Genomic DNA, 57671 nt, shown 5'->3' with positions numbered 1-57671 from the left:
AGCATCTTGACCTTTTGACATAATCGTATGTTTTTTAGTTTTTTTATTCTATTGTGAAGTAAATTTAAGCAATAAAATCAACATGTTTGTTTGGTATCTGCAGCAAAAAAAATCCCCAACTACTTTCGCAATTGAGGATTCAAATTAAATTTATTCTGATTAAGAAACCAAAACCCAAGCTCCGCTAGCGATTAAGCTTTCGGCTTTCTTGTATTTTAACTCCTGTGTTTGTCCGTTGGCAACATTTTGGATTGTTACCGTGTCATTACGGTTTATTTTTGGCTGATCGCGAACAATAGTTTCAGTTACTTGACGCTGCTGTGTTTCACCGGCTTCACGATTTCCTTTTTCACTGTTTGGAATTTCGTCTTTGCTTAGCTGGTAATCTTCTGCTTGACGCTCGATTCTTGCTTCTTCAATAACAGGAGCATTTTGTGAAGGCAGGTCACCTTTGAATAAGAATGAAATTACTTCCTTGTTTACATTGTCAAGCATAGAACGGAATAAGTTAAAGGCTTCCAATTTGTAAATAAGCAACGGATCTTTTTGTTCGTGAACGGCTAATTGGACAGATTGTTTCAATTCGTCCATTTTGCGCAAATGCTTTTTCCAGGCTTCATCGACAATTGATAAAGTAATGTTTTTCTCAAAGTCAGCTACCAATTGATTTCCTTGTGTTTCGTAAGCTTTCTTTAAATCTGTTACTACATTGAACATTTTAATTCCATCTGTAAAAGGAACTACAATACGCTCAAAATGGTTATTCTTGTCTTCAAATACATTTTTGATAATAGGGAATGCTTCTCTGGCGCTTCTTTCTGTTTTTTGGGTATAAAATTCGAGAGCTGCTTTGTATAGTTTTCCTGTAATCTCAATTTCAGTCAGTTTAGTGAAATCGTCTTGAGATACTGGTGATGTGAATGAGAAATTACGAATGATTTCGAATTCAAAATCTTTAAAACTATTTTTAGCTTTGCTTTCATCTACAATGACTTCACAGGTGTCATAAAGCATGTTGGCAATATCCAGTTTTAAACGCTCGCCAAACAATGCATGACGTCGGCGTTTGTAAACTACTTCACGCTGTGCATTCATTACGTCATCATATTCTAATAAACGTTTACGGACACCAAAATTGTTTTCTTCTACTTTTTTCTGAGCACGTTCGATAGATTTAGTCATCATAGAATGCTGAATAACTTCCCCTTCCTGCAATCCCATTCTGTCCATAACTTTGGCTACTCTTTCAGAACCAAATAAACGCATCAGGTTATCTTCAAGAGAAACATAAAACTGAGAACTTCCAGGATCACCTTGACGTCCAGCACGACCGCGCAACTGACGGTCAACACGACGTGAATCGTGACGCTCTGTACCTACAATTGCCAAACCTCCTGCTGCTTTTACTTCTGGAGTCAATTTAATATCTGTACCACGGCCTGCCATATTTGTTGCAATAGTTACTACACCAGCTTTACCAGCTTCTTCAACAATCTGAGCTTCCTGTTTGTGCATTTTTGCATTCAAAACGTTGTGTGTAACACCTCTCATTTTAAGCATACGGCTTAATAATTCGGATATTTCAACAGAAGTTGTACCAATAAGAACTGGTCTTCCTGCTTTTGATAATTCGGTTACATCTTCGATAACGGCGTTGAATTTTTCGCGGGTAGTTTTATAGATATAGTCCTCTTTGTCTATTCTTGCAATTCCACGGTTTGTTGGAATTTCAACAACATCCAGTTTGTAAATTTCCCAAAGCTCGCCAGCTTCCGTTACAGCAGTTCCTGTCATACCAGCCAATTTGCTGTACATTCTAAAATAGTTCTGTAATGTAACTGTTGCAAAGGTTTGTGTAGCTGCCTCAATTTTTACATTTTCTTTAGCTTCAATCGCCTGATGTAATCCATCTGAGTAACGACGGCCATCCATGATACGTCCTGTCTGCTCATCTACAATCATGATTTTGTTATCCATGATTACATATTCTACATCCTTTTCAAAAAGAGTATATGCTTTTAAAAGCTGTGTAAGAGTGTGAATACGTTCGCTTTTTACACCAAAATCTTGAAATAATCTTTCTTTTTCTTCGGCTTCAGCGTCTTTGTCTAATTTTTTCTTTTCAATGGCTGCAATTTCGGTTCCAATATCAGGAAGTACGAAAAAGTTAGAATCAGTATCTCCTGAAAGGAACTTTATACCATTATCCGTTAGGCTTACCTGATTATTTTTTTCTTCAATTACAAAATACAGTGCTTCATCCACTTTTGGCATTTCGCGGTTGTTGTCCTGCATGTATTGATTTTCGGTTTTTTGAAGCAGCTGCTTAATTCCTTCTTCACTCAAAAATTTAATTAAGGCTTTGTTTTTTGGCAAACTTCTATACGCTCTTAATAATAAGAAACCGCCATCTTTTGTGTTTCCTTCTTTGATTAATTTTTTTGCTTCGGCAAGAAAACCATTAGCTAATTGACGCTGCAAGGCTACCAGATTTTCAATTTTTGGCTTCAATTCATTGAATTCATGACGATCTCCCTGTGGAACTGGTCCTGAAATGATAAGCGGTGTACGGGCATCATCAATTAAAACCGAATCGACCTCATCGACAATGGCAAAATTGTGTTTTCTCTGAACTAAATCTTCAGGAGAATGCGCCATGTTATCTCTTAGGTAATCAAATCCGAATTCGTTATTGGTGCCATAAGTAATGTCCGCATTATATGCATTTCTTCTTCCTTCGGTACTTGGCTGGTGATTGTCAATACAATCTACAGTCAATCCGTGAAATTCGAATAGCGGTGCTTTCCATGTGCTGTCACGTTTTGCTAAGTAATCATTCACTGTTACCAGATGTACTCCGTTTCCAGTCAAGGCGTTCAAATATAGTGGCAGAGTGGCTACTAATGTTTTTCCTTCACCTGTCTGCATCTCAGCAACTTTACCTTCGTGCAGTACCATTCCGCCAATTAATTGCACGTCATAGTGAATCATATCCCAGGTAATGTCTTTTCCGGCTGCATTCCATTTGTTAGCCCAGATTGCATTGTCACCATCAAGAGTGATGTAGCTTTTTGAAGCTGAAAGTTCTCTGTCTTTTGGAGTTGCAGTTACTGTAATTTCGGTATTTTCCTTGAAACGTCTTGCCGTTTCCTTAACTACAGAAAAAGCTTCTGGAAGAATTTCCATTAAAGTTTTTTCAGATATATCATAAGCTTCTTTTTCAAGAGCGTCAATAGCGGTATAAATATCTTCGCGTTTGTCAATATCCTCGATGCTTTCTACTTCCTGTTTGAGAGAGGCAATTTTAGCATCTTTTTCAGCACGGGCCTGTTTTATTTTTTCTTTAAAAAAAGCAGTTCTTGCTCTTAATTCGTCATGTGACAAAGCTTGTAAAGTGCTTTCAAAAGTCTTTATTTTATTTAAATACGGCTGTAAAGCTTTTACGTCTTTCTCGGATTTATCCCCAACAAAGATTTTAATAATACTGTTTATGAAACTCATGATCTGTTTTTATTTCTATTTAATATATCTGCGTAAATTTAAACAAAAAAAAAGCCTCTTTTGAGACTTTTTCTTGGTTTACTTTTTAATATTCATCCTCGTTCCAAAGATAATCTTCGTCTGTTGGATAATCTGGCCAAATTTCTTCCATTGATTCATATATCTCGCCTTCATCTTCAATTGATTGAAGGTTTTCTACCACTTCTAATGGAGCACCGGCTCTAATAGCGTAGTCAATAAGTTCGTCTTTGTTCGCAGGCCACGGTGCATCGCTTAAATATGATGCTAATTCTAATGTCCAATACATATCTATCGATTTAGTTTTGTGCAAAAATAAATTTTTTACTGAAAAAGACAAGTAAAAAACGATTTATTTTTTGTAAAGTTAAGAACGTATTAACGATTGCTGATTTTTGATTTATGACTAACGATTTTTGATTTTAAATTTAATATCAAAAATCGTTAATTTTCAGTCTGAAACCCTATTTCCTAGGTATCCATTTTACTTCATCAGCGTTTAAATCAAATGACAACTTTCGTGCCAATACAAAAAGGTAGTCAGAAAGTCGGTTTAAGTATTTGATTGCGATTTCGGCAACTGGTTCATTATGACTTAGATGTACAGCTAAACGCTCGGCGCGACGGCAAACACATCGTGCAATATGACAATATGACACAGTCTCGTGCCCACCAGGTAAAACAAAATGAGTCATTGGCGGAAGTACTTCTTCCATAGTGTCTATTTCCTTTTCCAAAAACTCAATATCGGCATCAGTTATTCCTAGGTTTTTTAGCCGGAGTTCACCGTTTTTCATGACTTCCTTTTCAGGAGGAGTTGCAAGAATGGCTCCAATAGTGAATAATCTATCTTGTATTTCGACCAGGATTTCTTTGTAATGATTGTTTATTTCTTGATCGCGTATTAGTCCTATGTATGAGTTCAATTCGTCAACGGTACCGTAACTTTCTATGCGGGCGTGGTCTTTTGGTACACGGGTTCCGCCAAAAAGAGCTGTGGTTCCTCCATCTCCAGTTTTTGTATATACTTTCATTTTTTTGTTTAATCGTTAAAAGTTTAATTGTTTAATCGATTAGCCCCATAAACGGTTAAACTTTGGCGGTGTCACTCTCAATAACTCCATCTCTCAATCGAATTATTCTGTGAGCATAAGCTGCAATTTCTTCTTCGTGTGTTACTAGTATAACCGTATTTCCTTGAGCATGAATATCTCCAAAAAGTTTCATGATTTCCAATGACGTTTTACTGTCCAGGTTTCCAGTCGGCTCATCGGCAAGTATTATTGAGGGCTTGTTTACCAATGCTCTGGCAATTGCCACACGCTGGCGCTGTCCTCCGGATAGCTGGTTGGGCTGGTGATCCATGCGGTCTGACAGATTTACTTGGTTTAAGACTTCAGCAGCTCGTATGGTACGTTCGGATTTAGAATATCCCGCATATATCATTGGCAGTGCAACATTATCCAGTGCTGTTGTTCTTGGCAAAAGATTGAATGTCTGGAAAACAAAACCAATTTCCTTATTTCTGATTTCGGCCAATTCATCATCTTTCATGTGGCTTACGTCTTTTCCATTTAAAACATAAGTACCAGATGTTGGTGTGTCCAAACAGCCTAATAAATTCATTAATGTCGATTTACCTGATCCCGAAGGCCCCATCAATGCTACATATTCCCCTTTATTAATTTCAAGATTTATTCCTTTTAGCACATAAACGATTTCGTTACCAAGTACAAAATCTCTTTTGATATTTGTAATTTTTATAAGCGGATTTTTCATCAGATTTTAAATTGCTTGCCAGTCGCTCTTCGGACTCGTGAAGATTATTATTTTGCTTTTAAAAGTACAAAAGACTTTTAATACTTCATAAGTAGCGATTGACCATTTTTTGTTACACTGATGGGAAAGCATATTTATGATTGTAATATGCAATATAATGGCATAAAAATTGTTTATGTTTTATTAAATAAAAAGCGTTTTAAATTGTAAATATGAAAGTATAAAATTGTTAAAATTTAACAAAAGTGTATTTTGTCGATTTTAAATTAATTTTAACGATTTTTTTTTATGAATTTTGATTTTTAAGAAGTAAGTTTACATCATCAAAGTTTTAAGTTTATTTGGTTAGTTAGTAAGAATAAAACTTTTTTGATACTCGTTTCTAGTTCATTTCTTTAAACAAAAAGCGAAGTTTAAAATCTTATTAATAAGATTGAGGTTAAGGTTAGGTTATTTAGCAAAAAGACAGTCATGGGGGTGACTGTCTTTTTTTTTATAAAACTAAAAGTTTATTTTATTAAATACAATTAGTCCGAGATTTTGTAAATCTGAGTAATGTTTTTTAATATATCCGTAAAGTTGATGTCCAGATCAATTAGTTTGCCACTATGAATATCAAAAATCCAGCCATAAACTTTTAAGTTTCGTTCCCTGAAAGCTCTTTGTACTTCTGCTGTTTTAATAACATTAATACATTGCTCCTGTACATTCAACTCTACTAGTTTTTTGTATTTTTCTTCTTCATTAGTAATAACATCAAGGGTTTTTCGATGAATCCGGTAGACATCGCGAATGTTTCTCAGCCAAGGATTCAGTATTCCCAAGTCGGATTGCTGCATGGCTGCAAAAACGCCTCCACAGCCATAATGCCCGCAAACTACAATATGATTTACTTTTAAATGGACAACTGCATAATTAATAACCGACATGGAATTCAAGTCGGTATTGGGAACCATGTTGGCAATATTGCGGTGTACAAAAACCTCACCTGGTTCTAATCCCATAAGTTCTTCGGCAGATACGCGGCTGTCCGAACAACCGATGTAGAGAAATTCGGGCGATTGTCCTTTCCCTAGTTTTTTAAAATAATCTTCGTCGATTTGGAGCTGTTTAACTATCCAATTTCGGTTGTTTTCAAAAATTTGTTTAATATCCATGAAGTGAGTTTTTTTGATTCTTAAAGTATAAATCTAGGTTCGTATTATGAAATGCTGTTTGGGCTGTTCGTACCTGAAAAATACCAGTCCCCATTGAAAAGTATCTATGCTTACAGTAACCTTTGGATTATTAATTATAATCTTCCAAGCCTGCTCCATATCTTCTGACCAGTGAATATCATCAAAAATCCAGACAGTTTCGTTGGTAATTGTCGGCAATAATAATTCGAAGTAATCTAAGGTTGCTTTTTTGGAATGATTACCGTCAAAGTAGATAAGTCGAAAGTCGAAAGTCGAAAGTTTAAAATTTGCTAAATAATCATTGAATTCGGTTACCACAGAATTTATATTGTTTAAACCAAATTGTTTAAATTGATTTTTTGCAATTGCCATTGTATTTGGACATCCTTCCAATGTTGTAATAGACGCTTGTGGATTTCCCAAAGATAGGGCAGAAGTTGCCAGTCCTAGCGAAGTTCCAATCTCCAATATAGTTTCGGGCTGCAAATAATCAGCTATTCGAAATAATAGCTGTGCTCGCTTAGGAGAAATCCCAGCAGTTTTTGCTATTTGGGCAATTTGTCTGGTATTGGATTTAAAAACCCGTGAACCTGCGCCAAAATCAGTTATTTCGATGGCATTTTTGTTCTGCAAAAGCTCATTACGGTACTCTTTTAGAATAGTATATTCTGGTTTGAATTTTTTGTCATAAAAACATTTAGTCAATAAAGTAAAAACAAATGGTGAATGTACCGCATGTTCGTTTTTGGAATGCCAAAGGAATTTTATATAGGATTTGATTTGAAAAAGCATAACCACAAAGATAATCAGAGAATTTTAAACAAACACGAATTTCACGAATTGACACGAATTAAAAATAAATAAACACAGATTTCACAAATTAGCAAAAATTAAAATTTTAGAAAATGATCTGTCTAAATTTGTGAAATCGGTGTATCTTTAGTATAAAAGCTTCTCTGCAATGCTTTTTAATTCGTGAAATTAGTGTTTTAAAACTATCTTTGCTCCTTTGGAAATTATCCAGGAACAGCAATGAATTTTTATCATGACGAAGGAAGCAATCGAACCTAAAACTGCAATAACATTGGAGGAAATAAACCAATGCATTGCTATTTTGACTGAATTAAATACTGATACCGATCAGATTTTTGAAATACCCAAAGAACAGCGGACTGCTTTAATCAAAGCAGCGAGCCAATTTGCCCGTCCAGATCGCGATGAGTTAATCCGGAGAAAAAAAGACGGAAAAGCTGTTGCCAAACGCAAGCAGGAAAAGAGAGATAGAACGGCCCGCAAAGAAACAGGTATACGATCGGCTCGTGAAGCCAGTGTATTTGTGGCTCCAAAATTATTAGGCATGAATGATCTTGCCAATAAAGAGCAATTAGAACTGGAAACGCCCAGAAAATGTTATGTATGTAAAACGGAGTTTACCAAAATGCATCATTTTTACGATACTATGTGTACTGATTGCGGCGATTTTAATTATGCCAAACGTTTTCAGACTGCCGATGTAAAAGGTCAGATTGCCGTGATTACAGGCTCTCGCCTAAAAATTGGGTATCATATCACACTGATGCTTTTGAGGGGTGGCGCAACTGTAATTGCAACGACCCGCTTTCCGGTAGATTCGGCTTTGCGTTTTTCTAAGGAAGAAGATTTTATGGAATGGGGACATCGATTGAAAATTCACGGATTGGATTTGAGGCATATTCCGAGTGTGGAGATTTTCTGTAATTTTATAGAGCAAAAGTACGGGCGGCTAGATATTCTGATTAATAATGCGGCACAGACAGTGAGAAGACCTGCAGGTTTTTATACGCATTTGATGGAGAATGAAGAGCTTCCAATCGCTTCTCTGCCCAAACAAGCACAGGGATTATTATTGGATCATGCCAATTGTCTCGATGAATTAAAAGTGCTTACTGCGGGATCTTCTTCCAATCAGAATATGCCGGTAACCTGGCACGGGCCAGAACCAGGAATTGGCTTGAGGGCTTCTGCCAAATTATCTCAAATACCATATTCTTTCGATAACACACTGGTAGCACAGGAGGTTTTTCCTGAGGGCGAACTTGATGCCGATTTGCAGCAGGTAGATTTGCGAAAAGTGAATAGCTGGCGATTAAAATTAGGACAAATAGAAACCACCGAAATGATCGAAGTGCAGCTGGTAAATTCGGTGGCGCCATTTGTGTTGTGTAACCGTCTTTCGGAAGTAATGAAGAAAGACAATACGGGAAAAAAACATATCATTAACGTTTCGGCTATGGAAGGGAAATTTTACCGCGATTTCAAGGAAGACCGTCACCCGCATACCAATATGGCCAAGGCAGCACTGAATATGTTAACGCATACAGCAGCCGGAACGCTTGCCAAAGATGGAATTTTCATGAACGCTGTAGATACTGGCTGGGTAACCGACGAAGATCCAGCTGAATTAGCAAAAAGGAAACAGGAAGAGCAGGATTTTCAGCCGCCGCTTGATATTGTAGATGGAGCTGCACGGGTTATGGATCCTTTGTTTGATGGAATTAACACTGGAAAACACTGGTGCGGAAAGTTTTTGAAAGATTATAATCCAATTGCCTGGTAGGACTTGCTTAATCTGGAGAAAGATATTAAAAGTAAAACCCAAATTTGACTGAAGCCTCTGGATTGAGCAAAGGCAGATTATATTCTTTAGAATCTAGAATAAATTCATCGTTACCGCCAACTTTAAGACTTAAACCTGCCCAGGGCGAAACATAGATATTTTTGTAGATGGTGAAATTATAACCCAAACTTCCGTTTAGCAGAAAGTTGTCGAAGTTTTTTGTGGCGTTGCTGCTGTCACTTTGAATATCACTTTTCCAATAAACAGGTCCTCCGCCAATCCACCAGCCTTTCCAGCTGTCTTTTAAAAAACGATCCAAAATAATGGCATACGCTTTTATGTGATGATTGGTAAAACCGTCTTTGGTCACAAAATCGGGTTTGTTGACATCTGCAAAAAGGGCTCTTCCGCGCCATTTGTCCTTACCGATCCATCCCGCACCAAAATAACCACCGGTAGCGTAGGGCAAAACATCGAGTTCGATTCCGAAATTCCATTTATGAGTCGTGTCTGTTCCGTTTGTGGATTGTGCCTGTAATTGCATCGAAAAGACAATGAAAACAAGGAGTAATGCTTTTTTCATGATGAGGTTTATAAGATAATTTTGTTGCGTAAGTGTTACTGTTTCAAAAGTACATTTTTGTCTTTTAATGAGTAATGACTTTTATCATAAAGAGAAAAACCACAACGGAGTTAGGTTCTGTTGTGGTTTTTGTTATTTGAAATATTCTAAACTGTAACTCATTTAGAAAAAATCTGTTGCATCATATCTTTTGCACTGTCGGCTTTTGTTAGACCAATGCCTTTGTCTGTTTTCGCCATTGATTTCAAAGTTGTTTCGTTTGGCGTTTTTGATTTTGACCTAGTTCTAGTTTTTGTTGGAGTCTCGGTGACTTTTACACCCAATTGCAAAGCAAGTTCCTTTAATAAAGAAATTTTTTTGGCAGATGTGCTATCCAATATCAAAGTCATGATTTCTTGTTTTAGAATTACAAAGATACAAAAAACACAACAGAATTAAATTCAGTTGTTTTTTTGTTATTTGAACGATATTGGATTTTATAAATCCCTTGCTTTTATACTTGCTTTAATTTCTGCAATTCTTTTCTTTGTTAATTCTTCCAAGCAAGTGGAATATATCAAAGGTTGAATACTTCCGCCTTCGTATTGAGATGCATCAAATTTGCAGTGAGAGTCGCGGAATTTTACCCAATCTTTTTCTGCTTGAATCAACAGCAGTTTCTCATTTTGATCTAGCATAGCCATAAGCTGTTTGTACACTGTATTCAGTTGCGCATCTGCTTTTTTATAATTGGCATTTGCTGTTGCATTCATTTCTCCCTGTGTTTGGGCAAAAGAATTGTTGCAAAAGAATAAAAGGAATGGAATGATGAAATAATGTTTTTTTGTCATTTGAGATTAAATTTAAACAATGCTAAAATAGCAATAAAAGATTACAAATAATTATTAAAAACGAAACCACAACAGAATTAAATTCCATTGTGGTTTTTTATGTAAGTATTGATTAACTGAATACTAAATTCTGCAAACTCCAAAACTAAAAAATCTATTCTTCCATCTTCGCACTCAGCTCAAACCAGCGTTCCTCTTTATCCTCAATTTTCTTGATGATATTTTCAAGTTCTTTGGCTTTCTTTTCGATATCAGCATCAGCGACTTTTCCTTCGGAAAATAACTGCTCGATTTTGGTTTTGTCGATTTCAAGATCCTTGATTTCTTTCTCGATTTTTTGATATTCCTTTTGCTCGTTAAAAGTCAGGTTTCCAGTTGGATTATTTTGCTTCCATTCTTTCTTTTCAGCTGTCATTCCGACTTTGGAGGAATCTCCTTTTTGACCTACATCGACACTGTCTTCGTAAGCCCTGAAATCGGAGTAATTACCAGGGAAAGTTTCAATTTCGCCTTGGCCTCTGAAAACGAATAACTGATCCACAATTTTGTCCATGAAATAACGGTCGTGCGATACTACGACTAAACAGCCAGGATAATCCAAAAGGAAGCTTTCCAAAACGTTCAAGGTCACAATATCCAAATCATTGGTAGGCTCATCCAGAATTAGGAAGTTCGGATTCTGAATCAAAACGGTACACAAATACAGACGTTTCAATTCACCACCGCTCAGTTTTTCGACATAATCATATTGTTTTTTGGCATCAAAAAGAAAACGTTCCAACAATTGCGAAGCCGAAATGATTTTTCCTTTCGTTAGCGGAATGAATTCTCCAAATTCCTTTATGATATCAATAACACGTTGACTTGGTTTTGGGTTGATACCGCTTTGTGTGTAATACCCAATTTTGATGGTGTCTCCCACAACCACTTTTCCGCCGTCAAGAGGTATGGTTCCTGTCAAAAGATTCAGGAAAGTTGATTTTCCGGTTCCGTTTTTGCCAATAATTCCAATGCGCTCCCCACGCTGAAAATCATAACTGAAATTATCCAGAATAACGTGATCTTTGAATTTTTTGGAAATCTTGTGAAGCTCAATAATCTTGCTTCCCATTCGCTCCATGTTAATTTCGAGTTCCACCGCATTTTCTTTTCGTCGGCTTTGGGCTTTTTCCTTGATTACATAAAAATCATCCTGACGCGATTTCGATTTGGTGGTTCTCGCTTTTGGCTGGCGACGCATCCATGCCAATTCTTTTACAAATAAATTTTGAGCCTTGTCGATACTTGCATTTTCGGAGGCAATTCGTTCTTCTTTTTTCTCCAAATAATAGGAGTAATTTCCTTTGTATTGGTATATTTTTCCGTTGTCAAGTTCGATAATTTCGTTGCAAACGCGTTCCAAAAAGAAACGGTCGTGCGTCACCATAAACAACGTAATGTTTTCTTTGGCAAAATAACTTTCCAGCCATTCGATCATTTCCAAATCCAAGTGATTTGTTGGTTCGTCCAGAATCAATAAATCAGGACGGTTAATTAAAATGATAGCAAGAGACAGCCTTTTTTTCTGCCCTCCGGAAAGGCTTTTTACTTTTAGTTTAAAGTCTTCCAGTTTCAACTTGAACAGAATCTGTTTGTATTGTGTTTCGAAATCCCAAGCATTGTGCCGATCCATGGCATCAAAAGCTTTTTGGTAAGCTTCCTCGTCTTCGGGGTTTTCCAATGCTTTTTCGTAAGCCTCAATCACTTTCAGACTTTCATTGTCAGATGCAAAAATGCTTTCTTCAATCGTCAATTCATCTTGCAATTTATTGTCTTGTGACAAAAACGCCATTCGGATACTTTTTCTAAGTACAACTTGTCCGGTATCTGGCTCGTCCAAACCGTTGATGATACTCATTATAGTGGTTTTTCCCGAACCATTTTTGGCAATAAAGGCGATTTTTTGGTCTTTGTTGATCCCGAATGAAATGTCCTTGAAAAGCGTACGCTCCCCAAAAGATTTAGATATGTTTTCTACAGAAAGGTAATTCACGAGTGTAATTTTTTGGCAAAAGTAAGCTATTATGAGTCTAAATGCGAATTGTTTATTTGCAACTATTAAGGAATACATCGGATTCTAAAGAAAAGAAAGACGAATTCCACTAATTTCCACTAATTTGCTGGAAGTATTATTTGACGAATTCGTTATTAGAGGGATATGTTGTGTGATTTTTTAATAATGATTAAGTTCAAAAAGAATTAGTGCAAATTCGAGGAATTCGTGTTGAATTTTTATTCTTTCAAAAAAGAACTCAAATCAATAGTATGAAATTGTTGAGGTGTATTTACAAAAGGTTTTTTTACCGTAGCTTCATTGGTAATATAAAATAATTTGCCATCTTCGGTCGTAATTCCTTCGATTTGATGAAATGGAAGCTTGATTTTTATTTTACGCATATTTCCAGACCAAAAATCATTGTTTTGATATCCATATAAAAGCAAGACAAAAGGTTGCATAATTGAAGAATAACCACACAAAACAACACCTTTTTTCGAAGGCAATATCGTTGCACCGGTTATTAATCCCTGTGCATCGATAGTTTTCTTGAACTCGGCAATATATCTTCCTGATTTTTTTGGCAAGGCGTACACACTCGTTTTCTCTCCTGACCATTGTTTGGTGAAAATATAAATGGCATCGTCCAAAACTACAAACGCTTCACAATCAAAATTGGTGGTATTTGCTTTTTTAAGTGAGAAATCCGTCTGTTCCGGATACGAAAAAGCGATAGTGTCAATTACTGGCTTGGCAGTGAAAAAAGTCTGCTTTTGGATTTTAAATATTCTCAAATCCTTTCTGTTGCCTTGATTGTTGTTTCCAAAATCACCAACATAAATATATAGGCTGTCTTGCGAAACTTCTTCCCAATCATTGGTTTTTAATAAAGGCAAGGTGTTTTTCTTCTTAATCTTTCCATTCGAATCCAAACCATAAAAAGTTGAATCAAAGTGATCATTTTGAGTCCAAAGCAAATTATCAAAGTAAATTAAGCTGGAAGTCATTGGTATTGAATCACTGAGTTTTGTCGAAAATGCAGGCATCACTTTTGCGGAAGCGTACCGGCAACTGCCATTGTTTTCGGTCGCTTTCGGGTCGTAATTTTTCGAAAGATCATCCGTACATCCTTTAATTTGGGCATACGATCCAGTCACAACCAAAAGCAAAAGCAGAATAGTTTTTTGCATCACAAATTCAAATGAAATTCAAAACCAAGATATTAAAACAATTCTATTATAAAAAGGTTTGGAGCGAATGATTTGGAGTCCGGGGTGCAAACCTTTAAAAGCGATTGTCCAGATGTCTTTGTTGGTTTGTCTTACGGAGTTTTTAATTTTTCATATATTTGGATTCTTAAAAAGTGATTGTTTTTTTACAATTCCAAATACTATATGGGTTTTAATAAACACAAATTATTGTTGTTTTTTGTGCTTCTTTCTTCGTTTTCCATGTTTTCACAGAAAATTGATTTGCGAAGTAACGATGTGGATATAAGACAAATTTTGCTGAGCATTTTTGCGGATAATGATTCCATAAAGAAAGAGGAAGATCATGGTAAAATTGCATTTTCCCTTGTTCCTGCACCTGACATGAAGAGTGCCGAAGGCGGTCTTGTGGTGTCCTTTGTGACGACTTTCTTTATGGATGAAAACCATGATACGACCAAGATGTCCGAAGTTTATTTTACTCCAACAACAAGCTTTACCGGCCAGTATTCCTTCCCGATACAATCCTATATATATACAAAGGACAATAAGTATAATTTTATTGGTGATTACAGGTTTATGATTTACCCTCAGTTTACGTATGGTTTGGGAGGAAATAGTTCCAAACATCCACAATCGGAAGTAGATTACCAGCAAATTCGATTTTATCAATTTATCAGTAGAAAAATAAAAGGAGATTTTCGATTGGGATTGGGTTTTCAGTTAGATAAATATGGAAACATTTCCGAGGATTCCGAAATAGATGTCCCAACTGATTTCACGAAATACCAAGAAGGAAATTATTCGGATGAGCTTTCTTCGGGAATTGCTTTTCAGGCCTTGTATGATTCTCGAAAAAACACATTGAATCCAGATCAAGGTTATTATTTTGAAGCCGATTATCGTATTAATTCCAGTGTTTTTGGAAGTGATAGCAAGTGGCAATCCATTTATATTGATGCTCGTAAATATCTTTCTTTTAGTGATATACGGCATAAGGTGTTGGCTTCAAGGGTTTTTTATTGGGCGGTTTTTGATGGAAAGCCTCATTATCTGGATTTGCCAAGTATCGGCTGGGATCGTTATGGTAAAACAGGCAGGGGATTTACCCGCAACCGCTATCGTAGTAATTCGTTATTATATTTGGAAAGCGAATATCGTACCGATATTACCAAAAATGGTTTTCTTGGAGCGGTTTTTTATGGAAATATTTCTTCAGTATCGAATTTGGATACATACAGCTTTACCAATTGGACTCCTGCCATTGGAACCGGATTGCGAATAAAATTTAATAGAAAGAATAGTAGTAATCTGGCATTGGATTATGGTATGAGCAAAGATGACTGGACTTTTAGGGTTGGGCTTTCAGAAAATTTTTAATCTTCAGAAAAGAATATTTACAAGCGACTTTCTCATAATGAATTTTGTGACTTTTCGACTTAAAAATATATCTTTGAAAAATGCAATTATCGGTTATCATTCTCAACTATAATGTCCGCTATTTTTTGGAACTATGTGTGTTAAGCGTTGAAAGTGCTTTAAAGAACATAGATTCTGAAATCATTGTGGTAGATAATAATTCACAGGATGAGAGCTGTGAGATGATAAAGAAGCATTTTCCCAATGTAAAACTTATTCATAACAATCAAAATCTAGGTTTCCCAAAAGGTAATAATATAGGAGTGGCCCAAGCCAAAGGCGAATATATTTGTATTCTAAATCCTGATACTGTCGTCGCCGAAGATACTTTTGAGAAATTGCTGGCATTTGCCAAAAGCAAAAATGATTTGGGTATTGTAGGAGTAAAACTCATCGATGGAACTGGTAATTTTCTTCCAGAAAGTAAACGCGGAATTCCAACACCGTGGGTCGCCTTTACTAAAATCACAGGCTTGTATAAGCTTTTTCCAAAATCATCCCTTTTTAATAAATATTATGCCCAGCATATATCCGAAAACCAAACTGGTAAAGTAGAAATATTGGTTGGTGCCTTTATGTTCCTGAAAAAAGAACTGTATGAGGCTATAGGTGGTTTTGATGAAAATTGTTTCATGTATTCGGATGATATTGATTTGTCGTATATGGTTTTGCAAAAAGGAAAAAACAATTATTATTTTCATGAAACAGCAGTAATACATTATAAAGGCGAAAGTACGAGCAAGGATGCTGTTTATATGAAAAGATTTCAGGAAGCGATGGAGTTTTTCTATAAAAAACACTTTCGGGTTTCCCTGCTTTTTTCGGTATTTATGAAAATTGGTATTGTGTTTTTTTCCCTGATAAAAAGAATTCAAGGAAGGCCTAAAATTAAAATTCCCCCTGATAATTATTTGCTTATATCAGCCTCTGAAACATTGGCAAAAATAATAGCCTCTGTGGTTCAAAAAAAGGTTGATTTTCTCGATTGGAAAGCAGAAAAAGAGGTAAATTTGCAGTCAAATTCAATAAGAAACGAGTTACAGATTATTTTAGATAATGAATTTATTTCCTTTAAGGAATGTATAGATGTTCTCGAAAGACATAGAAATAAAGGGATAGTTTTTAGAATAATACCAAAAGGAACAAATTTTAGTATTGGAAGTGATTCTCCTAATGACAGGGGAGGAATTATAAAAATCAAATAAAAATTATATTTTATGTAATTTATGTTTTAAAAATTTTATAATTTCGCAAAAATAAAATCAAAATCATCTTTTAGATTGGTAATATGGCAAGATTTGAATTAAAGCTTCCAAAAATGGGGGAAAGTGTTGCGGAAGCAACCATTACAAACTGGTTAAAAGAAGTTGGTGACAAGATAGAAGCTGATGAAGCTGTTTTGGAAATTGCCACCGATAAAGTTGACTCAGAAGTACCATCTGAGGTTTCTGGTGTTCTTGTCGAAAAATTATTTGGCAAAGACGATTTGGTTCAAGTAGGACAAACCATTGCCATTATTGAAACTGAAGGAGGCAATGCAGAAATTCCGGTTCAAGATGTTCCTGATGCTATTCTTGAAGAAATTCAGAAAACAGTGGAGACTGCCAAAGAATCAGTTGCTGCACCAGTTAGTTTTTTTGAAAGCGATAAATTCTTTTCGCCACTAGTAAAAAATATTGCAAAAGAAGAAGGAATTTCTTTGGCAGAGCTAGAAAGTATTGCTGGTTCCGGAAAAGATGGACGCGTAACCAAAGACGATATTTTAAATTATATAAAAAATAGAGGAGCGCAGCCTGCAGCTGCTGTTAGTGCACCAGCTAAAACGGTTGAAGCTATAAAAGCCGAATCTCCAAAAAGTTCTCCATTACCAACGGTTTCGCCTGTTTCAGTAAATGGCGGTGATGAGATTATAGAAATGGACAGAATGCGCAAGCTGATTTCCGGTTATATGGTAGCTTCTGTGCAGACTTCAGCACATGTGCAATCATTTATAGAGGTTGATGTGACCAATATTGTAAAATGGAGAGATAAGGTAAAAAATGCTTTCGAAAAAAGAGAAGGCGAAAAATTGACTTTTACTCCTATTTTTATGGAAGCTGTCGCAAGGGCTTTGAAAGATTATCCAGGAATGAATATTTCGGTACAAGGTGACTTTATCATAAAAAAGAAAGATATCAATCTTGGAATGGCAGCAGCTTTGCCTAATGGAAACTTAATTGTTCCAGTAATCAAAAATGCAGACCAGTTAAACTTGGTTGGAATGGCCAAAGCGGTAAATGATTTAGGAAACCGGGCCAAAGCTGGAAAATTAAAACCAGACGACACGCAGGGAGGAACTTATACTGTAACAAATGTTGGAACTTTTGGAAGTGTTTTTGGTACGCCAATTATCAATCAGCCACAGGTAGGAATACTAGCTCTTGGTGCTATTCGTAAAGTGCCGGCGGTAATTGAAACTCCAGAAGGAGATTTTATTGGAATCCGTCAAAAAATGTTTTTGTCCCATAGTTATGATCATCGTGTTGTTGATGGTGCTTTAGGAGGCAGTTTTGTAAAACGTGTAGCCGAATACCTGGAAGCATTTGATGTAAATAGAGATTATTAAATCAATAAATATCAAAATAAGCCCGACATTATCTTTTTTTAGAATGTCGGGTTTTTTATATTTTTAATACTGACTTTAAAATAAAATTCAAGCTCAAATTTTTATATTTGCGCAATTAAATACAAAAAATGGAACTCAAACTCAATAAGCCAATTTGTTTTTTTGACCTGGAAACAACAGGTATCGATATAGGAAAAGACCGAATTGTAGAAATATCAGTTTTTAAAGTTTTTCCTAATGGAAATAAAGAAAGTAAAACTTGGCTAGTGAATCCAACTATTCCAATTCCGCCTTCATCGACTGCTATTCATGGCATCAGTGATGAGAAAGTTGCTGGTGAGCCAACTTTTAAGGAATTGGCGCCTCAAGTTTATAACATGATTAAGGACAGTGATTTGGCAGGATTTAATTCTGATCGTTTTGATATACCGCTACTGGCTGAAGAATTATTGCGCGCCGGTGTTGATTTTGATATGAAAAACAGGGTTTCTGTAGATGTGCAGACTATTTTTCATAAAATGGAAGAGCGTACCTTGAGTGCGGCTTTGAAATTTTACTGTGGAAAAGGTTTAGAAAACGCGCATTCTGCCGAAGCAGATACTATGGCAACTTATGAAATCCTAAAAGCACAATTAGATCGTTATCCTGAATTGGAGAATGATATGAAATCATTATCTGAGTTTACCACCAGGAAAAAAATAGCCGACTTTGCAGGGATGATCGCTTTTGATGCTGACAATGAAGAGGTTTTTACCTTCGGAAAACACAAAGGCGCTAAAGTAGATGCTGTCTTAGAAAAAGAACCTGGCTATTACAGCTGGATTCAAAATGCAGATTTCCCTTTGTATACCAAAAAAGTTTTGACAGCTATTAAATTGAGAAAACTAAATACAAAATAAGTTGCTGAGATGCTAAGATTCTAAGTCACCAAGAAACTTAGAGACTTTGTAACTTAGAGACTTTGTAACTTAAAAAAAATGAAAATCATTTGCGTCGGCAGGAATTATGCCAGTCATATTGAAGAATTAAAAAATGAAAAGCCATCAGAGCCTGTTGTTTTTTTGAAACCAGATTCGGCTATTTTATTAAAACAGCATCCTTTTGTAATTCCTGAATTTTCGGAAGATGTACATCATGAAATTGAGCTTATTGTCAAAATAAGTAAAGTTGGAAAATATATTGAGCCAAAATTTGCTCATAAATATTATGACGAAATTAGTGTGGGAATTGATTTTACAGCAAGAGATTTACAAGCTAAGCTGAAAGAAAAAGGATTGCCATGGGAAAAAGCCAAGGCATTTGATGGTTCTGCAGTAATTGGAGAATTTTTACCTAAAAGTCAATTTGTTTCGTTGGAAAATGTTACTTTTGAATTAAGGAACAATAATATTTCTGTTCAAAAAGGAAATTCTAACAGAATGTTATGGAATATTAATGAGCTGGTTTCTTATGTTTCTCAATTTTTTACATTAAAAATTGGGGATATTATTTTTACAGGAACACCCGAGGGTGTAGCAGCTGTAAAATCAAATGATGTTTTAGAAGGATTTTTAGAAGGACAAAAACTATTTAGAATACAAGTAAAATAATGGCTATAAAATACAATTTAGCAAAAGTGTACGCACTTTCAGATAATGATCCAGATTTTGTAAATGAAATTTTGAATTTATTTGTTACCGAAGTTCCTGATGATTTGAAACAAATTGGAGAAGGAATTAAGAATAAAGATTATAAACAGACTTACGCATTTGCACACAAGTTAAAACCAACATTAGACCTGCTTGGTTTGAACGTGGCATTTGAAGAAATTCTGCAGATAGAAGCCTGGACAAAAACCGAAGGCAAAAAGAAAGAAATAATAGAGACTTATAAGAGTGTTAAATCTCAGGTGAAAGATGCTATTAAGGAGCTAAGAAAAGATTTTGATCTTTAAATAGCCGTTATAAATTTTTAAATTTATTTTACAAAAACACATAAAATAATCTGACAGTTGTATGATTAATACAACAGTTGGATTTTTTTTATTCAATAAAGCATTAAAAATATGAAAGCAGCCATAGTTACAATTGGAGATGAGATTCTGATTGGTCAGATTGTAGATACAAATTCGTGTTTTATAGCCAAAGCGTTAGATAGAATTGGTGTCGAAGTTCATGAGATGCTGTCTATAAGTGATTCTCGTGAACATATTTTAAATACGTTTTCTAAACTTCAAAACAAAGTTGATATAGTAATAATTACAGGTGGTTTAGGACCAACTAAGGATGATATTACCAAGAAAACATTCTGTGATTATTTTGAAGATGAATTAATTGTTAATACTGCAGTTCTTGCGCATGTAACTGAATTGATTGAGGGTTTTTATAAACGGACCATTACTCAGATTAATAAAGATCAAGCTCTGGTTCCTTCAAAATGTACAGTGCTTCATAATCAAGTAGGGACAGCGCCAGGATTATGGATGAAAAAAGAAAATACAGTCTTTGTATCTCTTCCAGGTGTACCATTTGAGATGAAATATTTGGTAGAAAATGAAATTATTCCGAAAGTTGTCCGAGATTATGACCGCCCTTATATTCTTCATAAAACAATATTGACTTATGGCAGGGGAGAAAGTGCTGTAGCAGAACAGATTGAAAATTGGGAAAATAGCCTGCCCAATTTTATAAAGCTGGCTTATTTACCGGCTCCTGGAAGAGTGCGATTGCGTCTTACGGCCAGAGGAACTGATAAAGAATTCTTGGAAAAAACTATTGATGAAAATGTGATCTCTTTGACTGAAATAATTGGAGATATTATTGTTGGTTTTGAAGATGATGAGACACTTGAGGCAGTCGTAGGCAAAGTTTTAACACAGCTGAATAAAACTGTTTCTACTGCCGAGAGCTGTACTGGAGGGAGTATTGCGCAGCTGTTAAGTTCTGTTCCCGGAGCTTCGAATTATTTCAAGGGAAGTGTAGTGGCTTATTCTTCGGAAGTAAAGAAAAAAGTATTAAATGTTTCAAAAGAATTAATTGAAGAACATACAGTTGTGAGTGCCGAAGTTGCTAGAGCTATGGCTTTGAATGTGAAACTATTGCTTGAAACAGATTATGCTATCGCAACAACAGGCAATGCAGGTCCATCTAAAGGAGAGTCTGATGCAGATGTAGGGACGGTTTTTATTGCCTTGGCGACGCCAAATGATGTGCTTGTTGAAATGTTTAATTTTGGTCAACCACGTGAAAAAGTGATAGATAGGGCAATGGTCAAAGGGGTTGAAATGCTGCTGAAAGAAATTTCAAAAAAAGAGCAATAAATTTTTTGGTTTATAGGTTTATTTTTCTTTTCTTTGCACCCTGATTTTGAATAACGATAAAAGATAAGTATAATGTCAAGAGTTTGTGACCTTACAGGTAAAAGAGCGATGGTAGGAAATAACGTTTCTCACGCTATGAACAAAACTAAGAGAAAGTTTTCTGTAAACTTAGTTAAAAAGCGTTTTTATCTTCCAGAAGAAGATAGATGGATTACTCTTAGAGTAGCAGCATCTACGATAAAAACAATTAATAAAAATGGAATCGCTGCAGTTTTGAAAAAAGCGCAGTCAGAAGGATTTATTAAATAATCTTTTCCAAAATAAAAAAATAGCAAGATGGCAAAGAAAGGAAATAGAATCCAGGTAATTTTAGAATGTACTGAACACAAAACTACTGGTGTTGCTGGTACTTCAAGATATATAACTACTAAGAACAAAAAAAATACTCCAGACAGATTAGAGATTAAAAAATTTAATCCAATCTTGAAAAGAGTAACTGTTCATAAAGAAATTAAATAATTAGAGATTTTTACTTGAAGTAAAAGTTTTGTAAAACATTTGAATCATGGCAAAGAAAACCGTAGCATCGTTACAAACATCTTCTAAGAGATTATCAAAAGCCATCAAAATGGTGAAATCTCCAGTAACTGGCGCATATACATTCGTTGAATCTATTATGGCTCCTGAAGAAGTTGATGAATTCTTGAAAAAGAAATAATCATATTACATTTTATAGATAAGCTACTTTCATTCGGAAGTAGCTTTTTTATTTTCTATATTTACATCTCAAAATAATGTTTTTTTAAGGTGGCAATTTCGATTATTTTTATTGATTTTTCTTGCTTAAGTTGACAAATGTAAATTCAAATCATAAAACTCCATTTTATAATGAGCTTTTTTAAAAAAATATTCTCTTCGGAGAAAAAAGACTCTAGCCTGAGCCAAGAGGCGAAACAATCATTAGACAAAGGCCTAGAGAAAACCAAAACCAGTTTTTTTTCTAAATTAACTAAAGCAGTTGCAGGAAAATCAAAAGTAGATGATGATGTTCTGGATAATTTAGAAGAAATACTTGTTTCTTCGGATGTAGGGGTCAATACAACTCTTAAAATTATTACCCGAATCGAAAAGAGAGTTGAAGAAGATAAATACCTTGGAACTGATGAACTGAATCAGATCCTGAGAGACGAAATTGCGGGATTATTATCCGAAACCAATACTGGAGAAGGAACTGATTTTGTTATTCCAATTAATACAAAACCGTATGTTTTGATGGTAGTTGGAGTAAACGGAGTTGGCAAAACGACAACGATTGGGAAATTAGCATATCAATTTAAGAAAGCTGGTTTTAAAGTAGTTCTAGGCGCAGCAGATACTTTCCGTGCGGCTGCTATTGACCAATTACAGATTTGGGCAGATAGAGTAGGAGTGCCAATTGTAAGACAGGAAATGGGCAGCGATCCTGCTTCGGTGGCTTTTGATACATTGCAATCAGCTGTTGCTCAAAATGCAGATGTTGTTATTATTGATACGGCTGGACGTCTGCACAATAAAATCAACCTGATGAATGAGCTTTCAAAAGTAAAACGAGTAATGCAGAAAGTGGTTGCTGATGCACCTCACGATGTAATGCTTGTTTTGGACGGTTCTACAGGGCAAAATGCTTTTGAACAAGCCAAACAATTTACTGCTGCTACTGAAGTTACTTCGCTTGCCGTTACCAAATTAGATGGTACTGCAAAAGGCGGTGTTGTTATTGGTATTTCAGACCAGTTTCAGATTCCTGTAAAATATATTGGTGTTGGAGAGGGAATTGAAGACTTGCAGGTTTTCAATAAATATGAATTTGTAGATAGTTTTTTTAAATAATAGTTCATGAATTTTTCTTCAATAAAAAATGCCAGCCCGATATTTTTTTATTTTATAAGTATTGGTGCTTTTGTCATAGCAAATGCTATTAGGAATATTAATATTACTTTGTATTATGCTTTGTTGATTATTGGCTTGGTTTTTTTCTTTTTAGGATTAATGAGAAGAATAAAACAAAGGCAAAAATAAAAATAGATATATCATAAAAACAGCATAATTCAATTGTGCTGTTTTTTTTGTTATATCAAGCTGGTACCAAAAAAACATTTTGATCCTGATTCATTTGTTATTGATACAAGGCACTAATTTTTGTCCAAAGGGTTTCATCAAAATCAGATAGTGCTAAGTTTACATTGTCTGCAGCATCTCCCATGCGGATAACCACCATTTTTTTGCTGGGAACAATATAGATTTTCTGGTCGTTTTTCCCCAACGCCATAAACATATCGTTTGGGGCAGTTGGAATGATGCTTCCCTGGAAAACAGCTTGTGATTGTGGCAAATGATAGTTAGCTTTACCATTTAACCACCACAAATAGCCGTAACCTAAGTTGATGTTTTGAGAAGTATTTACAGCTTCGCTAAAATAGTTTTCATTCAAAATCTCGTTATTGTCCCATTTTCCTTTATTGTACATCAGCAAGCCAAATCTTGCCATACTCCTTGTTGTACTGCTGTAAACAATATTGTTGCCAGATGTAAACCATGTGCCATTCATTCCTATTTTGTCTCTTAATTTTGAGTTGAAATAGCTGGACCATGATTGTTTGGATACTGCAGCAATTATATCCTGTAATTTTATATATACATTATGATATGCCCAACGCGTTCCTGCATCGGCTTTGTAAGTGAGGCTTGCGGGATCTACACCATCACCATTTGCGATATCTTCAATGCCAGATGTCATAGTCAGTAAATGTCTGCTTGTGATTAAGTTTTCTTTTGCCAACGGCATACTGGTCCAGCCGGTTCCTATGTAATCTGAAACTTTGCTGTTGATATTAAGAATACCTTCCTGCTGGGCTATTCCTGTCATAGCTGAGGTTAATGTTTTGCCTGCACTTGCCCAATACCAAGTAGCATTGGCATCATGTCCATTAAAATAATTTTCCATAACAATACGGCCATTAACAAGGATTATAAAGCCTTTGGTGTGCTTGAGTTCTAAATAATCTAATAAAGGCTGAACGGCCGATTGTTTCCAGCCCAGGCTTTCTATGGATTTGGTTTCCCAATTGTTACCAGTAATTGGCGGGAAATAGAGTGTTTCGGTTGTTGCTGGAGATGGATCTGGTTCTGAATTGTCGGAAGAACAATTGAAACAGAAAAAAGAAATGGCTAATAAAAGTATTGATTTTGACATGGTTATGGAGGTTAGTTCTGGGTAAGACCAAAAATATGTAAAATAGTTTAAAAGGGATGTGTTTTTTTATTTTCTGTGGAATTATAAAGTTTAACTTTGTAGGTTTACTAAAGTTGCTGATTAATTGGATTCCCTAGCCCTGATAGAAGCGGTATCCTTTTTTGTCTCGTTTTTTTGAGATAAAAAAGATACAAGCGGATAGCAGGTAACAGCTCCTTAAAAAATGAATTATTTATGAAAAAAGTATTTGGTGTTTTGCTTATTGCTCTTTTGCTTGCTGGGTGTAAACAAAAAATTACTCCAGCTGATGTTGCAAAACTCAATGGGTATTGGGAAATTGAAAAAGTGGTTTTCGAAGATGGAAATGAGAAGAAATATGGTGTTAATGAATCCTTTGATTATTTTCAGCTTGATAAAAATAATGCTGGAATCAGAAAGAAAGTAATGCCTCAATTGGACGGCACTTTTTTGGTGAATGATACGTTTGAAAATGTAAAGATCCGGTTTGCAGATGACCAGATTTTTTTAGATTACAGTACTCCGTATATGAAGTGGAGCGAAGAAATAGTGGTTTTGACAGATAAAGAACTCGTGGTTTTGAATAAGGAGAAAAAGGAATATCATTATAAAAAAGCAGGACCGATAAATCTAGATGACTATGGCAAAAAGACTAAATAACGAATGTACGGTAGGTGATATTCTGAAGCAGATTATTGAGGTAAATAAACTGCAGTCCGGAATGGATGAGATTGATGTGAAAGACGCCTGGCGTAATTTGATGGGAAATGGCGTGAACAGTTATACCAATAATGTGGTTTTGAAGGGTTCTACTCTTTATGTTCAGTTAACATCGGCAGTTTTGCGTGAAGAATTGAGCCACGGTAAATCCAAGATTATAAAAATGATCAATGAGGAATTAAGGAGAGATGTGGTGAAAGATGTTGTTCTTAGATAGACCGTTTGGATTATTAGATTAGGATAATTATTTAGATTTCTCTGATTTTCATTTTATAAAACGCTGGAAAACAAACAAACCCCACTTAACGACTAAGTGGGGTTTGTTTTTTATATAAAAACTCTAGAATTCTAAGAAGTCTGAATTAAAACTGCTCTCTTCCTGCAAAATGAAAAGCACTTTCGATAGCGGCATTTTCGTCACTGTCTGAACCGTGAACAGCATTTTCTCCGATTGATGTAGCGTATGCCTTACGGATAGTTCCTTCGGCAGCTTCGGCAGGGTTTGTTGCACCGATTAACGTTCTGAAATCTTCAACAGCATTTTCTTTTTCCAAAATTGCAGCAACAATTGGACCTCTTGACATAAATTCTACCAATTCTCCGTAGAAAGGTCTTGCAGCGTGTACAGCGTAAAATGCCTTAGCATCAGCAACTGTTAATTGAGTTAATTTCAACGAAACGATTTTGAAACCGCCGTTTGTAATCATTGCCAATATGTTTCCGATGTGCCCGTTTTGAACCGCATCTGGTTTAATCATTGTAAAAGTTCTATTAGTCACCATTTTTTTCTGTGTTTAAAATTGTGTGCAAAAATATACTTTTTTTGCTGAAAGATTTCAGCAAATTATCAATTTAAAGATAAAAAGGTATTATTATTGGTTTTTCTCTATTGTTTTTAGACTTTGAAATACATTTTGTTTTTGTAAAAATACGCCAGAATTATTGACCAGAAACCTACATAAAGCAAGGCAAATACTAATGATGCAGTCATGGGATTGTGGAAATAAGGCTCTACACCTAAGAAATACAAATAATCCCAAAGATTAGTCTGTTGTGTGGGAACTTCTGGGTTTGGCATTGAAATCATCCCCATAGCTTGAGGAATAATTTGCGAAAGGAAGAAAACGATCATTGGGTTTACTCCCCAAATCAGAAATAATCTGGTGCCTTTTTTATAATCAGCAACATCAATTAAGTAGTATAAAATAGCCAAGACAAATGTGGCGAGCCCGGCAGTATATAATACGTATGAACTTGTCCAGAGTGCTTTATTTATTGGGAAAACGATATTCCAAACTTGCCCAAGGATAATCAAAATTGTTCCTATAAGAAGCAGTTTTTTTGCTTTTTCGTTTTTTAGTAAGGTACTGTTTAGTATTTGACCTATCAATAGTCCTATTATTCCAGTAGCAATGGCAGGAATTGTACTTAATATTCCTTCGGGATCCCAGGTTTTGGTTGCTTCCCACATGTGTCCTTTTAATAAAATGTTATCAGCCCAGGCGGCTAAATTGGTTCCTTTTTCGAGGTTTGTTATTTCGAATCCTGGAGCTGGAATTAATGTCATGATTGCCCAATACCCCAGCAATATCAAGATTGCAGCCACTAATTGAGTTCTTTGAGTTGTTTTTAAATACAAAAGCGAGGCAATAAAATATACTATGCCAATGCGTTGAAGAACGCCCGGTAAACGAACCGATTCATAGGCTTCGATACCGCTGTACGCGAGAATCATATATATTATAAAAATAGATACTGCCAAATAGGTTTTTAATCTAGCACTGAAATTCCCCATTAAGGCATAACCAGCTAGGGCAGTAATTAACAGGCGGCCAATAAGCAATGGAATTCCTTCCAGTCCGAAGAGCTGTATATTACCGAAAAAATTGAAGAAAATCCCCAAGCATACCATGCGTAATGAACGGGTGAAAATTTTATTGAAAGTAGTGCTATCGTAACTTTTGGCAGGCATTGCAAATGAAATTGCTGCTCCCATTATAAAAACAAAGAAAGGAAAAACCAAGTCGGTGGGAGTGCATCCATGCCATGGTGCATGTTCTAACGGCGGGTAAATTGCAGACCAGCTGCCAGGGTTATTGACAATGGTCATTAGTAAAATAGTTAATCCTCTGAAAACATCAAGTGAAATAAGACGGTCTTTGGTCATTGCTTTTTGGGGTTTTATGGTGAATAATCATTTAGTACAATGTAATAATGTTAAAATTTTGTTCTAAAGGATTGAGCTGGTTCATTAATTGGGGGATTAATCGCTCACCATTTTCTAGATAAAATTCCGAAAAATTGGCTTGGCGTTCCTGCAGGCTCTGGTTAGGAAATAAGTCATTTTGTAACTCAATTATACGCTGCAATTCGTCATGGAATTTTCTTTTTTGAGCAATAAGCAGTCTTTTTTCAAGGTTTTCAAGACCTTTAATTTGTTTGGTTTCCTGTGCTTTTACCGCTCCTAAAAATGATTTATCGGTATGATTTGCCAGTTCTAAGAGTTTTTCGAATTGTTTTTTTAAAGTTTCTTTTTGTTCTGTAAAATCAATTGGATAATCGGATAATTTCTGGGTAATCCGATTGGTTAAATCGGCTTGTTTCGAAAATAAGTCAGTCCAGGTCAGATTCAATTTATCGGCTTTCTTGCTTTGTTTTTCAGTTGCCAAAAGAACTGAGTTTCTTAGCAATAAAACAGGGAAAGTAACTTTTGCGGATGCGAAAAATGATTTTAATTCTAACCAATATGCAATTTCTCCACCACCGCCAATGTAGCACAAGTTGGGTAAGATAACTTCCTGATACAATGGCCTCATAATCACATTTGGGCTGAATTTTTCAGGATTGCTTTCCAGTAAAGCCAGAATTTCTGATTCTGTAAATTGTATTTTGGTATGATTAACTTTGTAAATTCCGTTTTCTAGAATAATTCTTTCGCGCAGATTATCTTCGATATAAAACAGATTGATTTCGCGCGGATTAACCTGAATGCTGTAATCTTTTATTGTCGCTATAGTTTCGGTTACAGTTTTAAAGGAAGTTTGATGAAGCAGCTCTTCTTTTATATATGGAATAAAATTGCGTTTCAAATCCTTGTTGTCGGCATCTAAAATTACTAAGCCGGAAGTTCCAAAAAGTGCATTGGCTAAATACCTCGTAGCATCTGCTAGGTTATCGTGTTTAAGATAAGAATCTTCAAAGAGTTTCCTGATAGAATTTGCATTGGTACTTCCGCCTATTTCTAAAGCAAAAATTTCTAAAAAATCGTCCAAGCCTTCGGTAGCTAATCGCCCAACAGGTCCTTTGCTTTCCTTGTTCCATCTGAATTTTTTTCCATGAAAATTAAAATAATTTATTTCTTCAAAATCATGGTCTTCGGTTGCCATCCAATAAATCGGCACAAAATCATATTCAGGATATTCTGTTTTTAATTCTTTCGTTAAATTAATGGTCGAAATGATTTTGTATAAAAAATACAGCGGACCGCTAAAAAGATTTAACTGATGCCCTGTTGTAATTGTAAAGGTATTGGAATTGTTTAAAAGTTCAATATGGTTTAAAGTTTCCTTGGAAATATTCAATTTGGCATATTGACTTTTTAAGACATTCACTAAAGTTTGTCTTTTGTCATTGTTATTAAAATTAGTTTTTTTCTCCTCAATTTGTTTTTCAAAATTTTCGAGAGCTGGAAAATGATTATATAGTGATTTTAATTCTGGTTTTTGATCTAAATAATCTTGTATCAATTTGGAGAAATATCCTGAGGTTTGATAGCTGATACAGTCGGTAGGCATAAGTTTTTATTTTATTGCTAAAATAATAAAAAATATTGCAGGAGATTGTTAAAACGGATACCTTTTGAGTTATTGTCTGGTTCTGAATTCATTAGCAGACTATCATGATAGTTCGGCTTTCTGCTTTTTAGCAGACCTTTAAGCATTATATAAACTAATTCAAAACAAATTTAAAATCAAAAAGAGGCTGTCTAGACAGCCTCTTTCTTCTTATAATTAAAAAGTATGATTATAAAGCGTATGTAGTGATTCTAAAATTACTTGTAGTACTTGTAAATGTCCATATAGTATTAGTATAGGTTACTTTAAAAGCTTCTTTTTTTGCATACAATCCGTTTACATTAGTGAGCTCTGCATCAATTTCTTTTAAAAATGCTGGTTCACTGATTATAGCGTTTCCATCATCCCAGTATTCGTTATTAAGGGTAATGGTTTTATTATCTGCATCTTCAGTAACTGTTACTGTATGATATAAAGATGGTTTTCCTCCTGTAAATCGATATTCAATATAGGTACCGTAAGGTGTGTTAAAATAAAATTGAATCCTGCTAATTTTTTGATTTGCAGGTAAGGTTGCATTTGCTTTATTTAGTAAATCTTTACAATATTCTGATGTTGTTGGTGCTGTATACAGATTTGCTGCTATATATCCATAAACAGTTTGTGGCTGGCCTTCTAACAGAATTTTATAATCATCTGTTAAAATTAGTGGCTTGGTAGAATATTTAATAGTTGCACTAACTCCTTGTGTTCCTGTTGAAGTAAAGCTTCCGTCTTCATCATTGTAAACAAAATCGGTTAATTTTTGTCCTCCAACTTCTACGGCGGGACTTACAATAATGCCTGTTGGGGAATAACCAACTCCCATATTATAAGATACAGAGTAACCGGTTTCTATAGAATTTGCTTTAGCAAAACGAGTAACTTCCGAAAAAGAAAAATCGAATTGGTGTATTGTTTTACCATCATTAGTTTCAAGCAGTCTAAAAAGTGGTCTGGAATCATCACCAACGACATTATCAATCATGTCAATGTTTTTTTCTAAATCTGCCCAGTCTGCTTCAGTTGCTTTTACAAAACGTAATTCTCCATTGACACCAGTTGTTTCATTAACTCTGTTTGTTTTAAAAATAATTTCCCCGTTTTCCTGCCCATAATATAAAAACTGAAAATCACCCAGATATCCTTTACTTTCCAATTCTTCAATAGGGTAATTATCGGATTCTGATAAAAGATGAATTCTGTTTTTTGTAGTAAATACCAAACTTACGGTGCTTCCTAGCTGAATATCATATTCACTTTTATACACGGCAGTATCTGCATCAAAATCAGAAGCCATCTGGACGGTTCCATCCTTTGCAAACTTGAATAAATGAGTGTAGCCTCCTAAAATAGTATTGTTGGTAAAATAAACGGCTTTCCATCCATACTCTGAAGAAAGAAGAAGATCATTTAATTCTTTTTTCTGTGCATTTAGCCGTTCTGTTGGTGTCTGTTCAAATTTTTGTTCAGCATCTGTGTTGGTACAGGATGCGAGCAATAGGGCTATAAACCCAATGATTAAATATTTATATATATATTGTGCTTTCATAATTATTGGTGTTTAATTAATTTATAACAGCATTTGTGTTTTTTTCAGCTTCATCACGCAAAGCATAAAAATCCATATCAAAAGCATCTTTAAAATATTTTACGACTAATGCTTCTTTTGCTATTAAAGCGAAATATGCTGATTCACTTTTAATATTTGCTAAAAAATCGGCGTAATCTGCTTTAGAGCTGATTAAAATTACAGATGCTGTTTCGGCAAAATCTTCATTAATATTAGATCGTGCATAACTAGTAATGAAACCTAATTCATTTGAAACATTATTTCCATAGTTGTACCAGTCGGCAGTATATCCAACTGGAGTAATTTTAGCCCAGGATTTTTCATCAAAAGCTTTGTTTTGATTTAAAATATGAATGTACTCATGCTGTATAGTATGTATAAACTCTGTTATATTTGCTCTATTAGTCTTATCAATGTAATCTGTTTCAAACAGTGTTACGCGCTGTCCTCCTTCGGCCAATCCTAAGGTTCTTGTACCCACACTGTTTAAATTAACACCTCCAACTAAAACAATTTCTCTAGGAGCAATTTTTTTTACAAAATCTGCCCCTCCGATTGTTTTATAGCTGTCAAGCCATATTTTTTGTACTATCTCAAGTGCTGGCTGGACTTTGCTTACTAACGGCGGAAACAGATAACGGGTATTATCTACCGTATTTTGATTCCACTTATATTGTACATTTATATTGTAAGGATTCAGATAATTTGCAGTTATCCAATTATCTAGTGCAGTTTTTACTGGCTGATTATAGTTGAGCTGGCTTTCGCCAACTTGATCATCATTCGAACAAGAAGAAAGTATAGCCAACGTCAAAAACAAAACTGCTATTATATTATATTTTATTATTTTCATGATATTCTGTTTTTTAAAAATTATCTAGGATTTACTTCGATGCCATTACCCGATGCGTGAAGAGGTATTTGAAGGGCTCTGCGATTGTCATCTTTGACTAAAATATTGGCTGGTTTGTTTTCAATTTCGTGTTTGACCTCAATGTTAAAACGTTTTATATCAAACCATCTGATACCTTCGTGTATAAAATCTCTGCGTCTTGTTTCGGCAATTGCTTTTATATAAGATGCTTGTAGTGGAGTCATGCTGTAAAAAGGAGTGTACTCACCTGCAATGACAGGGTATTTGTCAACAATTAAAGCTTCGGTTAGCTGATCAGTATCTGCATCATATTCTTCGGTTCTTGTGGATAAAAAGTACTCTAACTCCTCATTTGCTAAACTTATTTGTCCATTCATAACATGAGCTTCTATACGATTTAAGAAAAACTCATCATAACTTAGTAAAACTTCGGCAACATAAGGTTCCCCAATTCCAGCGGAGACATTCGTATATTTGAAATACTCATAGAATTTAGGCATGAATACAGTTAAACTGCCGTTGTATGAATAAAAATTGTACAGCCAGTATTTTTGAAAAGGATTAGTACCAGGCCCCAAAATTTCTGGGTATCTAAGACCTGTGAGATAAAATCTGCTTTCAGATGCTGATCTTCCAACAATTGAATTGGCAGATACTATTAATAAGTTGGACTGACCAGCAGGACTGGCATAGCTTACTCGCTGGGTATTTGCATTCATTACCGTATAAGAGGCAAAATCTCTAAGCTTTCCTTCAGGTTTTGAGCCTAAATCTTTCGATAACTCAAGAACTCTGTTCCAATCCCCTTTTACTAAATAAAAACGGCTTGCAAATGCTTTGGCTGCATCTTTATTAAAATGGAATTTAGGCTCTTTATATTCATTTGTTATATATGGAAGCCCTGTTTCAATATCTTTTTGAATAAAATCAAAAACTTCTTGAACTGTGTTTCGCTTGTATTGAGGAGACAATTCTGACTCTGGTTCAGTAAGATAGGGAATTCCTGGAGTTGAGCTTGCTGTTGCTGGGTTGTATCGTTGTGACCAGAAAGACACTAACATAAAATGAGCATAGGCTCTTGCTAATAATGCCTCACCTTTTTGAGGGTTTAGACTGCTTGGATTTCCTAAATTTTCAATCGCCTGCAGTGCTGTATTTGCATGAGCAATCGCTTTATAGCACGCATCCCAATAATAAGCTTGAGTGTCTATATTGTTAGTTTCTGTCTGAATTTCCCAATTATAGTTTTGAAGGTTTTTTTGAAGTATGCTTCCAAATTGAATTCCACTATCAAACACGTTATCAGACATTGTTTCGGCAATGTCAAAATAGCTCATCTGAGGATAAGCATTGACCAAAACTTCAGAGATTTTATCGGGAGTATTTATTTCGGTTCTATTATCGGGTTTTTCAGAAAGAAAATCATCACAACTGCTAATACCTGCAAGCATTAGAAGTAATAGTGTTATTTTTATGTTTTTCATGATTTTATAATATTAAAATGAAAGGTTGATAGCAAAAGTATATTGAGTGGTAACAGGCATCGCAACACCTCCAGTATTGCGGAATTCAGGATCTTGGCCGTTTAATTTTTTGTCAGAATAAATCAGCCAAGGATTAACTGATGAACCTCTTAAAGTAAAAGTGCTCAGTCCTAATTTTTTCTTCAAATCTTTTGGAAATTCCCAGCTTAAGGATATGTTTTTTAATCTTACAAAATCACCATCTGCAATTCGAACATCGGAATAATTATATGTATTATAAGCTCTTTCCAGTGTTCTTGATCCTTTGTAGTTGGTGTTCATTTGCTTATCAGCAATGACTGGAACATTTGTGTAATTTTCATCTCCAGGATTGATCCAGCGGTTAGTAAATTCTTTAGTGAAAACTGTTAAATCATCATAAGTACTATCATAAATAGGATTCAAACGTATTTTGTTTCCTCCTGATCCAACGAAAAAGACATATAAAGACCAGCTTTTATAGGTAAATGTATTTGCTAAACCAATGGATTTATTAGGTTCAATAGATCCCTCATATTTTAAGTATTTAGTAACATCTTGATTATCCTGAAAATCTGCTCCAGTGATATTGTCTGTTACTCCTTCAGGCATAACGAAAGTTGGTAAACCTTGATTATTTAGGCCGGTAAATTGATATGAATAAATTGAATTTCTTGGATGTCCAACAGTATTACCGCCGTTGCCATCAATTAAATCGAATGCGGTAGGTTTGTTTTGTAATCTTGTAATTTCTTGATTATAAATTGAAAAGTTTAATGTTGTTGACCATTTAAAATCTTTATTATTAATGTTTTTTGTAATAAGACCAACTTCAAGACCTTTGGTTTCCATATTTGCATAGTTACCTTGTTTTATTCTTTGCCCTCCAATTCCAGAGGTAATAACATAATCCACTAAATCAAAAGCTTTTCTGCTGTAAACATCAGTTGTAAGCTGTATTGTGTTATTAAACATTCCTAAATCTAATCCTAAATTAGTTTCAAATTGTTTCTCCCATGTTAATGCTCCGTTTTGTAATTCCTCAATTTGGATTCCAGTTTCTCTATCGTTAATATTAAAACGATCAGTAATATAGCTTTTATAAATTGCCAATGAGTTTGTTGCAGGTCCAGCCGTTGCAGTAAGTCCGTATGAACCTCTCAGGCTTAAATTGTTTACAGAAGTGACATTCTTCATAAAATTTTCTTCAGAAAGATTCCATTTTCCGCTAAAAGTGTATGTAGGAAGCCATCTTGAAGAGCCACTGTCTCCCTGTCTGTTTGATCCGTCATAACGGCCAGTCACAGAAGCCGTGTAGCGGCGGTCATAAGTGTATCCCACTTTGCCAAAGAAACCTACCGTTCTTTCTTTTTCTGCATTAAATCCATAATAAGAATCTCCTCCGTTAATTACTTTTTCAATAATTCTTGGGTCGGTAAAAGCAGTAAGACCTCTGTCATACTGGAGTCCGGCAGCAGTAAAATTATCACTGTTTCTGTCTACAATGCGCATCTCAGTCCCGAAGAAACCTTCTAATTCATGTTTTTCTTTGAAAATATCTCTGTAAGAAATACTGTTTCTAAGATTGTAAGAAGTCATGTCGTTTGTGAATTTTCTAAGGAAACCGCCATTTGGCAGCACCGAAACTTTAGGAGCTGTCAGGTCATTTGGATCTTGGTATAAAAAGATATTCTCATCTCTAACCAATGTGTTAACACCATCTTCACCTTCAGGAGTTCCTGCTTTGTAGGCACCAACAACATTTGAGTTTTCTAATATTTTATGCTCCCGGCTTGTGTTTGCATAACGTCCGGATCCAGTTAAACTATAGGTTAGCTTGGAATTAATTTTATAATCTAAATCGAGCTGGAAACGAATGTCTTTAACATCAATTTCCATATAATTGTTTTTTAATTCATTTAGGATATTCATTGAAGCCCAATTGTTTCTATAGTATTCTAAATTACCATTCTCGTCGTAAGGTCTTAATGTTCTGCTGGTATTTAAAACATAATTAAAAGGATTGATATCAAAATCTCTGGTAACTTTTCCAAAAACTTCGTCTTTTTCACTTTCATAACTTCCTGGAGCCTCTTGATTGCGGACAGAAGCCAGAGTAGATAAGGTTATATTTAATTTGTCATTTACAAAAAATGTACCTTTAATGTTTGATGATAATTGGTTTACCTTATCGGCAATAGTCCATCCTGGATCATTGTAATAGCCTAAAGATGCATAAAATGTATTGTTTTTGCCACCTCCAGCGAAACTCAATGAATGATTTTGTGTGATTGCCGGTCTAAAAAGAACCTCAAACCAATCGGTATTGGCTAATTCATATTTTCTCAGAAAATTGTTACGGCTTACTGGGTCATTGTTTACTATATAACCGCCAGTTTCCGGAACATATGTATTGATAGCTCTTCCTAAAATATTATATGCGCCTCCATATCTTCCATTTACAGTTGTTGGTAAATCCAAATATCCTTTAGCTTCCATTTCTTTAAAAATACTCATCGACTCCTGAGAATTTAAAATGTCATACTGTCCATAATTTGGGACAGTTCTAAGGGATTGCTCCAATGAGTATGTTATTTTTAAAGGAGAATCTCTCCTTCCTTGTCTGGTAGTTACTACAACAACACCGTTAAGAGATCTTGATCCGTAAATTGAAGTTGCAGATGCATCCTTAAGAATTTCGATACTTTGAATGTCGTTTGCGTTTAAACCTGCAATTGATGAACTTAATAAAGTCTCTGAGTTACCTGAAGCCAGATCAGCAAATGAAAGATTGATAATATCTTCCTGCACCACACCGTCTATAACCCACAGCGGTTTTGTATCTCCGAAAATGGATGAAGATCCGCGGACCGTAATTTTTGGTGCAGTACCAAAAGTTCCTGTAACGTTTTGTACTGTTACCCCGGCAGCTTTACCTTCAATCATTCGGCTTACATCAACTACTCCGTCTACCTTTAATTCTTTGTCACTAATTTTACTAGTAGCTCCGGTAAAAGTTCTTTTTGACGTTTTTTCATATCCGGTAGTGATGACAACTTCGTTAAGAGATTGTCCTAATTGAGATAAAGTTATAGTCATAAAGTCAGCTGTGGCATCAACTTCTTTCGTTTTCATACCAATATAGCTAATTATTATTTTGGTACTTCCAGAAGGTACTTCTATAGAGAAAGTTCCGTCAAAATCTGTTAATGTTGAAACTTTAGTGCCTTTTACAAGTACTGATGCTCCTGGCAGAGGACTTCCGCTATTGTCGATTACTTTACCTTTAACAATGATAGATGCGATCAAATTAAAATTTAAAGATTCTAAAAGATTAAAATCTGCAGGTTCTTTAGCAGGTATAGTCTGCAGAATAATCTGATTGCTTATTTCTGAGTAACTGATATTTAAAGGTAAAAGTATTTCGTTTAAGACACTGGAGAGCATCTCATCTTCAGCATTAATGTTCACTTTCTGGTTAAGCTGAGTTATCCTTGAATTATATGAAAATTTTACAGAAGCTAATTTTTCAAGTTTAGATAATGCTTTGGATAAACTCACGTTTGTAATCGAAGCGGTGACTTTTGTATCTAGTTTTTTCTGCCCTTTGACGCTGTTCGCCATTACAACAGTAGAAAAGACAAAAGCCAGTACAATCTGAAAGAGTGTTATTTTCATGATTCGATAGAGTAATCGTTGTTTGACAACAGGTTTTTTCATAATTTTGGTTTTGTTTTGATTAATACTTTTTAAATGGGTGTTCTGAAAAACTTACCAAAAATGCTTTTTACAGAAAGCTTTTTGATACTAACTCAGCGTCAAATGTGTTACAGCATATTTGGCGCTTTTTTTTAAAATATTTTTTCTACATAGGCTTGATTTTTAATTGCATCCTTCGGACGTTATGATAATTTTGTTTCCATTCATTTCGTAACTGGTATTATTTCCAATGCTTTTACAGATAATCTTTAATTTTTCTGGCAAAGGCTGGTCGATCAATGAAGTAGTCAAGTGACAGTTTTTTAATTTTTCTTTTGGAAAATCGATTTCTATCTCGTAGGCCTGCTCGATTGTCTTGAATATGTGGCTGACAGGCGTGTCTGTAAAATCAAAACTCAATTGTTCTATGGTTTTTGCAGACTGTTTCAGGACAATATCTTTGGTAACATCTGTTATTTTATCAAATTTGGCAGTTTCTCTTACGAAGCGTACAGCTTCATTCGGTAATAAAACCACCTCTTCAGATGAGGTTTTGGCAGTCAGAATATTCGAGTGAACTTTTACTTTTCCAGTGCGGACTACCACTTCAACATTTGGCTGGTTTTCAAATGCGCAGATTCTAAAACTTGTTCCTACGACTTTGGTAACAGTTTCATTTGCAAAAACAAAAAATGGTTTTCTTTTATTTTTACTTATTTCAAAAAAAGCTTCACCAGACAAATACACTTTTCGTTCATTTCCGCTAAAAGTTTTAGGATAACTCAATTTGCTTTTAGGCTGTAATAAAACAGAGCTTCCATCAGAAAGTGTTATGATTTGAGGATTTTTGGAGTTATTTGTTTCTTCTACTAATCCTTCCTTATTTTCTATAAGGAGTTCTTTATAGATTGGACTGTTATCTGTTAAATCAAAATAATTGGTATATGCCCATGAAAAAGCCAGTCCTATTGCCAAAATGGCTGCAGCAGATCTAAACCAATTGTTATTCCAGATTTTAGTTTTTGGATTTTGTGTTTTTTTGAGAGCTGCTTCTTTGAGAGCGATTTTTTTCCAGGTATTTTCTAAATCCGATTCCACAGTTGCGGCTAACATCTGCGGTTTTTCAACTTTGGTAGCAAGAACCCATAAGCGGGCTTCTTCTACTAATTTTGCTCTTTCGGGGCTTTCAAGTATCCAATTCTCCCAGTTGGAATTGTTTTTATTCTGCAGAATCCATTGACGAAAGGAATCATCACCTAAAAAGTCTTCTGCCCGAGTATATTTGTTTCGCTTTTGCATCTTTATAATAAGGGTTACAAAAACAATAAGGACAAGTCTTATGTTATATACTCACCTAATTATGATTTTTTTTTAAATATTTAAAAAAATATCTTAAAAGTCTAGATGGATGAAGAAGCCAGCAGTAAAATGATTGAAATATTCTCTTTCCAGTCATTGCGCAATTTTTGTATTCCTCTAAATAAAATGTTGCTCGCAGACTGGTAATTCACTGACATTATTTCGGCAATCTGCTCTACCGATAACTGCTGATGGTAACGCAGATACAAAGCTTCTTTTTGTCTTGGAGGCAGGTTGTTAATAAGCGTATTGAGCTGTAACACTTTTTCGGCTGTAATTTCATCATCGATTAACTGCTGTTCGATAGAGAAATCAAATAAAAATTCAGTAGTTTCTATGTTATTCTTTTTTGTGAAAAAAGGATCACGCTGGTATAATCGTGCTATTCTTTTGCGGACGCTTGATAATAAATAAGCTTTGATAATAACGTCAGACGAAAGCGATTCTCGATATACCCAAATATCTGTAAAAACATCCTGAATACAATCTTGCACTCTGTCATCATAAGAACACAAAGAATTGCCATAACGCACTAAATCTGAATAGTATTTTTCAAAAAGTGTTGAAAAAGCTTTTTCATCACCAGCTTTCAAATTATTCCACAAAGTGAAATCATCTAAAATGTAAATATGGTTACGCTGTGTTTTCAAAATTAATTTGAGGCTATTGGATTATTAAGGTATAGTTAATTTTCTGTAATTTTACGTTTTATTTAACAAAACACCAAGTTTTTGTTCTTTTTAAGTATCGATTTATGTATTTGGCAAAATGAAGTCACATTTTTTTGATTGTTTAAATAAAATTAAGGTTTAAATATTAAAAACAAATATTTGCCATATTCAAAAATAAGATTCATTTTTACATCCTATTTTCTAAAAAAAACTATATTAAAAACTGGATGAAACAGGATCAGAATAAAAAGAACTCGTTAAAACATGTTCTTTTTGGAAGCCTTATAGGCACGACAATCGAATTTTTTGACTTTTATATTTATGCCAATGCTGCTGTATTGGTTTTTCCGCAATTATTTTTTCCGAGTTCAGATACTACGATGGCTACTTTAGAATCGCTGGCCACTTTTTCGATAGCGTTTTTGTCGCGTCCTTTGGGTTCTGCTTTTTTTGGGCATTATGGAGATAAAATTGGGCGCAAATTCACATTGGTTGCTGCTTTGCTGACTATGGGAATTTCGACTGTGACCATTGGTTTTTTGCCTAGTTATGCAAGTATTGGCATTGCTGCACCTTTATTATTGATGTTGTGCCGATTTGGGCAAGGCGTAGGACTTGGAGGCGAGTGGGGAGGTGCTGTTTTACTGGCAATCGAAAATGCACCGCCTAGCAAAAGGGCTTGGTATGGAATGTTTCCACAACTGGGAGCGCCAATTGGGCTGCTGCTTTCAGGAGGAACATTTTTATTGTTGACTGATTCTATGAACAGTAAAGATTTTATGGATTATGGCTGGAGAATTCCGTTTATTGCCAGTTCACTTTTAGTAGTAGTAGGTTTTTATATCCGAACTAAAATTACCGAAACTCCTTCTTTTGAGAATTCAAAAAAAGCGCACGAAGAAGTAAAAGTACCTTTCGTAACTTTGGTTAAATCCTATAAAAATCAGTTGTTATTTGGAACTTTGGCATCTATTACTACTTTTTTGGTGTTTTATTTAATGACTGTATTTACATTAAGCTGGGCAACATCTGATCTGGGTTATGAGAAAAGAGATTTCTTGTTGATTCAATTATTTTCGGTACTGTTTTTTGCCTTGTTTATTCCAGTTTCGGCTATAGTTGCTGATAAAATCGGAAGACGCAAAATGCTAATTACAGCTACGACAGCCATTGCAGTTTTTGGGTTTTTCTTTTCCTATTTTTTAAATTCCGGAAACACAGCAATGGTAACATTCTTTTTATGTGCAGGAATGGCTTTGATGGGTTTTACTTATGGACCTTTGGGAACTTTCTTGTCTGAATTATTTCCAACAGCCGTCCGTTATTCGGGGGCATCACTCACATTTAATCTGGCAGGAATTATCGGAGCCGCTTTTGCTCCTATGATTGCCATTTGGCTGGCGTCAACTTATAGCCTGACCTATGTAGGGTTCTATCTTACCTTTGCCGCCTGTATTTCGTTATTTGCTTTATTAGTGATAAGTAAAAAAGAGCATAAATTCTAAAAGAATAATACAGTTTAAAGAGTTGCAAATTGTTTGTAACTCTTTTTTTTGTTCTTTCAGTTTTTTTAAAATTTATTTGGCGGTGTAAAAATATATTTAGACATTTGTCTAAATATATAAATACTTTAAATAATGAATGACATATTTAAAGCATTGAATGATGCCACACGAAGAGAGATTTTAGAGCTTTTGAAAACAAAGAGCCTTTCTGCAGGTGAAATTGCGGATCAGTTTAATATGTCTAAGCCAAGTATTTCTCATCATCTGGATATTTTGAAACGTGCCGATCTGATTACTGCCGAAAAATCGGGGCAATTTATTTATTATTCTATCAATACAACTATAATGGAAGATGTACTGCAATGGATTTTAACCTTTAAAAAATAATATAATGAGCTCAACTTTAAAAAAAGAACTTCCAGTTATCGGAATTGTACTGCTTCCTTTTGTTTATTTGGCTTTTATTTGGAACTCTTTACCCGAAAAAGTTCCGACACATTGGAATAAGTTAGGTGAAATTGATCATTGGGGAGATAAATCTTCATTAATTGGAGTCCCTTTTATGCTGCCTGTTTTTATATACATCCTGCTTTTGTTGATACCCAAAATAGATCCTAAAAAGAGAATTGCCTTAATGGGTGGGAAGTATTATCAATTCAAGTTTATTTTTGTATTGCTCATGTCTCTTTTGTCTTTGTTTATTATTTACATTTCAAAGAATCAATCTTTTTCCAGCCCTGCTTTTATTTTTATACTGATTGGCACCCTGTTTTTAGTATTAGGTAATTATTTTAAAGTGATTCAGCCTAATTATTTTATAGGAATTCGGACTCCATGGACATTAGAAAATAATGAAGTCTGGAGAGTAACACACATTTTTGCTGGAAAATTATGGTTCATAGGAGGGTTATTGATAGTGTTGGGCGCATTGATTTTTGAAATTGAGTTTTTCACTATTATATTTATTTCTATTGTTGCAGTTTTGGCTTTTGTACCAATGGCATATTCGTATATAAAATTTAAGGAATTACAGCAAAAAGGATAAGAATTGTTAATGATAAGTTTACGTGTTTAATTATAAATTATGAAAAAAGTATTATTTTTTTTAACAGCAATTTTATTTTCTTGTGCTGTAACTGCACAAGAAATTACGGGACAATGGAATGGTTTTTTAAAAGTCGCTGGAGGACAATTGGCATTAGTTTTTAATATCAGTAAAAATGAAAGCGGTTTTACTGCTACAATGGACAGTCCAGATCAGGGAGCCAAAGGAATTCCGGTAACGGCAACAAATTTTGTGAATGGTATTTTAAAATTAGAAATTCCAAGTGCGCGGATTGTTTTTGAAGGGGAATTGAATCAATATAATGTGATTGTAGGCACTTTTACACAAAGTGGACAATCCTTTCCTCTTAATTTATCTAAAGAAAAACTAGAAAAAGAAATTGTAAAGAGACCGCAAGAACCCACAAAACCTTATCCATATTATACAGAAGATGTTACTTTTGAAAACAAAACCGATAAAAATGTTTTGGCAGGGACTTTAACTTTGCCTCAAAAAGAAGGTAAGTTTCCAGCAGTGATTTTGATTACCGGAAGTGGTGCACAAAACAGAGACGAAGAAATTCTGGGGCATAAGCCGTTTCTTGTTCTGGCAGATTATTTAACTAAAAAAGGGATTGGTGTTTTACGATTCGATGATAGAGGTGTCGGAAAATCTACAGGTGATTTTAAGACAGCTGTTACTTTAGATTTTGCCAAAGATGTTCAGGCCGGAATAGATTATCTGAAAACCCGAAACGAAATTGATAAAAAGAAGATTGGTTTAATTGGTCACAGCGAAGGTGGCATAATCGCTCCAATTGTTGCGGGAGATTCCAAAGATGTTAGTTTTATTGTGCTGCTGGCAGGGACAGGGATTCCAGGGGATAAATTACTGCTTTTGCAAAAAGAAAAAATAGAACGCCAAATGGGAGTTTCTGAAGACGAAATCCAAAAAGCACAAGAAACTTTTAAAGGTGTTTATGAGATTATAACAGCTTCACCAGCTGGTGATCCTAGCCTGAAAAGCAGAGTAAGCAGTTATCTGACATTGAAATTAGGTGACAAAATGGTAGACAACCAGATTAAAACATTATCTGCCCAGGTTACAAGTCCCTGGATGACTGGTTTTCTAAAACTGGATCCTTCAATTGCTTTGGAAAAAGTGAAATGTCCAGTTCTTGCCCTCAATGGCGAAAAAGATTTGCAGGTTCCAGCCGATGTTAATCTGGAAGCTATAAAAACAGTACTTGCAAAAGCAGGAAACAAAAACGTAACAGCGAAGAAGATACCGAACTTAAATCACCTTTTTCAGGAATGCAAAACTGGTTCTCCTGATGAATATGCAGCTATTGAACAGACTTTTTCTCCAATTGCTTTGGAGGAAATTTCTAAATGGGTTTTGGTTCAAGTGAAATAAATGAATTTATAGTTTAAAAAGCCCAAAAGGGCTTTTTTTTATCTCTTTAAACTAAAATGGCTTTTAAATTCAGCTCCATTTAAACGTTTAACTGCAAACCAGTAATCGGTAGATGGCAAAGGCTGATTAGCATAGTTTCCGTCCCATGAAGTATTTGCTGTCAATTCTTTTATAAATTTTCCATAACGGTCAAATATCCTTATTGTAGAATTTGGTTCCAGATAGGCAAAATCGATTGTCCAAGAATCATTAAAGCCATCATTATTTGGAGTGAAGAATTTAGGATAGGGAAGTTCATCAACAAAGTTAATGCAATCGGCAGTTGTGGCTTCATGAACTTGAATTATTATCGGAATTCTTCCACTCTCGCAATTAGAAATGGTTTGCGAAGCATAATAAGTCACTCCGTTTTCGAGTACTGTAGATTCCGATAAATTTATTGTGGATGAAGTATTCTCAAACCATTTAATATTTTGCCCCGCAATATCAATGTCGCTGATTTTTGCATTTTTCTGAATGCAGAATATTTGTGGCGAGTTAGCAATTGGATTTTGGGTATCTTGGATTTTTACAGTAACAGTAAATGGATCACTTTCACAATTATTTAGTGTTTGCGTAGCATAATAAATGTCATTTTGCAGAAGGGCTGTTTCTGGTAAAATAGTTCCATTACTTGCAGAATTATACCACTTAATTGCTGTTCCTGTAATATTGATATTGGCAATTGCAGCGTTTTCATCAATGCAAAATTGCTGATTGCTGTTTCCTTCAGGTTTTGGAGAGTCGTTCACCTGTATTAAAACTGAAGTCCTGTCACTTTCACATCCAATGGTTTGTGAAGCAAAATAGGTTTTATTGTTTTCTAATAAAGCTGTGTTTGTTAAAAGTGTTCCAGCTGTTAATTCGTCATACCATTTTATGTTTTGTCCTGTTATGTTAATGTCGCTGATTTTTGCATTTTGGCTTTTACAAAAAGGCTGATTTGCATTTCCCGTTGGGGCAGAAGGTGTATTGACTATAGAAACTGTAACGCCAAATCTTGCACTTTCGCAGCTGTTTAAGGTTTGTGAAGCATAATAAGTTATACCATTAGATAATGGAGTAGAATCAGTCAAAAGATTGCCAAGAGCTGCATCGTCATACCATTTTATTGATGTTCCAGTAACTTGAATATTAGCAATTGTTGGATTCTGTCCTGTGCAGAAAGGCTGATTTGTATCTCCGGTAGGAGGAGGAGTATTGCCAACAATAATATTTATTTTTAGAGTAGTATTACAAATATCGGCTCCTGTAATTGCGCAACTATATTCTCCATTGTTTAATGAAGTTGCATTTGTTATAATTGGGTTCTGGTCTGATGATGCAAAACCATTTGGGCCTGTCCATGCATAATCTGTTCCTCCAGAGGCTTTGAGTTCAAGCGTTTTGCCAATGCAGATTGGTGAGTTGGTTGAAATTTTTGGTAAGGAGATAATATCTTCTGAAAATTTCATTAAAAAATAATTGCTAGGCCATCCTAAAATTGAAGATTGATAAGAAGAATCATCTGCGATGCCATTGTTTTGAGATGAAATCCCACTAACAAATATGTTATTATCATTATCTAATGTGATTTTTGTAGTTTCAAAGGTACTATCACCTCCAATGTATGTACCCCATATAAAATCTCCTTGTTTAGAAAATTTCCCTATGTATCCTTCAAAATTTCCATTTGCTCTATAGGAACATAAATTTGTCAATTTTGGATTATTAAATCCAAAATCAGTAGCACCTATATAAATTGAGTTATTCTTAAAAATAATTGAGTAAACGTTAGCCTGTCCTAAATAAGAACCCCATATTCTTTGTCCATTCTTATTTAATTTTGCAAAAAAACCTTTGTATGAAAAAGCATTACTACTTTCAAAGCTGTAAAGCGTAGTTATGTTATTATTACTCGCAGTTTCACCACCTATATAGATGTTATCTTCGTCATCAATTTCCACTGTATATATATCTTCAATTTGCTCACCTCCATAATAGGTTGCCCATGTTCTTTCTCCATCTAGTGAAAATTTGTATACAACTCCATCGGGATGAGTAATTGGGTCATGTAATTCCTGAAAAACTCCTGAGGTAGAAATATTATTGAAACTATATGTTGTGCCACCAATAACCAAGAAATTATTTTTTACTGTTATATCATTAAGTATATCAATGGTTTCCCCTCCTACATAAGTACTCCAAATTAAATTACCTGCAGATCCAAATTTAGTTAGAAATCCATCAATAGAATTTGAAAAATTTGGGTCTAAGTTTAGTTGTGTCTGAAACTTGCTATTTATTGCAATTCCTGTTGTACTAGTTGTCTGCCCAATCAAGTAAATGTTATTGTTATTGTCTACATCGACTGCAAATCCTAAATCTTGATATTCGCCACCTAAATAGGTCCCCCATAATCTAAAACCTGAACTATTAAATTTTACCAAAAATGCATCCTGATATCCTGATAAATTGGGCTTATATGATCCTGTTGTACTGATGTTTGATTGAGACTGGGTTGTTCCCGTTACAATAATGTTATCTTGAGAATCTAGTTTTACATCCGATATATCAGTGTAATTTTGTCCGCCGTAGTAAGTTCCCCATAAATGAATTCCTCTAGGACTAAATTTTTCAATGATCCCATTTAAATATGCTGAATATTGTGTTGTTTGATGAGCTCCTGTCGTTGCATATGATGAATTTGATGCATTTGTACTTCCAGATACATACACATTTCCAAAAGAATCAGTACTAATACTAGATGGCTTAAGAGCTTGATATGAATTAGTTTCGTCTCCATAAAAAGTTCCCCATAGTCTTGTTGGCACAGGATCAATAATTACAGTTTTATCAGAAATATTTTCAGCGCTTTCAAACCCATAAACATTTTTCTTAATTTTTCTATAGCCAATTGCTATTTCTTGTTTATTTTCTCTATCTTCGATCCAACTCATTGGTAATGTTTCCTCCATTTTTCCAAAACGAACATTCATTTGGATTTTATTTTCAATTAAATCCGTTTCAGCTCCTTTAAATTTTAATTGAATGTCAGAGACTTTTCCATTTGGATGAATCACAAAATTGTATTCAACGACTTTTTTAGGATCAGCCGGGATTGAAAAAACAATGTCAATATTTGGATAAATGTTTTTGTAAGTGATTTGTTTGTATTGATAAACTCCAATAATTCCTTCAGGTTTATTAGGAACATTATAATAGTTGTCAAAATCGGTAGATTTTTGATCTGTAACCAATTCTACTTTTGGATTGGAGTTAACAAAGTCAATATCAATTCTATGATATAAATATTCTAAACTATAGTTTGACTGATTGTTTTTATCTTTTTCAGGGATTTTATAAGGCAATGTTTTTGAGGTATTTGAACCCGTTATGGGATTCTTTTTTACTTCGTAAATATCATACGAAAAACCATTCTTTTTTAACTGCACGTTTAATCCATTAGTGTTTAAAAGATATTTTACGGCAGAGTTTGGTTTCCCTTTTTGATCTATAATCTGGCCTTTATTTTCTTTAAAACCCATGGATTGGTTTTTATTTTGGGAAAATATTGGAATAGTAATTATAAAGAAAAATAAAAGTAATGTATGTTTCATCAGTATAATTTGGATTGTTGCAAATGTAATTAAATATCTACAAACAATGCTGTAAATTACAGTTCTAAATTCTATTACAGCTCCTAAAAATCTTTTACTTAAAAGTCATTAAATATCCCGTATTTTTGCAAAAAAACAATCTCACTTTTGAAACCAAAACTTTTCCTCATCACGCCGCCGTTTACCCAGCTGAATACTCCGTATCCTGCAACGGCTTATATCAAAGGGTTTCTGAATACGAAAAACATTGAGTCGGTGCAGGCAGATTTAGGAATAGAAGTGATTTTGAAATTGTTTTCGAAAGAAGGATTGCAAAATTTGTTTGCCAATAACCAACAGCCAACAACCGACAACTGCAAACGAATTTTCGCTTTGCAGGACGAATACATTAAAACCATCGATTCGGTTATTGCTTTTTTGCAGGGAAAAAATCCAACTTTGGCTTTGCAGATATGTCAGGAAGATTTCCTGCCCGAAGCTTCCCGTTTTGCGCAATTGGAAGAACTGGACTGGGCTTTTGGGACAATGGGAACTCAGGACAAAGCCAAACATTTGGCAACTTTGTACCTCGAAGATATATCCGATTTTATTATTGAATGTGTTGATGAAAATTTTGGCTTTAGCCGATATGCAGAGAGACTGGGGAGAAGCGCCAATTCTTTTGATGAATTGTACGAAGCTCTGCAGCAGGAACCAACTTATATAGACCAAATTTTACTGTCCATTTTAAAGGAAAGAATAGAAACTATTCAGCCAACATTATTCTTGATTTCGGTTCCATTTCCTGGGAATTTGTACGCTGCTTTCCGCTCGGCGCAATGGGTGAAAAAACACCATCCGGGCATAAAGATTTCGATGGGCGGCGGTTTCCCGAATACTGAATTACGTTCGCTGTCGGATGCGCGCGTTTTTGAATTTTTCGATTATATCACTCTGGATGATGGTGAAACTCCAATTGAACTATTATGTAATTTGGTTTCAAATCCCTCTCCTTTGGAGGGATTAGGGGAGGTTAAAAGAACTTTTCTGCTGGAAGACGGAAAAGTTGTTTATAAAAATAATTCCACTCAGCCAGATTACAAACAATCTCAAGTGGGAACACCAGATTATTCCGACCTGCTTTTGGACAAATATATTTCGGTTATCGAAATCGTAAATCCAATGCATCGATTGTGGAGCGACGGACGCTGGAACAAACTCACAATGGCGCACGGCTGTTATTGGGGCAAATGCACTTTCTGCGACATTTCTCTGGATTACATAAAAGTGTACGAACCTGTTGCCGCAAGTTTATTGTGCGACCGCATGGAAGAACTGATTGCCCAAACGGGCGAAACCGGTTTTCATTATGTAGATGAAGCGGCACCGCCAGCGCTGATGAGAGCTTTGGCACTCGAAATCCTTCGCCGAAAAATGGCCGTTACCTGGTGGACGAATATTCGATTTGAAAAAAGTTTTACAAAAGACTTATGTATATTATTAAAAGCCTCTGGCTGTATAGCAGTTTCGGGAGGGTTAGAAGTGGCTTCAGACCGATTATTGAAACTTATCGATAAAGGCGTAACGGTGGAACAAGTCGCAAAAGTTACCCGCAATTTTACCGAAGCCGGCATAATGGTTCACGCTTATTTAATGTATGGTTATCCAACGCAAAGCGTTCAGGAAACTGTAGACAGCCTCGAAATGGTGCGCCAGTTGTTTGAAGCTCAGGTATTGCAATCGGGATTTTGGCATCAATTTGCTATGACGGCACACAGTCCAGTTGGGATGTTTCCAGAGCAATTTGGTGCGGTAAAGGAAACTGAAGCTATTGGGACTTTTGCTAATAATGATATTAATTTTGTGGATTCTACAGGAATTAATCATGATAAATTCAGTTTTGGACTTAAGAAATCGCTCTTTAATTATATGCACGGAATCTGTTTTGAGTATGAACTGCAGGAGTGGTTCGATTTCAAAATTCCAAAGACAAAAATCAGTCCCGATTTTATTTTTGATGCACTTCAGGAGGAATCCAATTTCAATATAAAACCTACTGCCAAAATTGTCTGGCTGGGCGGAAAACCTTCAGTCGATTATTTTACTAAATCCAAAAAAGGGAACAGCTGGGAAATGCTGGCTTTGACTTTTCACGATAAAAAAGAGAGCTTTACCATTCAAACCAGCAAGGCTGAAGGTGAATGGCTTGATGAAATGCTTCAAAGGCTATCGGTCTGCAATGCCAAAACTTATTCTTTTCAGGAAATAAAAAACGATTTTGAAATTCAATTGGAAAATTTTGAATTGTTCTGGTATTCTAAACCAGTAAATACTTTGAGAGAGTTTGGTCTGCTGGTATTATGATAGAGTAGTTTGCTTTAAGGTTCACTGCAGATTATGTTTTTTGAATTTAAACTGATTTTAGAAGAAAATATAAATATAACTAGCTGATATTCTTGTGGTATAGCTATTTCTCAGCTTTCAAAGAAAAATGTTTGTTTTATCAGTATTTTGAATAAAAATATTTACATATTGCTTACAATCAGGATATTGTAATATTTTACATCTTTCTAATTCAAAATTTTGCATTTTAGCTATAAAAATCTCCATTAAACGAGTTTAATTTTTATTGCGTTTTTAAGTTATTCTATTTGCGCTTTTAAATTTGTGTGTATTTGTAAACACAAATGAATTGTAAGTCTGTAGATTAAGGTTGAATCGATAATAAATTTGCTCTAGAATGTCCAAAAATTGCATCTGTTTTTTTATTGTTTTTTTTAGTTTTCCTGCTATTTCTGCAGCTCAAACTTCATTAGCACATGAAATTGGTGTTTTTGCTGGTCCCAGTATTATTAAATCCGATTATGGGCAAAGAAATGATGATTCTTCAACTTTTAAGAATACGGGTTTTGGTGTGGGCTTGGTGCATTATATAAATTTTTCATCGAAGTCCATGAGCACAGCTTATTTTAAAGAACATTTTAAAGTGCGTTCCGAACTGTCTTTTAATAAAACGAAGCTGCATCACTTTGGTGACTGGGCCGAAAATGGCAATAGCATCGGCAAGCTGCAATTAAGGGCTATGGAAGGAAATACATCTATTCTAAATTTGGGTACGCAGCTAGAATACTATCCACTCAGCAGGATCCATGATTTCGAATATAGTATTGGCGGTTTTTCTCCATACATTAGTGTAGGGATTCAGTACAGCTTTTTTAATTCAAAATCTTCATCGGCACTTGGAGAATTAGGAACTCCAGAAACAACATTTCCAAAATATCTGATTCCTTCAGATGGTCATCCGTATGGTTTTGCCAGCGAAAACAGCAGTACCTGGTCTGTGGTTTCTGGTATTGGCGTGCGATATAAATTAAACAAAATGTCAGATCTGCTAATGGAAGGCCGTCTTCAGTATTTTGGCTCTGACTGGGTGGACGGATTAAATCCTGATAAAGAAATTTTTACCGAGAACAAATATAACGATTGGCAGGCTTGGCTTACTTTTGGCTATGTTTTTTATCTTGAATAATAAGACTTCCTTAGATTGTCTCTAATAATTTTAATTTTTATTGTTGCATTTGGTTTTGTACCCTTACAGATGCATTTTTTAATAATATCTCTTTAAAGGTTTTCTCATAATTTTTATTTTTTTTCACGAAAACGTTTTCTTTTCCTATTTTTACTATCCTAAAAAGAGTAAAAATGAGCACCAATTACAAAGTAACTGTAAATGATTCTTTCCATTATGATTTGGACGAAGGATACATTTCGCAGCTGGATGCTGTGCCGATGGATGCCAATGCGTTCCATGTATTACATCAAAACACACCGTATAAAGCAGAAATTATCACTTCGGATTTCAATCGTAAAAGTTATAAGGTGAAAGTCAATAACACGATTTATACGGTAGCAATTTCAAATTCTTTGGATATTCTGATCAAAGAGATGGGATTTGAAGTTGGACTGACCAAGCAAGTCAATACGATTAAGGCACCTATGCCAGGATTGATTTTGGAAATTAGTGTTGAAGCGGGACAGGCCGTGAAAGAAAATGACAACTTAATCATTCTTAGTGCCATGAAAATGGAGAATAGCTTTTTGTCGCCACGAGATGGAGTAATCAAAAACATTGCTGTAAATACTGGAGATGCGGTTGAGAAAGGGCAGTTATTAATAGAGTTTGAGTAAAGAGAAAAAAGAAAATAGAGTATAGAAAATAGATGTAAACCAAAGGCAGATTTTCAAAGTCTTTGTTCTTTATTCTATTCGCTATATTCTTTTAGTGATAAAATATGAAAAAAATACTGGTTGCCAATAGAGGTGAAATCGCCATCAGGGTGATGAAAACCGCACAGAAAATGGGTATTAAAACGGTAGCTGTTTATTCGGCTGCCGATCGGAATGCACTGCACGTAAAGTTTGCCGATGAAGCAGTTTGGATCGGGGAAGCGCCGTCAAATCAATCGTATTTACTCGGAAACAAAATTATAGAGGCTGCTAAATCACTGAATGTTGATGCCATTCATCCCGGATATGGTTTCCTGAGTGAGAATGCGGAATTTGCCGAAGAAGCTGAAAAAAATAATATCATTTTTATTGGACCAAAATCACATGCCATCAAAATAATGGGAAGCAAATTGGCAGCCAAAGATGCTGTTAAAGCATACAGTATTCCGATGGTTCCCGGTATTGACGAAGCGATTACCGATATCGAAAAAGCAAAGCAGGCAGCAGTTTCAATTGGCTTTCCGATTCTGATTAAAGCTTCAGCTGGTGGTGGAGGGAAAGGTATGCGTGTGGTGGATAACGAAGCTGATTTTGAACCTCAAATGAATCGTGCGATAAGCGAAGCAGTTGCAGCTTTTGGCGACGGTTCGGTTTTTATCGAAAAATATGTGGCTTCTCCAAGACATATCGAAATTCAGGTGATGGCAGATAGTCATGGAAACATTTTATATTTTTTTGAAAGAGAATGCAGTATTCAGCGTCGTCACCAGAAAGTGGTTGAGGAAGCACCGTCTTCGGTTTTAACACCAGAACTGCGCAGGAAAATGGGTGAGGCAGCTGTCTTGGTAGCTAAGTCCTGTGATTATCTTGGAGCTGGAACGGTAGAGTTTTTATTGGACGAAAATAATAATTTTTATTTCCTCGAAATGAATACCCGTTTGCAGGTGGAGCATCCGGTTACGGAGTTGATTACCGGTACTGATTTGGTCGAACTGCAGATTAAGGTCGCAAGGGGAGAAGCATTAAATATAAAACAGGAAGATTTAAAAATACGGGGTCATGCACTTGAATTGCGTGTTTATGCCGAAGACCCATTGAATGATTTCCTGCCGAGCGTTGGTCATTTGGATGTATATCAATTGCCTGTTGGCGAAGGTATTCGTGTAGATAACGGTTTTGAACAGGGCATGGATATTCCAATTTATTATGACCCGATGCTGGCCAAATTAATCACTTACGGACAAACGCGGGAAGAAGCAATTCAGCTGATGATTAAAGCCATCGAAAATTACAAAGTAGAAGGCGTGCAGACGACTCTGCCTTTCGGAAAATTTGTTTTTGAGCATGAAGCTTTTCGTTCGGGAAAATTTGACACACATTTTGTGAAGAAATTTTACAGTCCTGAAATTTTAAAAGAGCAGGCTAGTAAAGAAGCCGAAATTGCTGCTTTGGTGGCATTGAAACAGTATTTTGAAGATAAAAAAATAGTACGCTTACCAATTCAATAATAAATTTTTAACACATAGAAACATAGAATTGTATACTGAAAATTAGATTTTTCTAGAAATTAAATTTTGCACATAGCACTATGTAAACTATCTTAAACAAAGTGTCTTTCTTTTTCTATTTAATCTACATTTCTATGTGTTTAAATTTTTTAAGCGATATCTAAAACTAAAAAATAATAAATGACAACAAATGGAGTCTAAAATAAAAATACTAAATGACAAAATTGCCCTAGCTCATTTGGGAGGAGGGACAAAACGTATTGCCAAACAGCATTCGAACAAAAAACTGACAGCAAGGGAGCGCATCAATTATTTGATGGATGAAGGTTCTTTTGAGGAAATTGGTATGCTGGTAACCCATCGCACCACCGATTTTGGAATGGAAAACGAAATGTACTACGGAGATGGAGTCATAACGGGTTACGGCACAATCAACGGAAGATTGGTGTATGTTTTTGCACAGGATTTTACGGTTTTTGGAGGTTCGTTATCAGAAACACACGCCGAGAAAATCTGCAAAATTATGGATATGGCTGTAAAAGTTGGAGCACCCATGATTGGTCTCAACGATTCGGGCGGTGCGCGTATTCAGGAAGGAGTTCGTTCGCTGGGAGGCTATGCCGATATTTTTTACAGAAATGTGCAGGCGAGCGGCGTAATTCCTCAGATTTCGGCTATTATGGGTCCCTGCGCAGGAGGAGCGGTTTATTCTCCCGCTATCACCGATTTTACGATTATGGTCGAAGAAACGAGTTATATGTTTGTTACTGGTCCGAACGTAGTGAAAACCGTGACCAACGAATCGGTGACTTCAGAGGAATTGGGCGGTGCGAGTACACATTCGACTAAATCGGGAGTGGCACATCGCACTGCAATTAATGGTGTGGTCTGTTTGGAAGATATCAAGAGGCTGTTGAGTTATCTGCCCCAAAATAACAAAGAAAAGCCACGCAATCTGCCGTATGAACTCACCGATGAAATACGGGAACAATTGGACGGAATTATTCCGGACAACCCGAATAAGCCTTATGATATGCATAACGTAATAACAGGGATTATTGACGAAGATTCGTTTTTTGAAATTCATAAAAATTATGCCGAAAATATCATTGTAGGTTTTGCCAGATTGGGAGGACGAAGCATTGGGATTGTAGCTAATCAGCCTATGTTTCTAGCAGGTTGTCTGGATGTGAACAGTTCAAAAAAAGCCGCACGCTTTACCCGTTTTTGTGATGCTTTTAATATTCCGTTATTGGTATTGGTCGATGTGCCGGGCTTTTTGCCGGGAACCGATCAGGAGTGGAACGGAATTATTGTTCACGGTGCAAAACTGCTTTATGCTTTAAGTGAAGCGACCGTGCCGAGAGTTACCGTGATTACCCGAAAAGCCTATGGAGGTGCTTATGATGTGATGAATTCTAAACACATTGGTGCCGACATGAACTTTGCCTGGCCTACAGCCGAAATCGCGGTAATGGGAGCCAAAGGAGCCTCTGAAATTATTTTTAAAAAAGAAATCCAAGATGCCGAAGATCACGAAGCCAAACTCTTGGAAAAAGAAGCTGAATATGCCGAACTTTTTGCAAATCCATATACAGCTGCACAGCGAGGTTTTGTCGATGAGGTTATTCTGCCGCAAGATACAAGACGCAAACTGATAAAAGCTTTTGCCATGCTGGAAAATAAAGTAAGTGAGACTCCTGATAGGAAGCATGGGAATATTCCTTTGTAGTTATTGATTTTTTTATTTATATAAATTCTACGGTAAAAATATGTATATTTATATGTTTTACTGTATTAACTTTGCTGCAGTTGAAATATATAGAAACAGAGATGTTGTTTGTTTTGAATATAATTTTTACCGTAAAAATGGTATTTATTTATGTTTTTTATAGTTATAATTATATGTTTTACTGTAAATAAATTAATTTTAATACTTTTACTGTAACAAATATTCATTTTACCGTAAAGCTGTAATGGAACAAAGTGCAGGATTTTATTGGCTCAAAAATCATTATCAATTACATAAGCTTTCGCTGAAAAGTCAATCGTATATTGGGAATAATGAGAAAATGGAATTGACTTCCAAAGGAGTAGTTTTGCGTGTGTTTGGTTTAAAATATGGAGTAGAGAATAATCCAATAAACCATATTATTTTTGGTTTAAAGTTTGATTATCTGAATCTGCATTTATTAAAATCGGTTTTTAAATGCATTCCCGAAAGAGAAATACGAGACTTTATAATGAGTTTTCCAAAGGGTATTTATACACGGAAAATTGGTTTTCTTTATGAATTTTTAATGCGTAAATCAATTGATTTAGATTTTGTTATTTCTGGGAATTATGTTGATTTATTAGACGAGAAAAAATATATCGTTGGAAAAACAGTTAAGAATTCGAAATGGAAGATTAACGATAACCTGCTGGGAACTCCGGATTTTTGTCCAATAGTTAGAAAAACAACCGAAATAGAAACTTTTCAAAGTATTGATATTTCGGCACAAATAATGCAATTGCGAAGAGAGTATTCGTCAGACATTTTTAACAGGGCAACTAATTATTTATACGGAAAAGAAACAAAATCATCGTATGAAATTGAACATGAAAAACCTTCTCCAAAACGGATAGAACGTTTCATTTCCTTGTTGATGAAAGCAGGGACAGTTCCTCAAGATATTATGTTTGAAGAGAGAAATTTGACTCTCATGCAAAATGAAATTGTGGATCCAAGATTTGCCGTAAATGGCTATCGTGACTTCCAAAATTATGTGGGACAATCACTTCCCAATTATTCGGAAATGCTTCATTATATATGCCCACCGCCAGAAAGTGTGTCTTCTTTGATGCAGGGCTTAAAAGAAGTTGCCTTAAAAACAGAAACTGTATCTGCATTGGTTCGAGCCAGCACTTTGTCGTTTGGATTTGTTTTTATTCATCCATTTGAAGATGGGAATGGACGTTTGCATCGATTTTTGATTCATGATACTTTGGTTCGGGATAAAGTGGTTCAAGATGGTTTGATTATCCCCGTTTCAGCGCATATATTGAATAATATCAAAGAGTATGATGCTGTATTGGAAGATTTTTCCAAAGAATTAATGCAGATAATTGATTACGAAAAAGATGACAAGGGTAATATTCGTATTTTAAATTTTGAGGAAATAGAAAGTTACTACCGTTTTCCAGATTTGACAGCGCAAACTTCTTTCTTGGGAAAAACGATTCAAGAAACCGTGATGACAGACATTCCAAATGAACTTGAATTTATTATGAGATACGACGAATTGAGGCTTTCTATTCAAGAAATTGTTGATATGCCCGATATGGAAATTAGTAGAATGATACTTTTTCTTCATCAAAATAAGGGCTTATTCCCAAAACGAAGAAGAAAAGATTTTGTAAAACTAACCGATGCAGAAATAGAATTGATGGAGAAAGAATATCAGACTATTTTTGAAATGTAATTGTTATTTTTTATAAAATTATTCAATAAAAAACCGAAACCCAATCCCATGTAAATTCTCAATCGCAATCCCTTTTTCGTTGGCCAAAATTTTGCGCAGGCGGGAAATAAAAACATCGAGACTGCGTCCCATAAAATAATCGTCATTACCCCACAGAGAAGTCAGGATTTGTTCCCTCTTTAAAACCACATTTTTGTTGTCAAGGAATAATTTTAAGAGATCCGCTTCGCGCTGGGTAAGGGATATTTTTTCTGTTTCATTGAAAAGAATGAAATTTTTGGTGTCAAATTGGTATTTTCCAATTTCATACATGGATTTTTCAATTGCAGTATTCTTGCGGGAACGTCTCAAGAATATTTCAATTTTTAGCAGTAATTCTTCAATGCTGAAAGGTTTTACGAGATAATCATCGGCTCCCAAGCGCAGGCCTTTTATGCGGTCTTCTTTCAGGGTTTTGGCCGAAAGGAAAATAATAGGAACTTCCGTGTCAAGTTTTCTGATTTCGGAAGCCAATTCAAAACCATCCATTTTTGGCATCATTATATCCAAAATACAAATATCAAAAGCACTATTTTTAAAAGCTTCCAAGCCTGATTTTCCATCATCACAATGGGTGACTTCATAATGGTTTTGTTCCAGATTATCTTTGGTCAGGAATGCCAAGGTAGCATCATCTTCGGTATATAGTATTTTAAAGTTACTCATTGGTTTGAGGGATTAATAGTGAAAAAGTACAGCCTTTTTCGGGATTGCATTTTACGGTTATTTTCCAGCGGTGGAGGTCACACACTTTTTTTGCATAGTACAAACCTAATCCAAATCCGGTGACTTCATTGCTTTTTTGGCTTGGAATTCTGTAGAATTTGTCAAAGACAAACGGAATGTTCTTGGAAGCAATTCCAATACCATTATCTATAAAACTAAATTGCAATTGTTTTCCAGCTTTTGCAATGGCGATACAGATTTCGGGTTTGTTCTCGCTATATTTTACGGCATTATCCAGTAGATTGTAAACCAAATTAGTGAAATGAAATTCATCGGCTTCAATGGAAATGGATGGTAAATTGGTTTTAATCTCTATTTTGGCTTCGGGATGTTTCAGCTTTATGTTTTCAATTACGGTTTCTAGAATTGGTAATGCATTTAAAACTGTTTTATTCAGTTCCAAAGGAGTATTGTCGGATTTTGCGATGCTCAGGATTTTCTCGATATGCTGGTTTAACTTGTTGCTTTGATCAATAATAATATGTGTGTATTTTTCCAGTTTTTCATCTTGTCTGATTGGATCTTGCTTGTAGAGATAATTGGAAGCAATCAGTATGGAGGATAATGGTGTTTTGAATTCATGTGTCATATTATTGATGAAATCCCGTTGCAGTTCGGAATATTTTTTTTGCTGTAAAAGCGTAAAAATCGAATATACATACACCAGTAAAATAACAATCAAGGCAATCGAAAGCACAAACCAAAATCGTAAGGAACTAAACAAATAACTGGTCTCATTGGGAAACCGAATGGCAAAATAATAGACTAAATTTTTATGTTTTGGGAAATATACCGAATGTTTTGTCTGTTTCTTTTGGGATAAGGAAATGTAGTTGCCATAGACCATTTCATCGCTTTGACAATTGTACATGGCATATTCAAAATCAGTGGTAATATTCATTTTTTTGAACTCGGATATGAGGTAGAACTCTAAAATCTCGGGTTCAAAATCATTGTCAACATTAATAATATAATAATCATTGGAAATTTTCCGTACAGGGTTTTTGCCGGAAAGGTCATGATTGGTCCCCAGATATAATTTTTTGGCAACTTCCAATAGGGCAACATGTGTCTTTTGACTGAATTTTTTTTCTTCAATACTAAAGGCTTCTTTTGTCCAAAGCAATTGCGCTATCAGAATTCCTATAATTGCGATTAATCCAATTAGGATACTGCTGTTGAGCTTGGTCAGTTTCATGATGTAATATTAATCAAAATTCGGCTGTCTTTTTTGCATTAACAAGTCGTTAACAAAGATTTGAAACCGCTTAACAAGGGGGCTCGTTTTTCTAATCTACTTTTGAATTATTCAAAAATCGTAACCAATAAAAATAAATAATTATGAAAGTGATTAAAATTTCAATGTTGGCATTAACTCTAGGATTAATGTCATTTTCAGCAATCGCTCCTGTAAAAACTATAATTTCAAAAACAGCTGGTGCAGTCTCTACGATCGCATGGAAAAGTGAGACTATTGATGTTGGACAGATTCCGCAGGGAACTCCAAAACCTATTATTTTCGAATTCAAAAACACGGGAAAGACGGCAGTAATAGTTACAAATGTTCAGGGATCCTGTGGCTGTACAGCAACT

At 35.1% G+C, this 57671-nt stretch carries 50 protein-coding genes (1 of these 50 cut by a window edge); 26 read left to right on the top strand and 24 right to left on the bottom strand.

The genetic code is table 11. The annotated features are described in order from the left end of the window. Positions 1–159 precede the first annotated feature (159 nt). The 6 genes from secA to ABEG11_RS12865 form a co-directional block, all read right to left on the bottom strand. Complete coding sequence (gene secA / locus ABEG11_RS12890; protein ID WP_348824579.1) at positions 160–3501, bottom strand: preprotein translocase subunit SecA; 3342 nt, start codon at positions 3499–3501, stop codon at positions 160–162. An 85-nt stretch (positions 3502–3586) separates the two neighbouring features. Further along, entirely contained in the window at positions 3587–3808 is a 222-nt protein-coding gene (locus tag ABEG11_RS12885; protein WP_007138072.1) for a DUF2795 domain-containing protein, read from the bottom strand. A gap of 175 nt (positions 3809–3983) precedes the next feature. Then, positions 3984–4553: a cob(I)yrinic acid a,c-diamide adenosyltransferase gene (locus ABEG11_RS12880; RefSeq protein ID WP_348824578.1), complete on the bottom strand. Its 570-nt coding sequence runs from the start codon at positions 4551–4553 to the stop codon at positions 3984–3986. Positions 4554–4608: 55 nt separating this feature from the next. Continuing rightward, positions 4609–5298: an ABC transporter ATP-binding protein gene (locus ABEG11_RS12875; protein WP_348824577.1), complete on the bottom strand. Its 690-nt coding sequence runs from the start codon at positions 5296–5298 to the stop codon at positions 4609–4611. Positions 5299–5825: 527 nt separating this feature from the next. After that, the gene (locus ABEG11_RS12870) at positions 5826–6455 is read right to left on the bottom strand and encodes a carbonic anhydrase (protein ID WP_348824576.1); all 630 of its coding nucleotides are present in this window, start codon (positions 6453–6455) and stop codon (positions 5826–5828) included. A gap of 33 nt (positions 6456–6488) precedes the next feature. Beyond that, entirely contained in the window at positions 6489–7268 is a 780-nt protein-coding gene (locus tag ABEG11_RS12865) for an O-methyltransferase (RefSeq protein WP_348824575.1), read from the bottom strand. Between the two features lie 253 nt (positions 7269–7521). Here ABEG11_RS12865 and ABEG11_RS12860 point away from each other — a divergent pair, with 253 nt between their 5' ends. Continuing rightward, positions 7522–9072, top strand: coding sequence for an SDR family NAD(P)-dependent oxidoreductase (locus ABEG11_RS12860; RefSeq protein ID WP_348824574.1), 1551 nt, complete (start codon positions 7522–7524; stop codon positions 9070–9072). A 25-nt stretch (positions 9073–9097) separates the two neighbouring features. Here ABEG11_RS12860 and ABEG11_RS12855 read toward each other — a convergent pair whose 3' ends face one another. The 5 genes from ABEG11_RS12855 to ABEG11_RS12835 all read right to left on the bottom strand — a co-directional run bounded on the left by ABEG11_RS12855 (position 9098) and on the right by ABEG11_RS12835 (position 13710). Next, positions 9098–9655, bottom strand: a complete 558-nt coding sequence (locus tag ABEG11_RS12855; protein ID WP_348824573.1) for a hypothetical protein — start codon at positions 9653–9655, stop codon at positions 9098–9100. Positions 9656–9813: 158 nt separating this feature from the next. Then, positions 9814–10044 carry a hypothetical protein gene (locus ABEG11_RS12850; RefSeq protein ID WP_281637616.1) on the bottom strand — a complete coding sequence of 77 codons (231 nt, stop codon included), beginning with the start codon at positions 10042–10044 and terminating at the stop codon, positions 9814–9816. An 87-nt stretch (positions 10045–10131) separates the two neighbouring features. Further along, positions 10132–10485 (bottom strand): lysozyme inhibitor LprI family protein, encoded by a 354-nt coding sequence (locus ABEG11_RS12845; RefSeq protein ID WP_348824572.1) that lies wholly within the window; start codon positions 10483–10485, stop codon positions 10132–10134. A 154-nt stretch (positions 10486–10639) separates the two neighbouring features. Next, the gene (locus ABEG11_RS12840) at positions 10640–12517 is read right to left on the bottom strand and encodes an ABC-F family ATP-binding cassette domain-containing protein (RefSeq protein WP_348824571.1); all 1878 of its coding nucleotides are present in this window, start codon (positions 12515–12517) and stop codon (positions 10640–10642) included. Positions 12518–12756: 239 nt separating this feature from the next. Then, positions 12757–13710 carry a complement C1q domain-containing protein gene (locus tag ABEG11_RS12835; protein ID WP_348824570.1) on the bottom strand — a complete coding sequence of 318 codons (954 nt, stop codon included), beginning with the start codon at positions 13708–13710 and terminating at the stop codon, positions 12757–12759. A gap of 204 nt (positions 13711–13914) precedes the next feature. Between ABEG11_RS12835 and ABEG11_RS12830 the strand changes: the two genes are divergently transcribed. The 12 genes from ABEG11_RS12830 to ABEG11_RS12775 all read left to right on the top strand — a co-directional run bounded on the left by ABEG11_RS12830 (position 13915) and on the right by ABEG11_RS12775 (position 23108). Beyond that, positions 13915–15108, top strand: a complete 1194-nt coding sequence (locus tag ABEG11_RS12830; RefSeq protein ID WP_348824569.1) for a BamA/TamA family outer membrane protein — start codon at positions 13915–13917, stop codon at positions 15106–15108. 80 nt (positions 15109–15188) lie between these two features. After that, complete coding sequence (locus ABEG11_RS12825) at positions 15189–16352, top strand: glycosyltransferase family 2 protein (protein ID WP_348824568.1); 1164 nt, start codon at positions 15189–15191, stop codon at positions 16350–16352. Positions 16353–16435: 83 nt separating this feature from the next. Further along, positions 16436–17752: a dihydrolipoamide acetyltransferase family protein gene (locus tag ABEG11_RS12820; protein ID WP_348824567.1), complete on the top strand. Its 1317-nt coding sequence runs from the start codon at positions 16436–16438 to the stop codon at positions 17750–17752. Positions 17753–17880: 128 nt separating this feature from the next. Further along, a complete protein-coding gene (locus ABEG11_RS12815; protein WP_348824566.1) occupies positions 17881–18651 on the top strand; it encodes an exonuclease domain-containing protein in 771 nt (256 codons plus the stop codon). Between the two features lie 78 nt (positions 18652–18729). Continuing rightward, positions 18730–19341 carry a fumarylacetoacetate hydrolase family protein gene (locus ABEG11_RS12810; protein WP_348824565.1) on the top strand — a complete coding sequence of 204 codons (612 nt, stop codon included), beginning with the start codon at positions 18730–18732 and terminating at the stop codon, positions 19339–19341. Further along, positions 19341–19685 carry an Hpt domain-containing protein gene (locus ABEG11_RS12805; RefSeq protein WP_348824564.1) on the top strand — a complete coding sequence of 115 codons (345 nt, stop codon included), beginning with the start codon at positions 19341–19343 and terminating at the stop codon, positions 19683–19685. Before ABEG11_RS12810 ends, ABEG11_RS12805 begins: the two co-directional genes overlap by 1 nt. A 111-nt stretch (positions 19686–19796) precedes the next feature. Next, positions 19797–21050, top strand: coding sequence for a CinA family nicotinamide mononucleotide deamidase-related protein (locus tag ABEG11_RS12800; RefSeq protein WP_348824563.1), 1254 nt, complete (start codon positions 19797–19799; stop codon positions 21048–21050). 72 nt (positions 21051–21122) lie between these two features. Next, positions 21123–21359 carry a 50S ribosomal protein L28 gene (gene rpmB, locus ABEG11_RS12795; protein ID WP_024980263.1) on the top strand — a complete coding sequence of 79 codons (237 nt, stop codon included), beginning with the start codon at positions 21123–21125 and terminating at the stop codon, positions 21357–21359. Between the two features lie 27 nt (positions 21360–21386). Beyond that, the gene (gene rpmG / locus ABEG11_RS12790) at positions 21387–21569 is read left to right on the top strand and encodes a 50S ribosomal protein L33 (protein WP_007805817.1); all 183 of its coding nucleotides are present in this window, start codon (positions 21387–21389) and stop codon (positions 21567–21569) included. 46 nt (positions 21570–21615) lie between these two features. Then, positions 21616–21768 (top strand): DUF4295 domain-containing protein, encoded by a 153-nt coding sequence (locus tag ABEG11_RS12785; protein ID WP_100429907.1) that lies wholly within the window; start codon positions 21616–21618, stop codon positions 21766–21768. 170 nt (positions 21769–21938) lie between these two features. Further along, positions 21939–22919 carry a signal recognition particle-docking protein FtsY gene (gene ftsY, locus ABEG11_RS12780; RefSeq protein WP_348824562.1) on the top strand — a complete coding sequence of 327 codons (981 nt, stop codon included), beginning with the start codon at positions 21939–21941 and terminating at the stop codon, positions 22917–22919. A 6-nt stretch (positions 22920–22925) separates the two neighbouring features. Next, positions 22926–23108: a hypothetical protein gene (locus tag ABEG11_RS12775; RefSeq protein ID WP_348824561.1), complete on the top strand. Its 183-nt coding sequence runs from the start codon at positions 22926–22928 to the stop codon at positions 23106–23108. A 97-nt stretch (positions 23109–23205) separates the two neighbouring features. Here ABEG11_RS12775 and ABEG11_RS12770 read toward each other — a convergent pair whose 3' ends face one another. Continuing rightward, a complete protein-coding gene (locus ABEG11_RS12770; protein WP_348824560.1) occupies positions 23206–24282 on the bottom strand; it encodes a serine hydrolase domain-containing protein in 1077 nt (358 codons plus the stop codon). Between the two features lie 234 nt (positions 24283–24516). Between ABEG11_RS12770 and ABEG11_RS12765 the strand changes: the two genes are divergently transcribed. Next, complete coding sequence (locus tag ABEG11_RS12765; RefSeq protein ID WP_348824559.1) at positions 24517–24960, top strand: lipocalin family protein; 444 nt, start codon at positions 24517–24519, stop codon at positions 24958–24960. After that, the gene (locus ABEG11_RS12760) at positions 24941–25237 is read left to right on the top strand and encodes a DciA family protein (RefSeq protein ID WP_348824558.1); all 297 of its coding nucleotides are present in this window, start codon (positions 24941–24943) and stop codon (positions 25235–25237) included. Before ABEG11_RS12765 ends, ABEG11_RS12760 begins: the two co-directional genes overlap by 20 nt. Positions 25238–25382: 145 nt before the next feature. On the opposite strand, the gene ABEG11_RS12755 is transcribed toward ABEG11_RS12760, so the two are convergent. The 9 genes from ABEG11_RS12755 to ABEG11_RS12715 form a co-directional block, all read right to left on the bottom strand. Continuing rightward, positions 25383–25802 carry a nucleoside-diphosphate kinase gene (locus ABEG11_RS12755; RefSeq protein WP_348824557.1) on the bottom strand — a complete coding sequence of 140 codons (420 nt, stop codon included), beginning with the start codon at positions 25800–25802 and terminating at the stop codon, positions 25383–25385. A gap of 113 nt (positions 25803–25915) precedes the next feature. Further along, positions 25916–27187 carry an acyltransferase family protein gene (locus ABEG11_RS12750; RefSeq protein WP_348824556.1) on the bottom strand — a complete coding sequence of 424 codons (1272 nt, stop codon included), beginning with the start codon at positions 27185–27187 and terminating at the stop codon, positions 25916–25918. Between the two features lie 31 nt (positions 27188–27218). Next, positions 27219–28814 (bottom strand): bacillithiol biosynthesis cysteine-adding enzyme BshC, encoded by a 1596-nt coding sequence (gene bshC, locus ABEG11_RS12745; protein ID WP_348824555.1) that lies wholly within the window; start codon positions 28812–28814, stop codon positions 27219–27221. A gap of 229 nt (positions 28815–29043) precedes the next feature. Next, positions 29044–30405 (bottom strand): DUF4302 domain-containing protein, encoded by a 1362-nt coding sequence (locus ABEG11_RS12740; protein WP_348824554.1) that lies wholly within the window; start codon positions 30403–30405, stop codon positions 29044–29046. Positions 30406–30421: 16 nt separating this feature from the next. Continuing rightward, positions 30422–31279: a substrate import-associated zinc metallohydrolase lipoprotein gene (locus ABEG11_RS12735; RefSeq protein ID WP_348824553.1), complete on the bottom strand. Its 858-nt coding sequence runs from the start codon at positions 31277–31279 to the stop codon at positions 30422–30424. A 20-nt stretch (positions 31280–31299) separates the two neighbouring features. Then, a complete protein-coding gene (locus ABEG11_RS12730; protein ID WP_348824552.1) occupies positions 31300–32784 on the bottom strand; it encodes a RagB/SusD family nutrient uptake outer membrane protein in 1485 nt (494 codons plus the stop codon). Positions 32785–32796: 12 nt separating this feature from the next. Beyond that, entirely contained in the window at positions 32797–36522 is a 3726-nt protein-coding gene (locus ABEG11_RS12725) for a SusC/RagA family TonB-linked outer membrane protein (protein WP_348824551.1), read from the bottom strand. A gap of 162 nt (positions 36523–36684) precedes the next feature. Further along, the gene (locus tag ABEG11_RS12720; protein ID WP_348824550.1) at positions 36685–37800 is read right to left on the bottom strand and encodes a FecR family protein; all 1116 of its coding nucleotides are present in this window, start codon (positions 37798–37800) and stop codon (positions 36685–36687) included. A 101-nt stretch (positions 37801–37901) separates the two neighbouring features. Then, the gene (locus ABEG11_RS12715; RefSeq protein ID WP_348824549.1) at positions 37902–38510 is read right to left on the bottom strand and encodes an RNA polymerase sigma factor; all 609 of its coding nucleotides are present in this window, start codon (positions 38508–38510) and stop codon (positions 37902–37904) included. A gap of 248 nt (positions 38511–38758) precedes the next feature. Here ABEG11_RS12715 and ABEG11_RS12710 point away from each other — a divergent pair, with 248 nt between their 5' ends. The 4 genes from ABEG11_RS12710 to ABEG11_RS12695 all read left to right on the top strand — a co-directional run bounded on the left by ABEG11_RS12710 (position 38759) and on the right by ABEG11_RS12695 (position 42497). Beyond that, the gene (locus tag ABEG11_RS12710; protein WP_348824548.1) at positions 38759–40036 is read left to right on the top strand and encodes an MFS transporter; all 1278 of its coding nucleotides are present in this window, start codon (positions 38759–38761) and stop codon (positions 40034–40036) included. Positions 40037–40168: 132 nt separating this feature from the next. Continuing rightward, complete coding sequence (locus tag ABEG11_RS12705) at positions 40169–40423, top strand: autorepressor SdpR family transcription factor (protein ID WP_348824547.1); 255 nt, start codon at positions 40169–40171, stop codon at positions 40421–40423. A 4-nt stretch (positions 40424–40427) separates the two neighbouring features. Next, positions 40428–41081 (top strand): SdpI family protein, encoded by a 654-nt coding sequence (locus ABEG11_RS12700; RefSeq protein WP_348824546.1) that lies wholly within the window; start codon positions 40428–40430, stop codon positions 41079–41081. A gap of 39 nt (positions 41082–41120) precedes the next feature. Then, on the top strand, positions 41121–42497 hold the full coding sequence (locus ABEG11_RS12695; RefSeq protein WP_348824545.1) for an alpha/beta hydrolase family protein: 1377 nt from the start codon (positions 41121–41123) through the stop codon (positions 42495–42497). 38 nt (positions 42498–42535) lie between these two features. On the opposite strand, the gene ABEG11_RS12690 is transcribed toward ABEG11_RS12695, so the two are convergent. Next, on the bottom strand, positions 42536–46135 hold the full coding sequence (locus ABEG11_RS12690) for a DUF7948 domain-containing protein (protein WP_348824544.1): 3600 nt from the start codon (positions 46133–46135) through the stop codon (positions 42536–42538). A 147-nt stretch (positions 46136–46282) separates the two neighbouring features. On the opposite strand from ABEG11_RS12690, the gene ABEG11_RS12685 reads away from it, so the two are divergent. The 6 genes from ABEG11_RS12685 to ABEG11_RS12660 all read left to right on the top strand — a co-directional run bounded on the left by ABEG11_RS12685 (position 46283) and on the right by ABEG11_RS12660 (position 55313). Continuing rightward, complete coding sequence (locus ABEG11_RS12685) at positions 46283–48478, top strand: B12-binding domain-containing radical SAM protein (RefSeq protein ID WP_348824543.1); 2196 nt, start codon at positions 46283–46285, stop codon at positions 48476–48478. A gap of 376 nt (positions 48479–48854) precedes the next feature. Then, the gene (locus tag ABEG11_RS12680; RefSeq protein WP_348824542.1) at positions 48855–49643 is read left to right on the top strand and encodes a THC0290_0291 family protein; all 789 of its coding nucleotides are present in this window, start codon (positions 48855–48857) and stop codon (positions 49641–49643) included. A 173-nt stretch (positions 49644–49816) separates the two neighbouring features. Further along, positions 49817–50302: an acyl-CoA carboxylase biotin carboxyl carrier protein subunit gene (locus tag ABEG11_RS12675; RefSeq protein WP_348824541.1), complete on the top strand. Its 486-nt coding sequence runs from the start codon at positions 49817–49819 to the stop codon at positions 50300–50302. Between the two features lie 104 nt (positions 50303–50406). Then, a complete protein-coding gene (gene accC / locus ABEG11_RS12670) occupies positions 50407–51849 on the top strand; it encodes an acetyl-CoA carboxylase biotin carboxylase subunit (protein WP_348824540.1) in 1443 nt (480 codons plus the stop codon). A gap of 190 nt (positions 51850–52039) precedes the next feature. After that, positions 52040–53581: an acyl-CoA carboxylase subunit beta gene (locus tag ABEG11_RS12665; RefSeq protein ID WP_348824539.1), complete on the top strand. Its 1542-nt coding sequence runs from the start codon at positions 52040–52042 to the stop codon at positions 53579–53581. A 244-nt stretch (positions 53582–53825) separates the two neighbouring features. Continuing rightward, on the top strand, positions 53826–55313 hold the full coding sequence (locus ABEG11_RS12660) for a Fic family protein (RefSeq protein ID WP_348824538.1): 1488 nt from the start codon (positions 53826–53828) through the stop codon (positions 55311–55313). 18 nt (positions 55314–55331) lie between these two features. On the opposite strand, the gene ABEG11_RS12655 is transcribed toward ABEG11_RS12660, so the two are convergent. Then, positions 55332–56018: a response regulator transcription factor gene (locus ABEG11_RS12655; protein WP_348824537.1), complete on the bottom strand. Its 687-nt coding sequence runs from the start codon at positions 56016–56018 to the stop codon at positions 55332–55334. Continuing rightward, positions 56011–57276: a sensor histidine kinase gene (locus ABEG11_RS12650; protein WP_348824536.1), complete on the bottom strand. Its 1266-nt coding sequence runs from the start codon at positions 57274–57276 to the stop codon at positions 56011–56013. Before ABEG11_RS12650 ends, ABEG11_RS12655 begins: the two co-directional genes overlap by 8 nt. 143 nt (positions 57277–57419) lie before the next feature. On the opposite strand from ABEG11_RS12650, the gene ABEG11_RS12645 reads away from it, so the two are divergent. Then, positions 57420–57671: the 5' portion of a DUF1573 domain-containing protein gene (locus ABEG11_RS12645; RefSeq protein WP_348824535.1), read on the top strand. 180 nt of this gene lie beyond the right edge of the window; 252 of the gene's 432 nt are visible here — the first part of the coding sequence; the start codon lies at positions 57420–57422; its stop codon lies off the right edge, out of view.

This window comes from Flavobacterium aestuarii, from assembly GCF_040049115.1.
GTDB lineage: Bacteria > Bacteroidota > Bacteroidia > Flavobacteriales > Flavobacteriaceae > Flavobacterium > Flavobacterium aestuarii.
Note: the sequence above shows the minus strand (reverse complement) of the source record. Positions and strands in the feature narration are given on the sequence as shown.

What these genes read in the sequence shown, in the direction of transcription:
- ABEG11_RS12835 (WP_348824570.1), bottom strand. Translation starts at nt 13,710, where the DNA reads ATGCAAAAAACTATTCTGCTTTTGCTTTTGGTTGTGACTGGATCGTAT.
- ABEG11_RS12695 (WP_348824545.1), top strand. Translation starts at nt 41,121, where the DNA reads ATGAAAAAAGTATTATTTTTTTTAACAGCAATTTTATTTTCTTGTGCT.
- ftsY (WP_348824562.1), top strand. Translation starts at nt 21,939, where the DNA reads ATGAGCTTTTTTAAAAAAATATTCTCTTCGGAGAAAAAAGACTCTAGC.
- ABEG11_RS12875 (WP_348824577.1), bottom strand. Translation starts at nt 5,298, where the DNA reads ATGAAAAATCCGCTTATAAAAATTACAAATATCAAAAGAGATTTTGTA.
- ABEG11_RS12700 (WP_348824546.1), top strand. Translation starts at nt 40,428, where the DNA reads ATGAGCTCAACTTTAAAAAAAGAACTTCCAGTTATCGGAATTGTACTG.
- ABEG11_RS12885 (WP_007138072.1), bottom strand. Translation starts at nt 3,808, where the DNA reads ATGTATTGGACATTAGAATTAGCATCATATTTAAGCGATGCACCGTGG.
- ABEG11_RS12870 (WP_348824576.1), bottom strand. Translation starts at nt 6,455, where the DNA reads ATGGATATTAAACAAATTTTTGAAAACAACCGAAATTGGATAGTTAAA.
- ABEG11_RS12755 (WP_348824557.1), bottom strand. Translation starts at nt 25,802, where the DNA reads ATGGTGACTAATAGAACTTTTACAATGATTAAACCAGATGCGGTTCAA.
- ABEG11_RS12765 (WP_348824559.1), top strand. Translation starts at nt 24,517, where the DNA reads ATGAAAAAAGTATTTGGTGTTTTGCTTATTGCTCTTTTGCTTGCTGGG.
- ABEG11_RS12850 (WP_281637616.1), bottom strand. Translation starts at nt 10,044, where the DNA reads ATGACTTTGATATTGGATAGCACATCTGCCAAAAAAATTTCTTTATTA.
- ABEG11_RS12855 (WP_348824573.1), bottom strand. Translation starts at nt 9,655, where the DNA reads ATGAAAAAAGCATTACTCCTTGTTTTCATTGTCTTTTCGATGCAATTA.
- ABEG11_RS12760 (WP_348824558.1), top strand. Translation starts at nt 24,941, where the DNA reads ATGGCAAAAAGACTAAATAACGAATGTACGGTAGGTGATATTCTGAAG.
- ABEG11_RS12665 (WP_348824539.1), top strand. Translation starts at nt 52,040, where the DNA reads ATGGAGTCTAAAATAAAAATACTAAATGACAAAATTGCCCTAGCTCAT.
- rpmG (WP_007805817.1), top strand. Translation starts at nt 21,387, where the DNA reads ATGGCAAAGAAAGGAAATAGAATCCAGGTAATTTTAGAATGTACTGAA.
- accC (WP_348824540.1), top strand. Translation starts at nt 50,407, where the DNA reads ATGAAAAAAATACTGGTTGCCAATAGAGGTGAAATCGCCATCAGGGTG.
- ABEG11_RS12650 (WP_348824536.1), bottom strand. Translation starts at nt 57,276, where the DNA reads ATGAAACTGACCAAGCTCAACAGCAGTATCCTAATTGGATTAATCGCA.
- ABEG11_RS12775 (WP_348824561.1), top strand. Translation starts at nt 22,926, where the DNA reads ATGAATTTTTCTTCAATAAAAAATGCCAGCCCGATATTTTTTTATTTT.
- bshC (WP_348824555.1), bottom strand. Translation starts at nt 28,814, where the DNA reads ATGCCTACCGACTGTATCAGCTATCAAACCTCAGGATATTTCTCCAAA.
- rpmB (WP_024980263.1), top strand. Translation starts at nt 21,123, where the DNA reads ATGTCAAGAGTTTGTGACCTTACAGGTAAAAGAGCGATGGTAGGAAAT.
- ABEG11_RS12770 (WP_348824560.1), bottom strand. Translation starts at nt 24,282, where the DNA reads ATGTCAAAATCAATACTTTTATTAGCCATTTCTTTTTTCTGTTTCAAT.
- ABEG11_RS12655 (WP_348824537.1), bottom strand. Translation starts at nt 56,018, where the DNA reads ATGAGTAACTTTAAAATACTATATACCGAAGATGATGCTACCTTGGCA.
- ABEG11_RS12725 (WP_348824551.1), bottom strand. Translation starts at nt 36,522, where the DNA reads ATGAAAAAACCTGTTGTCAAACAACGATTACTCTATCGAATCATGAAA.
- ABEG11_RS12705 (WP_348824547.1), top strand. Translation starts at nt 40,169, where the DNA reads ATGAATGACATATTTAAAGCATTGAATGATGCCACACGAAGAGAGATT.
- ABEG11_RS12805 (WP_348824564.1), top strand. Translation starts at nt 19,341, where the DNA reads ATGGCTATAAAATACAATTTAGCAAAAGTGTACGCACTTTCAGATAAT.
- ABEG11_RS12730 (WP_348824552.1), bottom strand. Translation starts at nt 32,784, where the DNA reads ATGAAAAACATAAAAATAACACTATTACTTCTAATGCTTGCAGGTATT.
- ABEG11_RS12820 (WP_348824567.1), top strand. Translation starts at nt 16,436, where the DNA reads ATGGCAAGATTTGAATTAAAGCTTCCAAAAATGGGGGAAAGTGTTGCG.
- ABEG11_RS12710 (WP_348824548.1), top strand. Translation starts at nt 38,759, where the DNA reads ATGAAACAGGATCAGAATAAAAAGAACTCGTTAAAACATGTTCTTTTT.
- ABEG11_RS12830 (WP_348824569.1), top strand. Translation starts at nt 13,915, where the DNA reads ATGGGTTTTAATAAACACAAATTATTGTTGTTTTTTGTGCTTCTTTCT.
- ABEG11_RS12690 (WP_348824544.1), bottom strand. Translation starts at nt 46,135, where the DNA reads ATGAAACATACATTACTTTTATTTTTCTTTATAATTACTATTCCAATA.
- secA (WP_348824579.1), bottom strand. Translation starts at nt 3,501, where the DNA reads ATGAGTTTCATAAACAGTATTATTAAAATCTTTGTTGGGGATAAATCC.
- ABEG11_RS12675 (WP_348824541.1), top strand. Translation starts at nt 49,817, where the DNA reads ATGAGCACCAATTACAAAGTAACTGTAAATGATTCTTTCCATTATGAT.
- ABEG11_RS12810 (WP_348824565.1), top strand. Translation starts at nt 18,730, where the DNA reads ATGAAAATCATTTGCGTCGGCAGGAATTATGCCAGTCATATTGAAGAA.
- ABEG11_RS12800 (WP_348824563.1), top strand. Translation starts at nt 19,797, where the DNA reads ATGAAAGCAGCCATAGTTACAATTGGAGATGAGATTCTGATTGGTCAG.
- ABEG11_RS12845 (WP_348824572.1), bottom strand. Translation starts at nt 10,485, where the DNA reads ATGACAAAAAAACATTATTTCATCATTCCATTCCTTTTATTCTTTTGC.
- ABEG11_RS12680 (WP_348824542.1), top strand. Translation starts at nt 48,855, where the DNA reads ATGTCCAAAAATTGCATCTGTTTTTTTATTGTTTTTTTTAGTTTTCCT.
- ABEG11_RS12750 (WP_348824556.1), bottom strand. Translation starts at nt 27,187, where the DNA reads ATGACCAAAGACCGTCTTATTTCACTTGATGTTTTCAGAGGATTAACT.
- ABEG11_RS12815 (WP_348824566.1), top strand. Translation starts at nt 17,881, where the DNA reads ATGGAACTCAAACTCAATAAGCCAATTTGTTTTTTTGACCTGGAAACA.
- ABEG11_RS12825 (WP_348824568.1), top strand. Translation starts at nt 15,189, where the DNA reads ATGCAATTATCGGTTATCATTCTCAACTATAATGTCCGCTATTTTTTG.
- ABEG11_RS12660 (WP_348824538.1), top strand. Translation starts at nt 53,826, where the DNA reads ATGGAACAAAGTGCAGGATTTTATTGGCTCAAAAATCATTATCAATTA.
- ABEG11_RS12865 (WP_348824575.1), bottom strand. Translation starts at nt 7,268, where the DNA reads ATGCTTTTTCAAATCAAATCCTATATAAAATTCCTTTGGCATTCCAAA.
- ABEG11_RS12880 (WP_348824578.1), bottom strand. Translation starts at nt 4,553, where the DNA reads ATGAAAGTATATACAAAAACTGGAGATGGAGGAACCACAGCTCTTTTT.
- ABEG11_RS12740 (WP_348824554.1), bottom strand. Translation starts at nt 30,405, where the DNA reads ATGAAAGCACAATATATATATAAATATTTAATCATTGGGTTTATAGCC.
- ABEG11_RS12720 (WP_348824550.1), bottom strand. Translation starts at nt 37,800, where the DNA reads ATGCAAAAGCGAAACAAATATACTCGGGCAGAAGACTTTTTAGGTGAT.
- ABEG11_RS12785 (WP_100429907.1), top strand. Translation starts at nt 21,616, where the DNA reads ATGGCAAAGAAAACCGTAGCATCGTTACAAACATCTTCTAAGAGATTA.
- ABEG11_RS12735 (WP_348824553.1), bottom strand. Translation starts at nt 31,279, where the DNA reads ATGAAAATAATAAAATATAATATAATAGCAGTTTTGTTTTTGACGTTG.
- ABEG11_RS12860 (WP_348824574.1), top strand. Translation starts at nt 7,522, where the DNA reads ATGACGAAGGAAGCAATCGAACCTAAAACTGCAATAACATTGGAGGAA.